Origin of the sequence: Roseomonas sp. KE0001, assembly GCF_016107285.1 — a bacterium.
Taxonomy (GTDB): domain Bacteria; phylum Pseudomonadota; class Alphaproteobacteria; order Acetobacterales; family Acetobacteraceae; genus Pseudoroseomonas.
Window position 1 is genome coordinate 1 of sequence record NZ_RCVQ01000004.1, and the last position, 54,827, is coordinate 54,827.

The following is a 54,827-nucleotide window of genomic DNA, read 5'->3' on the forward strand; positions in this document are numbered from 1 at the left end:
ATTCCGCGAGACGCGGCTCTATCAGGTGGCGCCGATCAGCACCAACCTCATCCTCTCCTATCTCGGCGAGCATGTCCTCGGCATGCCCAGGAGCTACTGACGCCGGAAGGAGAGCCGGCGGCTTGTGGCGTCGGTTCTTTCCAGAACGGGAAACACAGTGACAGGCCGGCGCGATGTCGCGTGTGGCACGCGGCCGAGCGTCGTGCCGGTAGAGGACACGGTCAGGCGATGAAGCTCCTCGTCCCCGTCAAGCGGGTGGTGGATTACAATGTGAAGGTCCGCGTGAAGGCGGACGGCACGGGCGTCGAGACGGCGAACGTGAAGATGTCGATGAACTCCTTCGACGAGATTGCGGTCGAGGAGGCGGTGCGTCTCAGGGAGAAGGGCGCGGTGACGGAGATCGTCGCGGTCTCCGTGGGACCGGCGCAGGCGCAGGAGCAGCTGCGCACGGCGATGGCGATGGGGGCGGATCCATGCCTGCTCCATTGGGAGAGCTTCTGGTCGTCGCGCTGGAGCAGGCCGTCGCGGCCCCCATGCGCACCATGCGTCTCGCCAATGCCGGCGCGCGCGTCATCAAGATCGAACGCGAGGAAGGCGACACGGCGCGCCACTACGACAAGGCCGCCAAAGGTGTCAGTGCCTACTTCGCCTGGCTGAACCGCGGCAAGGAGAGCATCGCCCTCGATCTGAAGGGCAAGGACGATCTTGCGCTGGCGGAGCGCATGATCGCGAAGGCGGATGTCTTTGTGCAGAACCTCGCGCCTGGCGCCACGGTCCGGCTGCGGAGTGGCGCCGGTTCTGTGCTGGCGTGATCCAACGGCCGGATCTGATCGCCGACCCGCGCTTCGCGGACAACCCCTCCCGCGTGATCAACCGCGAGGCGCTGACCGCCGAGATCGCCCGGATCTTCGCTGCCCAGACGCGCGCCGAGATGGTGTCGCGGCTGGAAGGGCATCAACTGGCCTGGGCGCAGGGCTCCTCGGTGTCCGATTTCGTAAACCATCAGGCTCTGACGCGGTTGGAGGTCGATCTGGGCAATGGGCAAAGCTGCTCCATGCCGACCTCACCCATGCTGCGCGTCGAGAAGGCGGGGCGCGTGCCGGGGCTTGACGAGCAAGGCGAAGCCATCCGGCGGGACTTCGTGGCCTGAGCGGAACGACCGGCATGATGCGCGAGCGGCGGAGTAAGGTTCTCTCGCCACCCTGGCTGACGGAGGGCGGCTTCCCGCCCGCCACGCCTTGGACGACGCCCGCGGGTCGGTTCATGTCCGGCAGGAGGTGACAGAGCGGGCGGGTGAGCAGCCGGACCGCCTGCAGCACCACGGTGCCGGCCATCACGGACGCGACATGCTCGAGGTCTGCCCCCGCGCAGATCGAGGCTGAGCAGGCCCTGCTAGTCTTCGGTGATGATCAGCCGGTCGCCATCCGGGTGCAGGGCGAGGCCATTGGGTCCGCTGTCATGTTCGACGATGACCGAGCACTTCTTCTGCGGCGTCATGCGGAAGATCCTTCATGCGGCACGTCCACGAGGTGCAGATTGCCGGCGGCATCGAGGCATGGCCCTCAGACGCGCGTCTCGACGCACCGGGGCGGGCTGTCATGCTTCAACGTTCGTTCTCCCTGGATGGTGTCCGGTCCCGGCCGGCGGCTGGCGCCCGCCAAGGGTTCTGGTCAGTGCCGCAGCGGCCTCCATGACGGCGGCGGCCTCCGGGTCACACGCGCCGAGCGAGATGGCGTGGCCGGCCGCCCGGACGCCGGCGAGAGCGTCGCCGCCGCCGTAGGCCGCTCCGAGTCGGGAGGGGGAGCCGATCCACGGCCATTTGCCCGATGTCGGCACCGAGAAGGGCTTCCGCTGCGCCGACGGGCGCGAGCCGCCGGAGGCCACGGGACGCACCGCCGGCGCGCGGGAGATCCGCGCGTGGACAGGACCCTGCCGCTCCGTGGCGAGCGCGTCATCGAATTCTCGCACATGGTCACGGGACCGACCTGTAGAGGCCCGATCCTGACCGATCCGGGCGACCTCGATTGCTCCAGCACCGGCGTCGGCTCGTCCCAGCATCTCGCACTTGGGATCCTCGACAGGATGGCCGGAACCCGCATCGGCCATGTTCCGTACAAGGACGCGCCGGCATCGCGGAACGATCTGCGCTCAGGCCGCATCGTCATGACATTCGCCACGGCGACCACCGCCATTCCGCTGCACCGGCAGAACGGCCTGCGCGTCATCGCCCACGGCGGAACCGAGCCGATCGAGATGCTGTCCGGCATCCCGCCCATCGGCGGCATGGTGCAGGGCTATTCCAGTCAGGAGTGGCAGGGCATCTTCGCGCCGGCCGGCATGCCCGGCCCGATCCTGGGCCGGCAGAGCGAGAGCCTCTCCACCGTCCTGTCCGACCCCGCCATCGTCGAGCGGTTCACCCGGCTTGGCGCGCGGTCCCGGGCGGAGACGCGTCAGGAGTTCGCGGCCTTCATCCGCGAGGAGGCCCGGCGCATGGCCGCTCAGATCAAGGAGGCCGGCACCGCGCTGCAGGCCGCGCGGTGCCGGCGCGCCCGCAGTCCTCCGGGGTCGTCGCCACTACCCTTCCGGGGCCGTTCGCTCACGGCCACCCCACCCCGCCTGTCTGCCCATAGATCTGCCCCGTCGTGTAGCTCGATGTGGCCGCCGCCAGCTCGACATAGACCGAGGCCAGTTCCACCGGCTGACCGGGGCGGCCCAGGGGCGTCGTGGTGCCGAAGGTCCGCAGGCCCTCCTCCGTCTGGCCGCCGCCGACCTGGAGCGGGGTCCAGAAGGGGCCGGGGGCGACGCCGTTGACGCGGATGCCCTGGGCGATGACCTGCTTCGCCAGGGCCCGGACGAAGGCCTCGTTGGCGGCCTTGGTGCAGGCATAGTCGATGATGTTCTCCGAGGGGCGGTCGGCGTTCACCGAGCTGGTGACGATGATGGCGGCGCCGGGCGGCAGATGCGGCAGGGCCGCCTGGGTCAGCCAGAACATGGCATAGACATTGGTCTTCATCGTCTGGTCGAGCTGCTCGGCGGAGATATCGGCCAGCCTGGTCTGCGCGTGCTGATAGGCGGCGTTGCTGACCAGGATGTCGAGGCCGCCGAGCTGCTCCCGGGCCTGATCCACCAGGCGGGCGCAGAAGGCCTGCTCGCGCAGGTCGCCGGGGATCAGCACGGCCTTGCGCCCGGCCTCGCGGATGTGGCGGGCGACATCCTCGGCGTCCGACTGCTCGGCGTCGAGATAGTTGATGGCGACATCGGCGCCCTCGCGGGCATAGGCGATGGCGGCGGCGCGGCCGATACCGGAATCGCCGCCGGTGATCAGGGCGCGGCGGCCGGCGAGGCGGTTGCTGCCACGGTAGGAGGTTTCGCCGCAATCGGGGATCGGGTCCATCCTCGATTGCAGGGCCGGCCAGGGTTGGGACTGCACCTTGAAGGGCGGCTTCGGGAAGCGCCCGCGCGGGTCGGCCAGAAGGGCGGGGCCGGTCGGGGCGGGGGTGGTCGCCGGCGGCGCCTGGGCGCGGGCCGGCGCGGCGGCCAGGGTGCCGGCGGCCAGGCCGGTGGCGGCGAGGCCGCGGACGAGGTCGCGGCGGGAGGCGGGGGGCGTATCGGTCATCGGGCGGCTCCGCGAGAGTGGGCTCTGGCGGAAACGCCGGGCGGCGGCGGAGGTTGGACGTCCCTGTCCGCGTCCTCGACGAAGGGAAGGATTGTTTCGCTGGAAACTGCCCGTTAAGGTTGTTCATGACCTATAGCTGGACAACCATTGACAGTCCGGACGACCTTCGCCTGGGCGAGGTCATGCCGGCCTGGTTCGCCGGGCGCATGATGGCCGATGCCTGGATCTTCGGGCTGCTGCTGACGACCGGGCAGACCATGCTGATCCGCAGGATCGATGCGGTGCATCTGGCGGCGCGGGCCGGGGAGGCGTTGCTGGATGTGGAGCTGGTGGAGGGGCCGGCGCCGGATGTCGCGATGCCCGGACCGTATGTGACGGGGCCGCCGGGGCGGCCGCTGGCCACGGTGAACCTGCGCCACGTGGTCGCCGCCTTCGAGGTGATGGCGCGGGAGGATGACGCGGTGGGCGAGGAGGAGTAGGGGGGCGGGCCGGCGGCAGGGGGGTGCCGCCGGCCAGGGCCCCGGAGTTCAGGCCCGCGCGAAGGCGTCCGCGATGCTCTCGAAGAGCGGCAGGCCATCAATGCCGCCCATCAGCGGGTCCACCAGGTCCTCGGGATGCGGCATCATGCCGAGGATGCGCCGGTTCTCGCTGAGGATGCCGGCGATGTTGTTGCGAGCGCCGTTGCGGTTGGCGGCCTCGGTCGGCGCGCCGGCCTCGTCCACGTAGCGGAAGGCGACGCGGTCCTCCTTCTCCAGCGCCTCAAGGGTGGCGTCATCGGCGAAGTAGTTGCCGTCGCCATGCGCCATCGGGGCGCGGAAGGTGGCGCCCTTCTGCCAGCGGCCGGTGAAGGGGCTGGCGCTGGTCTCGACGCGGAGCGTGCAGTCCATCGAGAGGAAGCGGAGCGCGGCGTTGCGCAGCAGCGCGCCGGGCAGGAGCTGCGCCTCGGTCAGGATCTGGAAGCCGTTGCAGACGCCTAGGATATGGCCGCCCTGGGCGGCGAAGGCGGCGACGGCGGGCATGATGGGGGAGCGGGCGGCCATGGCGCCGCAGCGCAGATAATCGCCGTGGGAGAAGCCGCCGGGAAGCACGACGAGGTCGGTGCCGGCGGGCAGGCTGGTCTCGGCGTGGAAGAGGATGGTGGGCCGGCGGCCCGTGGCCTTCTCCAGCGCGATGGCCATGTCGCGCTCGCGGTTGGTGCCGGGGAAGAGGAGGATGACGGCGTTCATGGCGGCGGCCTTGAGCGGGAGGGGGCGGGGTTGCGGGGGCGGGCTACTGCAGGGCGACGCGGATCCAGTGCAGCCCGCCCATGATCAGGATGGTGACGCCGGAGGCGATGGCCGCGGCGGTCACCCAGAGGTCGATGCGGGCCTTGGAGCGGGCCAGCAGGCCAGGGTCGCGGCGGCGGCCGTGGCGGGCCTGCCCGGCGGCGACCTGCGGGGCCCGGGCCTGCCGCCAGCGCAGCCCCATGCCGATCAGCACGGTGAGCAGCAGCATCAGCAGCAGGGAGGCCTTGATCATCGGTGCGCCGCTCCCGCCGGCTCAGGCGAGCTCGACGCGGAAGCTCTCGATGACGGTATTGGCCAGCAGGCGGCGGGCCATGTCCTCGGCCTGGGCCCGGGCGCGGGCGGGGTCGGTCTCGCTCAGGTCGAGCTCGATGATCTTGCCGGTGCGCACCTCGCCCACGCCGCCGAAGCCCAGCGTGCCGAGGGCGTGGCCGATGGCCTTGCCCTCGGGGTCGAGCACGCCGGCCCTGGGCATGACTGTCACGATCGCCTTCACTGCATGACCTCCGGTCCCTTCATGTCGCGCACGCCCGCCTCGGGCAGGATGCCGAGGCGGCGGGCCACTTCCTGATAGCCTTCCTCGACCTTGCCGAGATCGCGGCGGAAGCGGTCCTTGTCCATCTTCTCGCCGGTGCGGGCGTCCCACAGGCGGCAGTTGTCGGGGCTGATCTCGTCGGCGAGCACGATGCGCAGCTCGTCATTCTCGTAGAGCCGGCCGAATTCCAGCTTGAGGTCGATCAGGGCGATGCCGGTGCCGAGGAAGAGGCCGGAGAGGAAATCGTTGATGCGCAGCGTCAGCGCGACCATGTCGTCGAGGTCCTGGGTGGCGGCCCAGCCGAAGCAGGTGATGTGTTCCTCGGACACCATGGGGCGGTTCAGCCCCTCGCTCTTGTAATAGTACTCGATGATCGAGCGCGGCAGGCGGGTGCCCTCCTGCAGGCCGAGGCGCTGCGACAGGCTGCCGGCGGCGACATTGCGCACCACCACCTCCAGCGGGATCATCTCGACCTCGCGGATCAGCTGCTCGCGCATGTTCAGGCGGCGGATGAAGTGGGTCGGCACGCCGATCTCGCCCAGCCGGGTCATCAGGTATTCGCTGATGCGGTTGTTCAGCACGCCCTTGCCGGTGATGACGCCCTTCTTGGTACCGTTGCCGGAGGTGGCGTCGTCCTTGAAGTACTGCACCAGCGTGCCGGGCTCCGGGCCCTCGAACAGGACCTTGGCCTTACCTTCATAGAGTTGCCGGCGTCGCGCCATGGTCACGGGAATCCTCTAATCCGCCGGTCGGGGGGCTGGCGGTGAAAGGCCCGCCTATAGCAGGGGGTGGCGCCCGCCGCCACCGCCCCGGCGGGAAGGAGCCGCGGCTCAGCCCTCCATGGTCACGCCGGTCAGGCGGATCATCTCGGCCCATCGCTTCACCTCGGCGTGCTGGAACTCGGCGAAGGGGGCGGGCAGCAGCGGGTCGGCGGTGAAGCCCGCCGTCTGCAGCCGGGCCTCCACCTCGGGCTCGGCCAGGGCGGCCAGCATGGCGCGGGCGATGCTGCCGACCGCCTCGCCCGGCGTCCCGGCGGGAGCGAAGAAGCCGAACCAGGCATCGACGGCGAGGAAGGGCGCGCCGGCCTCGGCCGCGGTCGGCACATCGGGGAAGTCGGCCAGCCGGGCGGGGGCGCCGATCTCCAGCGCCCGCAGCCGCCCGTCCCGCACCAGGCCGGAGACCGAGGGAAAGGTGGCGACGTAGAAATCCACGATGCCGGCGACGGTGTCGGTCGCCGCCGGGGCGGCGCCGCGATAGGGGACGTGGGTCGCCTCCATGCCCTCGCGCCGCACCAGCGTCTCGGCGATGACATGGCTGGCCGAGCCCGCCTGGGAGGAGGCGTAGGTCAGGCGCCCGCGCCGGCCGCGGGCGATGAGCCCGGCCAGGTCCTGGTCGGGCGCGCCGGCCGGCACCACCAGGGCGTGGTGCACGGTGGCCAGCTTGCAGACGGTCGTGAAGCTGTCGACCACGTGATAGGGCAGGCGGGCCATCATCGCCTGGTTGCCGGCATGGGTCTGGTTGTGGCCGAGCACGATCGTGTCGCCATCCGGCGCCGCGCGGGCGGCGGCCTCGGTGCCGATGATGCCGCCGGCCCCGGCGCGGTTCTCCACCACGACGGGCCGGTTCAGCGTGGCCTGCGCCTTGTCCACCAGCGCGCGGGCCAGGATGTCGGTGGAGCCGCCCGGCGGGGCCGGCACGATGATGCGCAGCGGACTGCCCGGGGCTGGCCGGCTGGCCAGGCCGGTGGCGGCCCCCTGGGCGCGGGCGGCGCCGGGCGGCAGGGCGAGGGCGGCGGGGCCGAGGGCGAGGAGATGGCGGCGTTGCATGGCAGGACGTTCCGGTTGCGCTCTTGCCCCCGAGGTCGCGCGCCGCGCGCCCGGCGTCAAGCCCGTGACCTTCCGCCACTCCGCGCGTTGACCCGGCGAGCCCGAACACACCCGAGAGGAGGCCGGTCATGGAACCGATGAAGCCGATGAAGCCGATGGAACCCATGAAGCCGATGGAGCCGATGAAGCCCATGCGGAGCGAGGCCTGGTGGCCCGAGGCGCTGGGGCAGCCCGCGAGCAGCGGCGGCCAGGACGGGCTGCGCTATGCGGTCTTCCCCGACCGGAAGCGCCTGCTCATCGAGCGCGCGGGACGCGTCGAGGCCTACGACACGGGCGGGCGGCGCATCAGCGGCGTGCAGCAGGCCTCCGGCGGCGAGCCGGTGTTCAGCGGCGAGGACGGGCCGGTGCGCCTGGGCGAATTGCGGAAGGCGGACTGAGGCACGCCGTCACGCCGCCTCCAGCTTCTCCTGCAACTCCAGCCACTCCTCCTCCATCGCCGCGACCTGCTTGGCGATGGCGCCCTGGCGCTGCGTGGCCCAGGCGATGTCCTCGGCCCTGAAGCGGGCATAGGTGGCGGGGTCGCCGAGCTTCTTCTCCAGCAGCGCCGCCTCCTTCTGCAGCTTCGCCATCTCCGCCTCGATCCGGGTGACACGCTGGCGCAGCGGCGCCAGGGCCTGGCGGTTCTCGGCCCGCTCGCGCCGCTCGTCGCGCCGCGTGGCGGCGGGCTCGGCGGCGCCGCCCTGGCGCGCGGCGCGGGCCTGCTCCGCCAGATGCGCGCGGTAGTCGTCGAGGTCGCCCTCGAAGGGCGCGACGCCGCCATCGGCCACCAGCCAGAGCCGGTCGGCCGCCAGCGTCACCATGTCCGGGTCGTGGGTGATCAGCACCACGGCGCCGCCGAAGCCGGCCAGCGCCTTCACCAGCGCGTCGCGCGCGTCGATGTCGAGGTGGTTGGTCGGCTCGTCGAGGATCAGCAGGTGCGGCGCCTCGCGGGTGCAGAGCGCCAGCAGCAGCCGCGCCTTCTCGCCGCCGGAGAGCGCGCCGATCCGGGTCGTCGCCCGCTCGGCATCGAGGCCGAAGCGGGCGAGCTGGGCGCGGCACTGGGTCTCGCTCGCCTGCATCCCCAGCGCCGCCTGCATGTGGCTGAGCGGCGTGCCGGCGAGGTCCAGCTCCTCCGACTGGTGCTGGGCGAAGTAGCCGACCTTCAGGCGCCGGTCGCGCCGCACCTCGCCCGCGATCGGCGCCAGCCGGCCGGCCAGCAGCTTGGCGAGCGTGGACTTGCCGTTGCCATTGGCGCCGAGCAGCGCCACCCGGTCCTCCTGGTCGAGCCGCAGGTTCAGCCCGCGCAGCACCGGCCGGCCGTCATAGCCGATGGCGACGCCCTCGAGGCCGAGGATCGGCGGCGACAGCTCGGAGGGCTCGGGGAAGGCGAAGCGGGTGGGCGCGTCCTCCACCACCGTCTCGATCGCGGGCAGCTTCTCCAGCGCCTTGAGGCGCGACTGCGCCTGGCGGGCCTTGGTGGCCTTGGCGCGGAAGCGGTCGACGAAGGACTGCATGTGGGCGCGCTGCGCCGCCACCTTCTCGGCCTGGGCGGCGAGCTGCGCGGCGCGCTCGGTGCGGATGCGGACGAAGTTGTCGAAGCCGCCGGGGTAGAGGGTGATCGTCTGCCGGTCGAGATGGGCGATGGAATCGACGCAGCGCTGCAACAGGCCGCGGTCGTGGCTGACGACGATGGCGGCGCCGGGGAAGCGCGCCAGCCACCCCTCCAGCCAGATCGTGGCCTCGAGGTCGAGGTGGTTGGTCGGCTCGTCCAGCAGCAGCAGGTCGGGCTCCAGGAACAGCGCCTGGGCCAGCGCCACGCGCATCCGCCAGCCGCCCGAGAACTCGCCCACGGCGCGCGCCTGGGCGGCGGCGTCGAAGCCGAGGCCGGAGAGCACGATGGCGGCGCGCGAGGGCGCGCTGTCGGCGCGGATGGCGATCAGCCGCTCATGGATCTCGGCCAGCCGGGCGCCGTCCGCCTCGTTCTCCAGGGCCGCGAGCAGGTCCGCGCGCTCGGTGTCGGCGGCGAGCACGGTCTCCAGCAGGCTCCGCGACCCGCCCGGCGCCTCCTGCGCCACATGCGTCATGCGGGCCCGGGCGGCGAGGCGGATCTCGCCGCCATCGGGCTGCAGCTCGCCGGTGATGGCGCGCAGCAGCGTGGACTTGCCGGCGCCGTTGCGGCCGACCAGGCCGATCTTGCGGCCGGGATCGACCATCAGCCCGGCGCCCTCCAGCAGCGGGCGGCCGGCGATGCGGATGGTCAGGTCACGGATGGCGAGGACGGTCATGCGGCGGGTTTAGAGCATCGGGGCCGGGCGGCGGAAGCGGGCTGTTCCCCCGCCCGCCGCATGGCTGCCTCCGGGCGAGGGGGCCAGGGGAGACGCCAGGGGAGACGCCAGGGGAGACACCAGGGGACAACGCCAGGGGAGCGCCGGACCCTATTGCTCCAGCCGGACGCCGGTCCGCTTCACCACCTCCTGGAACTTCGCCACCTCCCGCACCAGGAAGGCGCGGGCCTCGGCCAGGCCGTTCGCCTGCCGCCAGGGCGCGACGCCGTTGTCGATCAGGCGGTTGCGGAACTCCTCCTCCGCCAGCGCGGCGTTGATGGCCTGGTTCAGCCGCCCGGCCACCGCCGCCGGCATGTCGGGCGGGCCGAGGATGACGTTCCAGGTCTGCAGGTCGAAGCCCGGCAGGCCGCTCTCGGCGAGCGTCGGGATCTCGGGGAAGGTGGGGAAGCGCTCCGGCGAGGTCAGCGCCAGCGGCCGCACCAGCCCGCCGCGGATCTGCCCGGCGGCCGAGGCCAGCACCGCGACGCCCCATTGCCCCTGGCCCTGGTGGATCGCCTGCACCTGCTGCCCGCCGCTGCGGTAGGGCACGTGGACGAAGCGCGTGCCGAGGGTGATCGCCAGCATCTCCGAGGTCAGGTGGTTCGGCGTGCCGACGCCGGAGGAGGCGTAGGTGATGCTCTCGGGCTTCGCCTCGCGCAGGGTGGCGAGCAGGCTTTTCGCGTCGCGCGGCGGGAAGTCGTTGTTGGCGATGACGACGAGCGGCCCGGTGCCGAGCACGGCGAGCTGGGTGAAGTCCTTCACCGGGTCGTAGCGCGTGCCGCCGACCAGGGCGGAGGGGGCGATGCCGTGCGAGCCGGATTCGACCAGCATGATGGTGTAGCCGTCCGGCGACTGCCGGCGGAGCCATTCGCTGGCGACGACGCCGGCGGCGCCGGGGCGGTTCTCCACCACCACGCGCGCCGGCTCGCCCGAGGGGCCGGCCAGGGTGTGGCCGAGCCGGTCGGCCAGCAGGCGGGCCGCGATATCGGTGGAGCCGCCGGGGGCATAGCCGGTGACGAGGCTGATCGGCCGGTCCGGGAAGGCCAGGGCGGGGTGGAGGGGCGCGGCCAGGGCGCAGAGGCCCAGCAGCGCCGCCAGCATCGGACGTCGCGTCATTCTCGGTGGTTCTCCCAGGTCCGGGGCGGCTGCATCGGCACGCCCCTGATTGACCCGGGCAGCTTAGCCATGGATGGGCCGCAACCGCCATGGCATTGGACCCGGGGCCCGCCACCCGACCGGCCACGGCGGCCCCTGCCCGCGTGACGCCGTGTTTCAGTCCGGCCGCGGCCCGGACCCGGGCGTTCCGGCCCGGCCGGATTTGCTCTAGGGTCCGCCCGCGCGCCCGGTGCCGGCGTGGCTGACAGGATCGCCCGACCCCTTGCTGCTGCTGCCGTTCCTCCCCGATCCCCGCGCATGGAGCTGACCGCCACCCGCCCGCCCGCCGGACCGCGCCGGCGCGGTCTGCCCCGGCGTGGTCTGCCTCGCCTGGGGCCGGGCCTGCTGGTCTCGCTGCTGCTGCATGCCGGGCTGGTCGCCGTCCTGCTGTTCGGCCTGGAGCGCGAGGAACTGCCGCCCCCGGCACCGGAGCAGGAGGTCGCGGTGGTCTTCGAGCCGGTGCCGGGCGAGCCGCCGCCCGGCGAGACCGTGGCGGAGCAGCCGAGCGCCCCCGCCGAGCCTCCCCCGGCCGTGCCAACGCCCCTGGCCCCCCCCGACCCGCAGGCGGTGGAGGTGCTGCCTCCCGAGCCGCCCGCCCCGGCAGCCGAGGCCGAGCCCGCGCCGCCGCCGCCGCCCTCCCCCCCGGTGGCCGAGGTGCCCCCCGAGCCCGCGCCGCCCGAACCGCCGGCCCAGGAGGCGCCGCCCGAGCCCGCGCCCCCGGTGGCGCAGGCGCGGCCCGCGCCGCCGCTCGACCTGCCGCCGGAACTGCGCCCGGAGGCGCTGCTGGCACGGCCGACGCCCTTCACCCTGCGGCCGCCGCCGCCCCCCTCGCCCCAGGCGCCGCCGCAACGCCCGCCGCAGGCCCCGGCCTCGCCCTTCCAGGGCACGGTGATGCTCGGCCGCCCGCCCGCCCTGGCGCCGCGCCGGGCCCAGCCGCCAGGGCGGCCGGGGGCCATCGACACGGCGATCGGGCCGGTGCCGCAGCGGCCGCTGGGCCCGGCCGGGCCGCTGGCCACCAACAACGCCACGGTGAGCCATGTCGCCGGCACGCGGGCCAGCCGCAACTGGCAGCAGGAACTGCTGGCCTGGGTCCGCAGCCGTGGCTTCTATCCGCCGCAGGCCGCGATGGCCGGGGAATCCGGCCCGGTGACGCTGCAGGTGACGGTGGCGCGGGATGGCCGCGTGACCGGCCTCAGGATGATCAGCCGCTCCGGCTCACGCTGGCTCGACATGGGTGCCACGGCGATCTTCCGCGACGGCCAGGCACCGCGCTTCACGCCCGAGATGGAAGGCGACAGCACCACCTTCAATTTCACCATCCACTACGTTCTGACCTATCGCTAGAAACTCGTCCCGCTGGCTGCCGGTGCAATTCGAGGTAGCATGGCGTCATGCAAGGTGGAGGCGAAGTTGAACGCAGAATCGCCAGGACTGGTTGAGAAGGCCACGGGAGCCTCCAGCTTCGACCCCCTGGCTTTCGAGCGCCGGGCGAAGGTGTTGGCCGAGGCCGGCGGCTGGGAGGAATTGCGGATCGCCCTCCTCGCCACCACGGATCGGCCCTGGCGGCCGCGGACGGTGCTCTATGCCGCCGTCACCGCGACCGAAGCCCACTCCGGGGCGCTGCTGGACGAGGTGCTGCGGCGCTCGGTGGGGGTGGAGCTGCCGCCGCATATCGCCCTGGCCATCGGCCGGCATCTTGCCATGTCGGGCGAGGCGGGAGCGGCCTGGGGGCTGCTGCTCTCCTGCCGGGCGCTCCTGGACTCCGCGCCGCACCGGAGCGGGCTGGCGCAGGTCCTGGCACTGATCGAGGCGAGCGCGCGGGAGCGCGGCCTGCGCCTGGCAGCCGGCATCCTGCGGCGGCGCCTGGCCGGTGCGGCGCTCTCGGCGGGGCCGGACCGGGTGCTGACCTGGGACACGGGAGGCGCGCCACCGCGCATGCCCGAGCCCGGGCCACCGCCGCTGCTGCACCACGAGTCTGCCCCGCCTGCCGCGCTGGCCGAACTGGAAGCGGTGCGGGACGCCTTCGAGGCCGCCCTGCGGCGCGACATCCGGCCGCAGGTGGCGGTGCACGAGGATGTGCTGGTGAACCGGCATGGCCAGGTCTGGCGCGAGGGAGGCGAGGTGATCCTCTCCGGCAATCGCCCCCTTCCCGAGGCCAGCCTGGCGGCGGCGCGGCAGGCGCCGGAGGTCGGGAGCGGCGTGCTGGCCATGGAGGAATCCGGGCTGTTCCACTGGCTCTGCGAATGGCTGCCCTCCCTGTTCTGGACGCTCGGGGATGCGGCGGAAGCCCCGTCCCTGCTGCTGAGCGACTTGGCGCCATCCTATCACGAGGCTTCCCTGGCGCTGCTGGGCAGCGAGGCGCCGCGGTTGCGGGTGGGGGACGCCCTGCGGGTCGGGCGGCTGCATGTCGGCGACCGGCGGATGCTGAATTATCGCCACTGGGGGGCCTACGAGGCGGGCTTCCGGCGCATCAACGTAGCCGCCCGGCGGGAGATGCCCGGGGAGACGCCCGCCGACTTCTACATCTCCCGCCGCGATGCCGGGCGGCGTCGGCTGCTGAACGAGGCGGCGCTGATCGAACGGGTGGAACGGGCGGGGTTCACCGCCGTCGAGCTCTCCGGCATGAGCCTCGCCGCGCAGGTCGCGCTCTTCGCCGGGGCGCGGCGCATCGTCGCGCCGCATGGCGCCGGCCTGTCGCATCTGCTGGCCAAGCCGGACACCTGTACCGTGCTGGAGCTGGTGCCGGCGAGCGCCGGCAGCATGTCGTTGCGCTACAACTTCGCCCGCATCTCGCGCCTGCGCGGCCACGCGCATGCCCTGCATCTGGAGCGCATCAACCCGATCACCCACGAGTGGAGCGTGGATCTGGAGAAGGTCGAGCGCGGCATGGAGCGGCAGTTCGGCGGCTGAGGCGCCGCCGCGCCCGGGTTCAACCGCCGGCGGCCAGGGCGGCGGCGGGGGTGGAGGCGGGAGCGGGGTCCCAGCGGTCGCAGAAGGCGGCGATGTCGCCGCTCTGGAACTCCGGCAGGCGCGCCAGGATGGTCTCGAAAGGCCAGTCCCACCAGGCGATGCGGCGCAGCCGGGCGGCGATCCCGGCGGGGAAGCGGTCGCGGATGCGCCGCGCCGGCACGCCGCCGACCACCGAATAGGGCGCCACGTCCCGGCTGACCACGGCGCCCGCCGCCAGCACCGCGCCATCCCCCACCGTGACGCCGGGCAGCACCGTCACGCCATGGCCGATCCAGACATCGTGGCCGATGGTGACGCGGGCGGCGCGGCGGTCGGCGAAGAAGGCGCGGTCCCGCGCCGCGCCGGCGTCGTAGTATTCCGGGCAATAGGTGAAGCGGTGCAGCGAGGGCCGGTCCATCGGGTGGTTCGGCGCGCCGATCCGCACCCGGGCGGCGATGGCGCAGAAGCGCCCGATGGCCGCATCCGACACCATGCAATCCTCGCCGAGATAGCTGTAGTCGCCGAGGGTGGCGTATTCGATCTGGCTGTCCCGCAGGATCTCGCAGCAGCGACCGATCCCGGCCTCGCGCAGCCGGACGCTGGGGTCGATCACCGTGCGGGCGAGTTTCGGGCGCTGTTCCGCCATGCCATGCTCCTGTCCGCCGGAGCGGGTCGGGGGATGGGGCCGCCAGGCGCGGCCCCAGGGGCGCCTGCCTTACCATGGCGATGTGACAGGCGGATGACGGATCCCGCCGGGCGTCAGGCCGCCTCGACCTCCTGCACCCAGAAATTGCGGTGCTCGCGCAGCTTGCTGTCCCGGCGCAGCAGGTCGGTCAGCCAGGCCATGCCGTCCGGCACCCGCCGGCCATGCCCCTCCAGGATGCGCGCCACCTCGCCGGCGAGGACGCGGCGGAAGCCGGCCATCCGCGCCACCGCCTCCTGGCGGATCGCCTCGCGGTCCATCTCCCCCTCGCGCAGCCGGCGCAGCGCCAGCGCCACCCCGTCGCGCACCGCCTCCGCCTTCGGCTCGACGATGATCGCGTTGGCCGCGTCGTAGAAGGCGTCGCGCCCGCCGAGGGAGGGGGTGCTGACCACCGGCAGGCCGCAGAGGAGATACTCCAGCGAGGCGTAGCAGGCGCCCTCCGCGGCGGAGAGGATCAGCCCCACCTCGCTGCTGTTCAGCAACGCCACCACCCGCTCCGGCGGCTGGTTGCGGACGCTTCCGGCCGGCCCGCAATCCTCCAGGACGACGCGGGCGGTGCGGCCGTGGTCCGGCTCGTTCACGTCATAGGTGATGAAGAGCGTGCCGCCGACCAGGCGCGACAGGTGATGTCGCTTGAAGGCCAGTGGCTTGCTGTTGAGCACGGCGCGGTAGAGCCGCGGCGTGGGCAGGATGCGGATGCTCTCCTCGTCCAGCAGGGCGGCGTTGTTGAAATGCAGGACGCGGAAGCCCGGGAAGGCGGCGCGCGCATCGGCGACCTCCCGCTCGGAATTCATCAGCAGCGTGACCTGGTCGCGCGCCAGGGCGGGATCGGCCCCCGCCCCGGCCACCGCCTGCTCCAGCCGCCCGCGCAGGGTCCGCAACTGCCCGGCGCCCTGGTTCCAGGAGAAGGTGAAGAGAAGATGCGTGCGGCTGTCGAGCAGGCCGCTGCGCAGCAGGCCGGGCCACTGCAGGAAGGCGCCCTCGTGGAACATGACGATCGAGAGCCCGTCCGGGTCCGTGTGCAGGCAGCGCAGCGGCCGGGACCGGCCCCCCGAGCGGGCGATGAAGCGGGCGGGGCCGGGGGCGTGACCGGGGCCGGGCGGCGGCCTCATGCGACCGGCGGGGCGTCGCGCCCCTCATGGATGCCGAAGGCGAGGAAGTGCTGCAGCGGGTCGATGCCGGCCGCGGCGACATCGGCATGGGCCGCCAGATAGGCCGCCGTGTCGAAGCGCGGCCCGGCGGCGCGGCCCTCGCGCCAGCCCCAGTCGTGGTAATGGGCCAGGGGGTCGAGGCCGGCCAGCGCCACATCCGCATTCGCCGCGAGATAGGCGCCGGTGTCGAACCAGCCGTTCGGGTCGCGCCCCTCCCGCGCGCCGAAGCCCTGCCAGTGCGCCCGCGCCGCCATGCCGGCGGCCGCCACGTCCGGATTGGCGAGGAGGTAGAAGGTGGCGTCGAAGCCCGCCTCGATGTCGGCGCCGACGGCGGCGAAGATCGCCCGCCCCTCGGCCGCGCCATGGGCGAGGTAGTGCTCCAGCGGGTTCACCCCGGCCGCCCGCACATCGGCGTTGCGCGCGAGATAGAGGGCGCCGTCGAACTGCGGCCCCGTGGCGCGGCCCTCGCGCCAGCCCTGCTCGGCGTAGTGCTCCAGCGGGTTCACGCCGGCGGCGTCGACATCCGGATTGGCCGCCAGGTAGCCGCGCGTCGAGAAGAGGAGGTTGGGGTCGCGCCCCTCGCGCCAGCCGGCGGCGCCGTAATGCGCCTCGGCATCCAGCCCCGCCGCCCAGACATCGGGATTGGCGATGGCGTAGAGCAGGTCATCGACCAGGATCGTGCCGTCGTCGAGGGCCAGGCTGCCGTCGGCGAAGGCGAAGACCTCGATGCCGCGCAGCACGTCCCGCCCCTCCGCGCCGGCCAGGACATGGGCGCCGCCCTCCATCCCCCAGGCCAGGCTCTGCGCGGCGAGGGTGACGCCGTAGGCGGCGGTGTCGCGCCCGGCGCCGCCCTCCAGCACGTCGTCGCCCAGACCGCCGGCGAGGATGTTGTCCGCCGCGTTGCCGCGCAGGATGTCGTCGCCCGCGCCGCCCGCCGCGTTCTCGATGACGACGCCATGGGCGATGGTCAGGCCGCCATGGACGCCCGCGACATAGGAGACCTGGCCGGCGCCGCCCGGCGCCCAGAGCAGCGTGGCCGCGTTGAGGTCGATCACGGCGTCGCGCGCGCCGCCGTAGCGGATCGTGTCCACCCCGCCGGCATCCCAGATCGCGGCATAGCCGGTGCCGGGGCCATCCGCGTCGGCCAGTTCGTAGACATCGTCGCCCGTGGCCCAGGCGAGGTTGGCGCCGTACTTCGCCTGCAGCACGGCGATGTCGAAGGCCATCGGCGCCATCGCCTCGCCCCAGGCGCTGGTCCCCGAGGTGCCGTCGGGCCCTGTCGGCCAGCCGGCGACGTAGGACATCATGGTCCAGACGCCCTGGTTCAGCGCGTGCTCGCCATAGCCGCGCCGGCCGAAGGGATCGACGACGCCGGGAAAGATCGGGGAATCGCCGTTCAGGCCGGTGTCGTGCGGGTGGGACAGGCCCAGCCCGTGGCCGAACTCGTGGATCAGCGTCTGGAAGCCGTCGCCGCCGGCATCGAGGTCGCCGCCGGGCCCGCGCGACCAGCTGTCGCCCCCGACGTTGAACCGCGCCTGCGCCGGCTCCGGCCGCCCCAGCGGCCCGCAGGAGCCGAGCAGGGCCGGGTCGTTCATGTCCAGGAGGTTGAGCACCAGCATGGGCTCGGCCTCGGGCTCGCCGTCCTCATCCAGCGCGATCTCGCCGAAGCGCAGGTTGGTGATGCGGGAGAAGGTCTCGAGGGCCTGCCGCACCTGACCCTTCTCGTAGTCGTTCCAGGCGACGGTCAGCTGCGACGGATTGTCCGCGGAGGCGGGCTGGCCGCCGGCCGTGAAGCTGTAGGTGATCCAGCTTCCCGGCGCCTTGATGCCCCAGTCCAGCGCCTCAAGCGGGTTGAATGTCATGGGCTGTGTCCTTCACGACGGGCCAGGCCCGGGCGCCCGCCGGGCGGACTTCCGGAATCGAAGAATGATTGCTGAAATGATAGGAGACTCAACTTTTAGTAGCAATACGAAACCATACACTCGCTTCTGATCCCGCAGCGGTCAGGCTGCCCCCTCAGCCCGTGGTGGCGGCGGGCAGGCGCGTCAGGCGGGGCACCGGCGAGGCGGCGATGACCAGGGCCTGGACCAGGAAGCCCAGGGCGGCGGCGGCCAGGCAGGCCTCGACGCCGAGGCGCGCCGCGAGCAGGGCCCCGAGCGCCGCGCCCAGCGGCCTGGCCCCGAAGGTCGCGGTCATCACCACCGCCGAGACGCGGCCGAGCAGCCGGTCCGGCGTCACCGCCTGGCGCAACGTGGTGGTGGCGATGGTCCAGAGGATCGGCCCGGCGCCGAAGAGGAAGAGGCTGGCCCCGGCCAGCGCGGCCCCTGGCGCGCCGTGCGGCGCGCCGAGGCTCGCCAGCATCAGCAGCGCCGCCAGCAGCCCGGCGCAGGGGCCGACCGCGACCAGCCGGCCGAAGGGCAGGCGGCGCAGCAGCGGCGGCGCCAGCGCCGCCCCGGCCACCATCCCGGCGCCGTAGAGGCCCAGCGTGACGCCGGTGCCGGCCGCCGAGAGGCCGAGGCGCTCCACCGCATAGGCGGCATAGACGGCCAGCAGCAGGAACCAGGCGGTGTTGAAGACCACCGCCGTGACCAGCACGGGGCGCAGCAGGGGATGGCCGAGGACGAAGCCCGCCCCCTCCCGCAGCCCGGCGAGCGCGGTGCGGCGCGGGGCGGGGGCAGGGGCGGGGTCGGGCAGGCCGGCCTTCGCCCTCGCCGCCAGCAGCGACAGGCCGGCGGCGAGGGCGAAGGCCGCCGCGCCGCCGAGGCCGCCGAGCAGCGCCCCGCCCAGGGCCGGCCCGGCGGCGAAGGCCGTGCTGCGCGCCAGCTCCAGCCAGCGGTTGGCCTCGGCCAAACGCCCGCGCGCGACCAGCGCCGGCAGCAGGGCCGGCGCGGCGACGCTGTAGGCCACGGTGCCGGTGGCGCCGAGGAAGCCCAGCGCCGCCAGCCAGGGCAGGGACAGCCCGCCGCCGAGCAGCAGGGCCAGGATCCCCAGCAGGCTGGCCGCGCGCAGCAGCTCGGCGCCCAGCATCAGCCGGCGGCGGGAGGTGCTGTCGGCCAGCAGGCCGGCGGGCAGGGAGAGCAGCAGGAAGGGCAGGGTCTGCGCCGCCTGCAGCCAGCCCGCCCCGGCCGCCCCGGCGCCCAGCGCCAGCACGGCCAGCAGCGGCGCGGCGGCGAGGGCGACCTGCTCGGCCGCCTGGGCGGCGAGGTTGGAGGCGGCGAGACGGCGGAAGGCGGCGGGCAGGGGTTCGGGCATCGGGCCGGCTCCATGGAGAGGAGCCGGCAGACTGGGGCGGAGCGGGGCGCGCCGCACTCCGCGGCTTGCGGTGGAACTGGCGGGGCGGCGCCCTATCCCGCCGCCACATGCACGGCCGGGCGGCGGCCATCGTTCCACCGGCCCCCGAGAGCGCGCTCGATCTGCGCCGCGAGTTGCAGCAGCAGCCCGTCCTTCGCCTGGCCGCCGATGGCCTGGATGCCAAGCGGCAGGCCGCTCTCCTGCCAGCCGAGCGGCATGGAGAGGGCGGGAATGCCGGCCAGGTTGCAAAGCGGCGTATAGGCAAAGTTGCGCCAGAGGTTGGCGAACCAGTCGCGCACGTCCGGATTGTCGCTGAGCGTCAGGTACTCCGTCGTGCCGATCACGGGTGTCGGCAGGGCGGTCACCGGGGTCAGCAGGATGTCCCAGTCCTCGAAGAAGGCGCCGAAGCCGCGCGAGGTGGCGTTGAAGACCGCCTGCATCCGCGCCCGCTCGGTGAAGGAGAAGCCGAGTCCGGCCTCCCAGATGCGGATGTTCATCGGCTCCACCAGATCCGCCGGCGGGCGGGCATGGCCCAGCGGCGCGATCAGGTTGTTCACCGTCTGCGCGAAATTGCTGATGTAGCAATCGGTCTGCGCGGCGAAGGCGGCGCGGAAGTCGATCGTCGGCAGCGCCCATTCGACATGGTGGCCGAGGCTCTCCAGCAGCCGCCCCGCGCGCTCCAGCTCGGCGACGAAATGCGGGGCCGCGCGGTAGTCGCCCCATTCGTGCGAGAGGGCGATGCGCAGCTGCCGCGGGTCACGCCGGATGAGGGTCGTATAGGCCTCGTCCGGCGTCCAGTACGGCATGAACTCGCCGGGCGCGCCGCCGCGGCAGGCATCGACGAAGGCCGCCGTGTCGCGCACCGTGCGGCTCTGGCAGCCCTGGATGGAGACCAGGCCCGTGAGATCCGAGGCGCCGGGGGCGATGGAGAAGACCCCGCGCGAGACCTTCAGCCCGAGGTTGCCGCAGGCCCCGGCCGGGATGCGGATCGAGCCGCCGCCATCGGTCGCGTGGCTCAGCGGCAGCACCCCGGCGGCCACCATGGCCGCCGTGCCGGCGGAGGAGCCGTTGGTGGTGAAGCCCGTGTCCCAGGGGTTGCGGGTGACGTAGACGGCCGGGTTCTCGGCCGAGGAGCAGCAGCCGAATTCGGGCGTGGTGGTGCGGCCGATGACGTTGAGCCCGGCGGCGCGGATCTTCTGCGTCAGCCAGGCATCGGCCGTGGCGCGGTGGCCGCGCATCAGCCGCGAGCCCATCTCCTGAAGGCGGCCCTTCACCGTCGGGCCGAGATCCTTCATCAGCCAGGGCAGGCCGGCGAAGGGGCCGTCGGGGTCGGTGCCGTCCCGCAGCGGGTCGGCCACCGCATCCTCGAACACCTCGACCACGCCGGAGAGGGCGGGATCGACGCGGGCGATGCCAGCCGCGGCCTGGGCCGCCAGTTCGGCGGGGGTCAGCTTCCCCTGGCGCACCAGCGCCGCCAGGCCGAGCCCGTCCTGGCCAGCCCATTCCTCCCAGCTCATCGCCAGTGTCATCGCGCATCCATCCCTGCTGCCATCCGCCGGGCAGCTTAGAGCGGAACCCGGCCGGGGGAAATCGGGCGGGAGAGCGAAGAGGCGCGGGAATCAACAGGCTAGGACGCCCCCTGGCCTGTTCGCGGCGAGAGATGTACACACCCTCCTCTTCCCTTGCCGTGTGCTGCGTGCGGCCTGGGATCAGCACGGAACGGAGACCTGACAAACACCCTGCCAGGAGGACGTTTCCGCATGGCTTCGACCGGTTTCACGGGACGCATCAACACCGCCTTCCGCAGCTTTCTCGATAGCGAGGCCTCGGGCGGGCTGGTGCTGATGGTGGTGGCTTTGCTCGCCATCGCCACCGCCAACTCGCCGCTGGCCGGCGCCTACTTCACCGCGCTGCACAGCTATCTCGGGCCGCTCAGCCTGCTGCACTGGATCAACGACGCGCTGATGGCCGTCTTCTTCCTGATGGTCGGGCTGGAGATCAAGCGCGAGATGCTGGACGGCCAGCTCTCGACCTGGAGCCGTCGCATCCTGCCGGGCGTCGCCGCGCTGGGCGGCATGGTGGTGCCGGCGCTGATCTACGTGGCCTTCAACCATGCCGATCCGCAGGCGCTGCACGGCTGGGCCGTCCCGACCGCGACGGACATCGCCTTCGCCCTCGGCGTGCTCTCGCTGCTCGGCCCGCGCGTGCCGATCTCGCTGAAGGTCTTCCTGGCGGCACTCGCCATCATCGACGATCTCGGCGCCGTGCTGGTGATCGCGCTGTTCTACACCGGCGATGTCTCGCTGCCCGACCTGCTGGGGGCGGCGGCGGTGCTGGCGGCCCTGGTGCTGATGAACCGCGCCGGCGTGCTGCGGCTTCTGCCCTATCTGCTTCTCGGCGCGCTGCTCTGGCTGCTGGTGCTGCGCTCCGGCGTGCACGCCACGGTGGCCGGCGTGCTGCTGGCGCTGACCATCCCGATCCGCCTGACCCCCGGCACGCCGGAAGCGGCCCCGGCGGCCTCGCCGCTGCACCGGCTGGAGCATGTGCTGCAGCGGCCGGTCGCCTTCGTCATCGTGCCGATCTTCGGCTTCGCCAATGCCGGCGTCTCCTTCGCGGGGGTGGAACTGTCCGTGCTCTGGGAGCCGCTGACGCTGGGCGTGGCCGGCGGGCTGGTGCTGGGCAAGCTGGTCGGCGTGTTCGGCGCCGTGGTGCTGATGGTGCGGCTGCGCCTGGCGGACCTGCCGGCGGCGGCGAGCTGGGGGCAGATGCTCGGCACCGCGCTGCTTTGCGGCATCGGCTTCACCATGAGCCTGTTCATCGGCCTGCTGGCCTTCGAGGATCCGGCGCTGCAGGACCGGGTGAAGTTCGGCATCCTGGCCGGCTCGCTGGTGGCGGGCACCGCCGGCTATCTGGTGCTGCGCGGCAGCCGGCGGGAGGGCAAGGCCCCGGGAACGCGGGGAGGCTGAAGCCGGCCGGACGTGCCCTTGACCTCAACCTGGGTTGAGGTCCTATCTCGGGAGCCGGCCCGCCGGCGCGGGCCCTCCGCGCCGCGCTCCGGCGGCGGGAGCCGGAAGCGGAGCCCGAGAATCGCATGCGACAGGACAGGACGCGCCAGGACAGGACGTGTCAGGACAGGCGCCTCGCCCTCGTCACCGGGGCCCATCGCGGCCCTGGCCTGGCCATTGCCAGCGCGCTGGCCCAGGCCGGGGTGCAGATCCTGCTCGGCTGCCGCAGCCGCGAGCGCGGCCACGCCGCGGCGGCGGCGCGGCCGGAGGGGGCCTGGATGGAGCCGGTGCATCTCGATGTCACGGACGACTGGTCGATCGCCGCGCTGCGCGAGCTGGTGCGGCGGGAATACGGCCGGCTGGACATCCTGGTGAATGCCGCCGAGGTGGCGCTGGACGCGCGTGACGACCTGCTGCCGCGCGAGCGCTTCGAGCGGAGCTTCGCCGTCAACGCCACCGGCGCGGCGGCGGTGACGGAGGCGATGCTGCCCCTGCTGACCCGTTCCGAAGCACCCTGTGTCGTCAACTTGCTGGCCACGCCGGGCGGCGGGGCGCCCGCCTACCTGGCCTCCAAGGCGGCGCTGGAGGCCCTGACGCGGGCCGAGGCGGCCCGGCTGAAGGGGCTGGGCGTCAAGGTCAACGGCATCCGGCCGGTGTCGCTGCCGGGGCCGGCGGGGCTGCGCGCCACGGCCGAGCTGGCGCGGCGCTATGCCCTGCTGGGGCCGGATGGGCCGAGCGGCACCGTGGCGATGGCGGAGCCGCTGGCGCTGGCCGGGTAGGGCGGCCTCAGGGGCGGCGGATCAGCACCGGCTGGGCGATGGGCGCCTCCTCCGGGGGCTCGTGCTCCAGATAGTCCTCGACATAGAGGCGACGGACCAGCATCAGCAGCACCGCCGCCATCGGCGTCGCCAGCATCATGCCGAGGAAGCCGTAGAGCAGGCCGAAGGCGAAGAGGGCGATGATGGTCGCCGCCTCCGGCAGGTTGACATGGGTCTTCTGGACATAGGGCGTGACCAGGTAGCTCTCGACCGACTGCACGACGAGATAGACGGCGATGACGCTGAGCACGCCGCTGAACCCGTCGGCGAAGCCGAGCAGCACCGCCGGGATCGCCGCCAGCACCGGCCCGACCGTCGGGATGAAGGCGAGCACTGCCGCGATCAGCCCCAGCACCGGGGCCAGCGGCACGCCGATGAACCAGAGGCCGAGGCCGGTCAGCACGCCCACCACCGCCATCGAGATCATCTGCGCGCCCAGCCAGTTGCGCAGCGTCACGGCCGCCTCCTCGGCGACGCTGCGGGCCTTCGGGCGGAGCGAGGGGGTGACCATCAGCTCGATGCCGCGCCGGTAGAGCGCCGGGTCGAGGGCGAAGTACAGCCCGAGGAAGAGCACCAGCACGATATTGGCCAGGGCGCCGAAGGTGGTGTTCAGCGCCGAGAAGGCGGAACTGCCGCCGCCGGAGGGCAGGCTCATGTTCTCCGGCTGCAGGCGGGTGAGCAGCTCCTGCCCCCAGCTGTAGCGGCGCAGCGTCGCGGCCAGGCGGTCCGCGGCCGCCGGCACCTCCTGCCAGAGCTGGTTGAGCTGGTCGGCGATGGGCTGGGCCGCAAGCATGCCGAGCCCCGCCCCGACCAGCAGCAGCAGCAGGATGAAGATCAGCACGCCGGGCCCGTGCGGCAGCACCGGCACCACCCGCCGCAGCAGCTGCGCCCCGGCATGGAGGAAGATGGCGATCAGCGCTGCGGCGAAGATCAGCAGCGGCACCTCCGGCACCAGCCAGAGAAGCAGCAGCAGCAGCCCGCCCAGGACGATCAGCGAGGTGGTTCGGCGCGTCATGGTTTCTCCTCAAGCCCTCCCGGGCCGGCGGGCGATTAAAGCTGGGGCGGAGCCGGGGTTGCCCGGCGGGGTGCGGGGCTGTCATGCCATCGCCCCTTGCCTTGCGGCGCCGGGCCGCCTATCGGGCGGCGCATCTGCACGCCATCAAAGGGAGTCACCCCATGGCCGTCGAGCGCACCCTGTCCATCATCAAGCCGGATGCCACCCGCCGCAACCTGACCGGCCGGATCAACGCCAAGTTCGAGGAGAAGGGCCTGCGCATCGTCGCGCAGAAGCGCATCCATCTCTCCGAGGCCCAGGCCGGCGCCTTCTACGCCGAGCACAAGGCGCGGCCGTTCTACAAGGACCTGGTCTCCTTCATGACCTCGGGCCCGGTGGTGGTGCAGGTGCTGGAGGGCGAGAACGCGATCGCCGCCAACCGCGAGATCATGGGCGCGACCAACCCGGCCAACGCGGCCGAGGGCACCATCCGCAAGGAATTCGCCGAGAGCATCGAGGCGAATTCGGTGCATGGCTCGGACGGCGCCGAAGCCGCCGCGCGCGAGGTGTCCTTCTTCTTCGCCGGTACCGAGATCGTCGGCTGAACCCCGTGGCGGCGGGGCGATCCCGCCGCCGCGGCGCGGACGCGCAGGGCGGCGCCTCCCGTGCGGGGGGCGCCGCCCTGTCTCCACCGGGGCGGCGCCTTCCGGCGCGCCGGCCTCAGCCGGCGAAGAGCCAGAGCCCGACCAGGATCACGATCACGACGCCGATGCCCCATTTGGTGGCCAGGACGAACATGTCCCAGCCCCGGGTGCGCTCGGCCAGGATGTCCTCGGCCTTCACCGGAACGAAATCGATCTGCTGCGTCGCCTCGGCCATGGGGTTTCCTCTGTCGTGCCAGCCTGAGCGCCCAGCAATAGGCAGCGGCCCGCGAGCCGGCAAGGGGAAGCTGCCGTCCGGGTGGCGCCGCCGGGCTTCCGCCCGCCGGCCGCGCTCCTGAACCCCGCTCAGGCCCAGACCCCGTCCCCCGCCGCGGCGCGGCCCTCCAGAGCGCCGGCCGTCAGGAAATGCTGCAGCGGGTTGATGCCGGCCGCCGCGACGTCCGGATTCGCCGCCAGGTAGCCGCGCGTGTCGAAGAGGGCGGACGGGTCGCGCCCCTCGCGCCAGCCGAACTGGATGTAGTGCGCCAGCGGCTCGATGCCGGCGGCGGCGACATCGGCGTAGCGCGCCAGATAGCCCGCCGTGTCGAACCAGCCATCCGGGTCGCGGCCCTCGTGCCAGCCATGGGCCGCGTAATGCGCCCCCGGATCGGCCCCGGCGCGCCCGACATCCGGATTGGCCAGCAGGTAGTACTCGGCATCGAAGCCGTCCCGCACCGCGGCGCCGATGGCCGGCGTGGCGGCGCGGCCCTCGGCCTGGCCATGCGCCAGCCAGTGCGCCAGCGGGTCGATGCCGGCGGCGGCGACATCGGCGTTGCGGGCGAGGTAGGTGCCGGTGTCGAAGTCCGCCCGCGCGTCCAGCCCGGCCTGCCAGCCGAGCGCGCGCCAGTGCGCCAGCGGGTCGCCGACGCCGGGATGGGCGGAGAGATAGGCGGCGGTGCTGAAGTCGGCGGAGGGGTCGCGCCCCTCCTGCCAGCCATGCGTGGCGTAGTGCGAGGCGGCGCCGATGCCGGCCCGGTAGACATCGGCGTAGTGGCGGGCATACCAGACCGGGTCCAGCAGCGCGTCGCCGTCGAGGCGGATGCTGCCGTCGGTGAAGCGGAGTTCCTCCAGCGCCCGGGCGGTGTCGGTCTCCACCGTGCCGCGCCGGCCGCCCGAGACCGCGCTGATCGCCACCGTCCAGCCGCCCGGAATGGCCGAGACGGCCGCCTCGCGCGCCCTGCCGGGCAGGAAGGCGGCATCGAAGACGCCGATGTCGAAGCCGGCGCCGCCATCCAGCAGATCGTTCCCGGCGCCGCCCTCGAGGATGTCGTCGCCCGCCTCCCCGAACAGCCTGTCGGCGCCGGCGAGGCCGAGCAGATGGTCGTCGCCGGCGCCGCCGCGCAGGGTATTGGCGGCCTGGTTGCCGGAGATCCGGTCGTTGCCGGCGCCGCCGATGGCGTTCTCGATCAGCGAGCGCGTGTCGCCCTCGTGCAGCAGCGCGTTGTAGACCGTGCCGCTGGCGCGGATGCCGTGCTCCTGGTCGAGCCAGGCCCGCTGCGCCTCGGAGGTGATGGAGGCGCCGCCCGGGGCGAGGTCCACCACCACGCCGCCGGCATAGCCGGAGAGATCGTAGGTGTCGTTGCCGCCGCCGTCCCAGACGGTCATGAAGACGCGATTCGCCCCCGGCCGGCCCTGCGCCGCGTCGTCGATCGACATCTCGCCGGTCGCGGGGTTCCAGCTGTAGCGCGTGTCGCCGTCCCGCAGGCCGTAATCGGCGCCGTAGAGCGTCTGCAGCGCGGCGATGTCGAGCATCATGTAGGTCTGCGGCAGGTCCCACGGCCCGGCGGTGAGCTGGCCGAGCGCGCCGCCGGAATGGCTGCGGTAGCTCATCACCGTGAATTCGCTGTTGTCCCAGGCGGTCTCCATCGCCTGTCCGGTGATGCCGGTGGCCTCGTGCGGATGCTTGAGGCCGAGCGCGTGGCCCAGCTCGTGCAGCAGGGATTCGTAGGCGTAATCGCCGAGCGCCGGATGGCGGTAGTCGTAGCGGTCGCCGAACCAGACATCCCCCGCCTTGTCGCTGCTGCCCGGGGAATAGGCCCAGGCGGTGGGGGGCTGCGAGGACTGGGCGAAGCGGATCTCGGCCTGGCTGGCGGCCGCCTCGCTGACCTGCAGCAGGGTGAAGCCGGTGACCGGGAAGGCGTGCAGCAGCGCGGTCTCGCCCGAGGCGGTGCCGACCAGCGCGGCGCGCGCCACGGCCTGCTGCGCCGAGGAGACCGGCAGGAAGCCGGTGAGCGCCTCGCTGGAGCCGCCGCCATAGGCACCGGCGGATTGCGGGAATCCGAAGCGCACCGGGCCGCCCCAGGCGGGGCCGGAGATCAGGGCATCCACCGCCGCGTTGCCGGAGGCGGTGGCCATCCGCACCGGGGCCTCCTGGGCCTCCCGCGTACCGGCGAGGGCCGTGGTGGCGGTGTCGCCCGCCGGCGGGGCGGCAAGGCAGGCCAGGAGGCTGCCGCATTTCTCACACATGGACCGCCGTCACTCCTGGCAGAATCTTACATTACGGGCGCGAAGCTAGGGCCGGGCACGCTCCGGTTGCAAGCTGGGCCGCGGCATGGGCGCTCCGCGGCGGCGGCCGGGCTTTTGTCTTGCCAGCCCGGCGGCCTTCCATTACCGGTGCCGCGTCGGTGTCCGAGAGGACCTAACAGGGAACCCGCCATGGCCGCGCGCCATGAAACGGGACTGCCCCCGCAACTGTAGGCGGTGAGCCGGATCCCGGCAGGCCACTGGGACGCGTCCGAAGGGAGGCCGCCCGGGAAGGCGGGATCGGGCATTGACCCGCCAGTCAGGAGACCTGCCGGCACGTGTGACCACCAGCCGGGCGGGGTTGTCCGGGCAGGGATGCCGATGAACGTGCTGCAACGCGACCTCCAGCGCGGCCCGCGCCCGCGTGCCGCCTCTCCGGGATGCCCCGCCTGGCCCTGCGCTTCGGCGCCATCCTGACCGGAGATCTGAGTCATGAGGTTTGCGTCCCTCCAGGCCGTGGCGGCGGGCCTCGGCCTGCACCTGCTGCTGCCCCTCGCCCCCGCTCTCGCCCAGCCGGCCACGCCGCAGGCCACCGCCTATCCGCTGACGGTGGAGAATTGCGGCGAGCGGCTGACCTTCGCCGGCCCGCCGGACCGCGCCGTCACCATCGGGCAGTCCGCCACCGAGATCCTCTACGCGCTGGGCGTGGGCGAGCGCATGGCCGGCACCGCGCTCTGGTTCAACAACGTGCTGCCCGAGTTCAGCGCGCAGAACGACAAGGTGCCGCGCCTCGACAACAACGCGCCGAGCTTCGAATCGGTGATCGCCAAGCGGCCCGGCCTGGTGGCGACGCAGTTCGAGTGGATGATCGGGCCGCAGGGCGTGGTCGGCACCCGGCCGCAGTTCCACGAGCTCGGCATCCCGACCTACATCATGCCCGCCGATTGCGAGGGCAAGAACAACCTGGTCGGCGCCGACGGCACCCGCACCGCCGCCTTCTCGACCGAGAGTCTCTACAAGGGCATCGGCCAGCTCGCCGCGATCTTCGACCGGCAGGCCAGGGGCGCAGCGCTCGTCGCCGATCTTCGCGCGCGCGAGGCGCGGGCGGTGGAGCAGGCGAAGGGGCTCGGGCTGAAGGACGCATCGGCCGCCTTCTGGTTCTCCAGCGCCGATCTCGACCTCGACCCCTACATGGCCGGGCAGAAGGGCATCCCCGGCTACATGATGCGCACCCTCGGCCTGCGGAACGTGGTGCAGTCGGACGAGGAGTGGCCGACGGTCGGCTGGGAGACCATCGCGCGGGCCAATCCCTCGGTGCTGGTCATCGCCCGCATGGACCGGCGCCGCTTCCCGGCTGATGACTACGAGAAGAAGCTGGAGTTCCTCCGCAGCGATCCGGTGACGAGCCAGATGGAGGCGGTGCGGCGCGGCCGCATCGTCATCCTCGACGCGCATGCCATGCAGGCCACCATCCGGCTGATCGGCGGGCTGGAGACGCTGACCGAGGCGATGGCGAAGCTGGAGAAGTGAGCTTCGTGGCGGCGCCGCCCGCGCTGTGGCCGCGGCTCGGCCGGGCCGCGCTGGTCAGCTTCGGCATCGCGCTGGTGCTGGCGCTGGCGCTGCTCGCCGGCATCTGCATCGGCGAGACGGCGATCCCGCCCGCGACGGTGCTGAGGACGCTGGCCAACAAGCTGTTCGGCGCCGCCTACGAGATCGACCGGATCGACCAGGGCATCGTCTGGAACTACCGGCTGACGCGCGCCATCCTCGCCGCCTGCTGCGGCGCCGGCCTCGCCGTCTCGGGCGTGGTGCTGCAGGCGCTGCTGCGCAACGCCCTGGCCGATCCCTACCTGCTCGGCATCTCCGCCGGCGCCTCGACCGGCGCGGTGCTGGTGACGGTGGTGGGCATCGGCGCCGGCGCGGTCTCGCTCTCGGCCGGGGCGCTGGCCGGGGCGCTCACCGCCTTCCTGCTGGTGGCGGTGCTGGCGCGGGCGGCCGGCGGCGGGGCGGGGCCGCGCGGCGCCGGGCAGATCGTGCTGGCCGGCATCGCAGGCTCGCAGCTGTTCAACGCGCTGACCGCCTTCCTGATCACCCGCTCGGCCAGCGCCGAGCAGGCGCGGGGCATCATGTTCTGGCTGCTCGGCAATCTCAGCGGCGTGCGCTGGGACGACACGGCGCGCGCCGTGCCGGTGGCGCTGGCCGTGACGCTGGTCTGCCTCTGGCACGCCCGCGCGCTCGATGCCTTCACCTTCGGCGCCGATTCCGCCGCCAGCCTCGGCGTGCCGGTACGGCGCGTGCAGGCCACGCTGATCCTCTGCGCCGCCACGGCCACCGCCGTGATGGTGAGCATCGTCGGCGCCATCGGCTTCGTCGGCCTGGTGATCCCGCATGCGGCGCGCTTCCTGGTGGGCGTGCGGCACGGGCGGCTGCTGCCGGCGGCGGCGCTCATCGGCGCGGTCTTCCTGATCGCCGCCGACGTGCTCTCGCGCACCCTGGTGCCGGGGCAGGTGCTGCCGATCGGCGTCATCACCGCCCTCGTCGGCGCGCCGGTCTTCGCGCTGATCCTGATCCGCGCGAGGGCCGCCCGATGAGCGCGCCCGTCCTGGAGGCGGAGGACCTCGCCTGGGCCCCGCGCGGCGGCGAGATCCTGCGCGGCGTCAGTCTCGCCGTGCGCGCCGGCGAGACGCTCGGGCTGATCGGCCCGAACGGCTCGGGCAAGTCGACGCTGATGCGGCTGCTGGCCGGGGTGCTGGCGCCCTCGCGCGGGGTGGTGCGGCTCGGCGGCGAGCGGCTGGCGCGGCTCGGCCGGCGGGCCGTGGCGCAGCAGCTGGCCTTCGTCGAGCAGCAGGCCGAGACGGCCGAGCGCATCACGGTGCGCGACGCGGTCGAACTCGGCCGCACGCCCTTCCTTTCGCTGACGCGGCCCTGGTCTGCGGCGGACGATGCCATCGTCGACGGCGCGCTGGCGGCGGTGGAGATGGAGGGCTTCGCGGCGCGCGACTGGGCGACGCTTTCGGGCGGCGAGCGGCAGCGCGTGCACATCGCCCGCGCGCTGGCCCAGCAGCCGCGCATCCTGTTGCTGGACGAGCCGACCAACCATCTCGACATCCACCACCAGCTGGCGATCCTCGGCCTGGTCGCCGCGCTGCCGGTGACGACGGTGATCGCGCTGCACGACCTCAACCAGGCGATGGGCTGCGACCGCGTCGGCGTGCTGCAGGCCGGGCGGCTGGTGGCGCTCGGCACGCCCGCCGAGGTGCTGGCGCCCGCGCTGCTGCGCGCGGTCTTCGGCGTCGCCGTCACCACCCTGACCGACCCCGAGGATGGCGGCCGCATCCTCCGCTTCCGCGACATCAGCCGAAGGATACCCCCTGCATGAAACCGCTTCCGGGACGGCGGGCGCTCGTGGCGCTGCCCCTTCTCGTCCTGTCGGGTGGCCTCGCCCCTCCGGCCCGCGCCGGAGCACCGCGCGAGGTGAAAATGCTGAACCGCAACGCCACCGGCGGCATGGTCTACGAGCCGGACTTCCTGCGCCTCGCGCCCGGGGAGCGGGTGAAGTTCCTGGCCACCCATGTGACGCACAACGCCGCGACCATCCCCGCCATGCTTCCAGAGGGCGCCACGCCCTTCAAGGGTCGCATCAACGAGGAGATCGAGGTCCGGTTCGACGTGCCGGGGCTCTACGGCATCCAGTGCATCCCGCACTACGCCATGGGGATGGTGATGCTGATCCAGGTGGGGGAGGGGGAGGTGACGCCGGCGCGGATCCCGGACGGCCTGCCGCCGCGCGTGCGCGAGCGGTTCCGGGAGATCCTGGCCCGGCTGGGTTGAGGCCGCGCCACCGGCGGCGCCCCTTTCCGGCACCTCGATTCGGCGCGAGAAGAGCTGTCGGAACAGGGGAGCGGGCGCGATGCCAGAGGCGGGGATGGAACTGCGGTGCGTCGACTGCGGGCGGGCGCATCCGCCGGCGCTGCTCTACGATTGCCCGGCCTGCGGCGGCATCCTGGAACTGCGGGGCGATGACGGGCTGCCGCCGGTCGATCTCGGCCAGGGCGAGACGCCGCTGCTGCGCGCGCCGCGGCTGGAGGCGTCGCTGCCGGGCTTCGCCGGACAGATCTGGCTGAAGGACGAGACGCGCAACCCGAGCGGCTCCTTCAAGGACCGGCTGGTCGGCGCCGCCCTGGCGCGGGCCGTGGCGCTCGGCGCGCGCGGCGTGGTCTGCGCCTCCTCGGGCAATGCCGGCGCGGCGACCGCGGCCTATGCGGCGCGGGCCGGGGTGCCGGCGGTGATCGTCGTGCCGGCGCACACGCCGCCGGGCAAGGTGACGCAGATCGCGGCGCATGGCGCGCTGCTGCTGCTGGTCGAGGGGCACTACTCGCGCGCCTACGATCTGGCGCGCGGGCTGGAGCGGCACGGCTTCGCCAATCTGACCACCACCTTCCTCAATCCCTGGGGCGTGGCGGCGCTCGATGCGGTGGGCCATGAGATCGGCGCCCGGATCGGCGTGCCCGACCTCGTGCTGATCCCGACCGGCAGCGGGCCGCTGGTGCAGGGCGTGGCGCGCGGCCTGCCCGGCGCGCGGCTGGTCGCGGTGCAGGCCGAGGGCTGCGCCCCGATCGTTCGCGCCTTCGAGGCGGGGGCGGAGGCGGTCTCGGCCTGGGGGGAACCCCGCACCATCGCCTCCGGCATCAGCGATCCGCTGATCGGCTATGAGCGCGACGGTACCCACACGCTGCGGCTGGTGCGGGCCAGCGGCGGCCTCGCCGTCGCGGTGAGCGACGCGGCGCTGCGCCGGGCGATGCAGGACCTGGCGCGGCTGGAGGGCGTCTATGCCGAGCCGACCGGGGCCAGCCCGCTGGCCGCCCTGGCCCGGCTGCATGGCGAGGGGCGCCTGCCGGCGGCGGCACGCTGCGTGCTGCTGGTCACCGGCCACGGCTTCAAGGACGGCAAGGCCTATGAGGAGATGCCGGCGCGCACCCACCGCGTGGCCGATCCGGGGGATCTGCCGGCGGTGGCGCGGCTCTGCGAGGCGGCGCTGGCCGAGGCCTGACGATCCTTGCGGCACCGCAAGGTGACGGCTGGCCGGAATCTTGCTCTCCTGTCTTCCGGCGGCGGCCGTCCGGGCCGCCGGGGGATTCGGGGATTTCCGTCATGGACAGCAAGGACGACAAGGCCATGAGCATGGAACGGCGCGGCCTCTTCGGCATCGGCGCGGCGGGGGCGGCGCTGGGCGGCGCGGCCGGTCTGCTCGCGCCGCGGGCAGCCCAGGCCCAGACCGTGGCCAGGAGCAAGCTCCACACCGTCAAGGAGCGGGGCAAGCTGATCGTCGGTACCGGCTCGACCAACCCGCCCTGGCACTTCAACGATGCCTCCGGCCAGCTCGTCGGCATGGACATCGACCTGGCCCGCCTCCTGGCCAAGAGCCTGTTCGACGACCCCACCAAGGTCGAGTTCGTGCTGCAGGGCTCGGATGCCCGCATCCCCAGCCTGGTGACCGACAAGGTCGACATCGTCGTGCAATGGATGACCATCACGCCGGGCCGCGCGCAGCAGGTGGAGTTCACCATCCCCTACTACCGCGAAGGCGTCGGGCTGCTGATGCTGGCGCGCGGCGGCAAGTACAAGAATTTCGAGGAGCTGAAGGCGGCCGGCGCCGCCGTCACCATCGGCGGCATGCAGAACGTCTTTTTGGAGGAGTGGATCCACAAGGCGCTGCCGCAGGCCAAGGTCGACGCCTTCGAGAGCCCGGACGCGGCGATGCAGGCGCTGAACGCGCGGCGCATCGATGCCTCGATGCAGGACCAGTCGGCCATGCGCTGGCTGATGCAGCAGGCGCCGGGCCGCTTCGTCGACGCCGGCTATGGCTGGATGCCGAATTCCTACGCCTCCGCCGTGAAGCCGGGCGACCCGATCTGGTTGAACTGGATCAACACCGTCTATCGCGAGGCGATGACGGGCGTCGACTTCGACTATTTCGCCGCCAGCTACAAGAAGTGGTTCGGCATCGACCTCGCGGTGCCCAAGGTGGGCTTCCCGAACGAGTTCGCCTGATGCCGGGGCGGCCGGGCCAGCCTGGTCCGGCCGCGCGGCGACGCCCCGCCGGCCGTTTCTCCGAGGACCCATGATCGACTATCATTTCGACTGGTCCGTCATCGCGCGGAACTGGGATTCACTGCTCGGCGCGCTGCTGCTCGGGCTGGAGCTGGCGGTGATCTCGCTGGCCATCGGCTGCGTCATCGGCCTGGCCGCCGCCTATGCGCGGCTCTCCGGGCGGCGCTGGCTGGCCGCGCCGGTCTGGGCCTATGTCGAGTTCATCCGCTGCACGCCGCTGCTGCTGCTGATCTTCTTCATCTACTTCGGCCTGCCCGAGTTCGACATCACCTTCCTCGACAAGACGCAGAGCTTCGTGCTGACGCTCTCGCTCTATGCCGGCGCCTACATGTCCGAGGTGTTCCGCGCCGGACTGGCCTCGATCCCGAAGCAGTATGTCGAGGCGGCCAAGGCGATCGGCATGCGGCCGTGGCAGCGGCAGCGCTATGTCGTGCTGCCGGTGATGTTCCGCATCACCCTGCCCTCCATCAGCAACAACCTGATCTCGCTGTTCAAGGACACCTCGCTCGCCGCCGCCATCGCGGTGCCGGAGCTGACCTTCGTCGCCCGCCGCATCAATGCCGATACGTTCCGGGTCATGGAGGTCTGGCTGACGGTGAGCGCCATGTACCTCGTCGCGACCTATCTCATCGCCACCCTGCTGCGGCTGCTCGAGCGCCGCTACGCTACGATCCGCTGAGGGAGGGGGACATGATGGATCTCTCGATGCAGCCCGGAACCTTCCTCTTCGAGGCCTGGCAGGCGCGCTGGTCGCTGCTGAACGGGCTCGGCGTGACGATGCTGAGCTCGCTCTGGAGCATCGTCATCGCCACCGTCTGCGGCACGCTGATGGGCGTGGCGCTGGCCTATGGCTGGTGGTGGCTGCGGCTGCCGGCGCGGCTCTATGTCGATGTCATGCGCGGCATTCCGGTGCTGGTGCTGATCCTCTTCACCTATTACGGGCTGGCGCTGTTCGGCATCGATGTCTCGGCCTTCTGGGCCGGCATCATCGCGCTTTCGGCCTTCGCCACCGCGCATGTGGCCGAGAACCTGCGCGGCGCCGTGCAGTCCGTGCCGGCCGGGCAGATGGAGGCGGCCAAGGCGATCGGCCTGACCTTCCCGAAGCGGCTCTGGTACGTCATCCTGCCGCAGGCCTTCCGGCGCATGCTGCCGCCCTGGGTGAACACCGGCCTCGAGATCGTCAAGGGCACGACGCTGCTCTCCGTGATCGGCGTGGTCGAGCTGCTGCTGGCCTCGCAGCAGATCATGGCGCGCAACTACATGATCATCGACTTCTACCTCCTGGCCACGGTGATGTACCTCATCATCAACTTCGCCCTCGCGCAGCTTGGCGGGCTGCTGGAGCGGCGCTTCTCCTACCTGCGGTATTGAAGCCATGCCTGCGCCACGGATGGATGCCGGCGAGATCGGAGCCCAAGGGATGACGGATACGCCGCTGCTGCGCGCGCGAGGCGTGCGCAAGAGCTTCGGCCAGGTCGAGGTGCTGAAGGGGATCGACCTGACGGTGCGGCAGGGACAGGTGGTCGCGCTGATCGGCGCCTCGGGTTCCGGCAAGACCACCTTCCTGCGCTGCGTCAACCTCCTGGAGGAGCACGACGGCGGCGAGATCCTGCTCGATGGCGAGCCGGTCGGCTATCGCGGCGAGGGGGCCGCGCGGCGGCGGCTGAGCGAGGCTAGGGTTTCGGCGCAGCGTGCGCGCATCGGCATGGTCTTCCAGCAGTTCAACCTCTTCCCGCACCTGACGGCGGAGGAGAACGTGATGCTCGGCCTGACCAAGGTGCTGGGCAAGGACCGCGCCGAGGCGCGCGAGACCGCCGGGCACTGGCTGAACCGCGTCGGGCTGGCCGAGCGGCGCGGGCACTACCCATACCAGCTCTCCGGCGGGCAGCAGCAGCGCGTCGCCATCGCCCGCGCTGTGGCGATGCAGCCGCGCCTGCTGCTCTTCGACGAGGTGACCAGCGCGCTCGATCCCGAGCTGGTGGCCGAGGTGCTGGGGGTGATGCAATCGCTGGCCGAGAGCGGCATGACCATGCTGCTGGTCAGCCACGAGATGCTCTTCGTGCGCGATGTGGCGAACCACGTCGTCTTCATGGACCAGGGCAAGGTGGCCCAGGCAGGGCCGCCGCGCGAGGTCTTCGGCCGGCCGGAGAGCGAGCGGCTGAAGAACTTCCTCGGGCGGATGCACGGCATCTTCGGCCATTTCGAGGAGTGAGCGCGCGGCAGGCCCGCCTCAGCCGGCGCCCTCGCCCAGATAGGCGGTGGCGTCGATCTCCACCAGCGCGTCCGGCGAGCCCAGCCCCTGCACGATGCAGGAGACGCGGTGCGGCGGGTCCTCCGCGAAGTTCGCGGAATAGACCTCGTTCATCGGCTCCCACCAGGCGCGGTCGGTGACATAGACCGTGCACTTCACGACATCGGCCAGCGTGCCGCCGGCCTCCTCGATCAGGGCGCGGATATTGTCGATCGCCTGCTGCGTCTGCGCCCGGGCGTCGCCCAGGGCGTAGCGCCCCTGCCGGTCGTTGCCCATGCAGCAGACGAACAGGAAGCCGCCGGCCAGGGTGGCCTGGGCGAAGGGCAGGCGGCTGCGGCCGACGCGGTCGGAGGCGAGGATCTTCTTCGGCATGCTTGGCCTTCTCCCGAGGGTGGCGCGGCCCCGCCGGGGGCCACGCCCGGCGGCGCTACTTCGCCGCGCCGACGCCCATCACGGTGGTGTACTCATCGGCCCGGGCCTCGTAGGTCAGACCGCCGCGCAGGGCCCAGATGTTCTTCTGCATGTGCAGCATGACCAGCCCGACATCCCCCATGCCGACCCGCATCGCCTGCTGGAAGATCTGCTCGCGCTTCGCGTCGTCGGCGGTGCGCAGCCCTTCCTCCACCAGCGCGTCGAGCTGCTTGTTGCTGTAGCCGCTGAAGTTGGTGGTGCCGAAGCCCTTCTCGGGAATCCGCGTGGTCAGCACGCCGCGCAGCGCCGTCGAGGGCTCGCCCGAGGTGGCCCAGCCGATCAGCATGGCCGACATGTCGTTCCGCGCCTGGCGCTGCGCCAGGACGGAGAAGGGCACGGCATCGACCGTCGTGCGGACGCCGATCCGCTGCCACATCTGGCCGATCGCCTGGATGATCTGCGCGTCGTTCACGTAGCGGTTGTTGGGGCCGAGCAGCGAGATGTTGAAGCCGTCCGGATAGCCCGCCTCGGTCAGCAACGCCTTGGCGCGGTTCGGGTCGTAGGCCGGTGGCGGCAGGTCCGGCACGTAGCCGTTGGCGCCGGGCGGCATCATCTGCCCGGTCGGCAGCGCGGCGCCCTGCATCACGCGGTCGACGATGCCCTGGCGGTTGATCGCCATGGTTAGGGCCTGGCGCACGCGCAGGTCGCGCAGCGGGTTGGTGGCGAGCTTCCTGCCGCCGGAATCGGTGATGTAGGGCGAGCTGTCATGCGCCACATCGAGCTTCAGGTAAATGGCGCGCAGCGACGGCGTCTCGGAGAAGGAGATGCCCTGGGTCGAGCGCAGGCGCGGAATGTCGGCCGGCGGCACCACGTCGATCATCTGCACGTCGCCCGAGAGCAGCGCCGCGACGCGCACGCCGTCGTTCGAGATGAAGCGGTAGGTCGCCTGCTTCCAGTCCGGCTTCTCGTCCCAGTAGTCCTCGTTCCGTGTCATCACCACCCGGTCGTCCGGCGTGAAGGAGGAGAGGCGGTAGGCGCCGGTGCCGATGAGGGCCTTGCCGTTGTTGAAGTCGGCCGTCGCGACATTCTCGCCGACCTTGTGCGAGATGATGAAGATGTTGTTCATGTCGTAGGGCATCAGCGGATAGACGCCGCTGGTCTTGAACCGGATGGTGTGCGGATCGGGCACCTCGGTGCCGATGACGGCGCGGGTGTAGATGCTGAAGGAGCCCGGGCTGTTCACCACGTTCGGCACGCGCTTCAGCGTCGTGATCACGTCCTCCGCCGTGAACTCGCTGCCGTCGCTGAACTTCACGCCCTTGCGGAGCTTGAACTCCCAGGTGGTGTCATCGACCATCCGCCAGGATTCCGCGAGGCCGGGCTTCAGCTGCGCCTGCGCGGTCCGGCTGACCAGCTTGTCGAAGAAGTGCTCGGCCATCATGTTGTTGGGCGAGAGCGTGTGGTAGTGCGGGTCGAGCGAGGTCGGCGGCGCGGCGACGGCCAGGCTCAGGCTCTGCGCCGAGACGGCGGGCGGAAGGGCGGCGGGCAGCAGGCCGCCGATCGCCGCGGCGACCGGGGCGGCGAACCGGGCGCGACGGCGCGCATGGGGGGCGGTGGGTTTCAAGTCGGTGCCTCCGAGACGGGATGATGAAGCCGGCAGTCCCTGCATGGCTGCCTTGTGCCGGCAGCGCATCCCGCGATCCATGCCTGCCCGCGGGGCGCCGGTCAACGGCCGTGAGCGGAAGGCTTGCCTGGCGGCCGGCATTCGGCGCTAGAATTGGAACATGACCGATATCAATACCTTCGAGGGACGGCCCGAGAAGCAGGCGAAGTGGGACACGCGCTACATCGGCCTCGCGCACCACATCGCCCAGTGGTCGAAGGATCCGCGCGCCAAGGTGGGCGCGGTGCTGGTCAACCAGGGGCAGGCGCGCATCGTCGCCACCGGCTTCAACGGCTTCCCCTCCAATGTCGAGGACAGCGCCGCGCGGCTGGAGCACAAGGCGACCAAGCTGCGGATGATCCTGCACGCCGAGCAGAACGCGCTGCTGAATGCCGGGCACGGCGCGCGCGGCTGCGATGCCTATGTGGTGGGCAAGCCGGTCTGCAACGTCTGCGCCACCCTGCTGATCCAGTCCGGCGTGCGGCGGGTGATCGCCGCGGCGCCGCGACGCGGCACGGCGAGCCATTGGGACGAGGTGGGGCTGCTGGCCATCGAGATGATGCGGGAGGCCGGGGTGGCGTTCAGCCCGATCTCCGGCGAGCAGCTCGACGCGCTGGGGCTGAACCGGGACGAGGCCCGGCGGGCCGAGGACCCCTTCGCCGCGCACCAGGCCGCGTTCGATTTCGGGCATGGGGAGGGTGGCCGGGCGCCGGATTAGCGTCCGGCCCGAACCTCGCGGGCGGAACGCCCGTGCCGCCGCGCGGAAATCCGCCGGCCGAGGCAACGCTTGGCCCACCTTCGCGCGTTGTCGGCCAGCGGGGGCTGGGCCGGCGGCCCCCGGCCGTGTGAGGCCGGCCATCCAGGGAGGTTCCGCCACTCGTGTCCCCGACCCGCCATCTCTCGATCGTCTATTTCTTCACGGGCAACATCCAGGGCGGCCTCGGCCCCTTCCTCGCCACCTGGCTGGCGCAGACCAAGGCCTGGACGCCGGAGCGGATCGGCTGGATCAACACCCTGGTCGGGCTGGCCGCCCTGCTGCTGAACGGCCCGGCCGGGGCGCTGGTGGACCGGCTGAAGCTGCCGCGCCTGCTGCTCGGCCTGGCCTGCGCGGCCATCTTCGGCGGCACGGCGCTGCTGTTCCTGGCCGATGGCGTGCCGGGGGTGGTCGCCGCGCACGGCACGGCGACGCTGGGCGGCATCCTGGTGCTGCCGGCGGCGACGGCGCTGACCCTCGGCATCGTCGGCCGGAAGGCCTTCCCGCGGCAGCACGGCCGCAACGAGGCCTTCAACCATGCCGGAATCCTGGCCTCGGCGCTGATGATCGCCGGCGGCTCCGTGCTGATCGGGCCGGATGCGGCCCTGTTCGTCATGGCCGGCATGGCGGTGGGCGCCATCCTGGCCACCGTGACCACCCCGGGCGACGCCTGGGATGCGGGGCGCGCCCAGGGGGAAGATGAGGGCGAGGAGGATGGCAAGGCGGGTGGGGCGGGGCGGGGCGGCTCCGGCGGGGGCGCCGGCCGGGAGGAGGTCAGCCCGCTGCGGGCCGTGCTGACCGACCGGCGCCTGCTGATGCTGGCACTGGTGCTGGCGCTGTTCTCGCTGGGCAATGGCGTCATGCTGTCGCTGATCGGCCAGCGCGTGGCGGCGGAGGGCGGCAGCGCCACCGCCTGGACCGCCGGCTATGTGGTGGCGGCGCAGCTGACCATGATCCCGGTCGCGCTCTGGGGCGGGCGGCTGGCCGAGCGCGGCGGCGGCAAGCCGCTGCTGGTCGTGGCCTGCGCGGCGTTGCTCGCCCGCGCCCTGCTCTCCGCCTGGATCGCCGATCCGTTCTGGCTGGTCCCGGTCCAGGTGCTGGATGGGCTCGGTTCCGGCCTGATCGGCGTCGCGGTGCCCGTGGTGGTGGCCAATGCCAGCGCGGGAACGGGGCGGACGCAGACGGCGCTGGGCACGGTCTATGCGATGCAGGGCGTGGGCGGGCAGCTCTCCCATGCCTTCGGCGGCACCCTGGCCGGCTGGTTCGGCTGGAGCGGCGCCTTCCTGGCCCTGGCGGCGCCGGTGGGCGCGGCGCTGGCGCTGGCGCTGCTGCTGCCGGCCGGAGCGGCAGTGGAGACGGAGGCGGAGGCGGAGGCGGAGGCCTGAACGGCGCGCCCCTCCCGGTGCCGCCCCTGCCGCGCTATACCCGGGCCGCGCAGGAGATCCCCCCGGCCGGAGTTGTCGCGATCGTGCAGAACCTTGAGACGCCCCCTGGAACCCCGGCCGAGGCCCCGGCGGCCGGCCACAACCAGCCGCCCGCCAGCGAGACCGCGGCCGAGGCGCATCGCCGGCGCACCTTCGCCATCATCGCCCACCCGGACGCCGGCAAGACGACGCTGACGGAGCAGTTGCTGCTGCTGGGCGGCGCCATCCAGATCGCCGGCGCCGTGCGCGCCAAGGGCGAGCGGCGGCGGACGCGCTCGGACTGGATGAAGATCGAGCAGGATCGCGGCATCTCGGTCGCGACCAGCGTCATGACCTTCGAGTACGGCGGGCAGATCTTCAACCTGCTCGACACGCCGGGCCATGAGGACTTCTCCGAGGACACCTACCGCACCCTCTCGGCCGTCGATGCCGCGGTGATGGTGATCGACGCCGCCAAGGGCATCGAGGCGCAGACCCGCAAGCTGTTCGAGGTCTGCCGCCTGCGCGATATCCCGATCGTCACCTTCATCAACAAGATGGACCGCGAGGCGCGCGAGCCGCTGGAACTGCTGGACGAGATCGAGAAGACGCTCGCGCTCGACGTGACGCCGGCCACCTGGCCGATCGGCTCCGGCCAGCAGTTCGCCGGGGTCTACGACCGGCACGACAACAGCCTGCGGCTGATCGCCGAGGGCGGCGAGCGGGAGGAGAAGCTGGAGGGCCCCGAGGATGCGCGGATCGACGGGCTGCTGCGCCACGGCCAGGGCGACGTGCTGCGCGAGGGGATGGAGCTGGCCTCGGTCTATCCCGAATTCGATCTGGCGAGCTTCCGCGAGGGGCATCTGACACCGGTCTATTTCGGCTCGGCGCTGCGTGGCTTCGGGGTGCGGCACCTGCTGGACGGGCTGGCGCAGTTCGCCCCGCCCCCCTCCGCGCGGCGGGCCGATGCGCGGGTGGTGGAGCCGGAGGAGGAGAAGCTCACCGGCTTCGTCTTCAAGATCCAGGCCAACACCGACCTCAACCACCGCGACCGCGTGGCCTTCCTGCGCATCTGCTCCGGCCGGCTGCGGAAGGGCGCGCGGCTGCGGCAGGTGCGCACCGGCAAGAGCATACCGGTCAACGCGCCGCTGTTCTTCTTCGCCAAGGAGCGGCAGGTGGCCGAGGAGGCCTGGCCGGGCGATGTCGTGGGCATCGCCAACCACGGCACGCTCCGCATCGGCGACACGCTGACCGATGGCGAGGCGCTGAACTTCCGCGGCGTGCCGAGCTTCGCGCCCGAGATCCTGCGCCGGGTGCGGCTCGACGACCCGATGCTGGCCAAGAAGCTGCGCAAGGCGCTGGACCAGCTGGCCGATGAGGGCGTGGTGCAGGTGTTCCGCCCGCTCGACGGCAGCCCGCCCGTGGTCGGCGTGGTCGGCCAGCTGCAGCTCGACGTGCTGGCCAGCCGCATGACCGCCGAATACGGCGTGACCATCACCTTCGAGCCCACCTCCTGGTCCACCATGCGCTGGGTGGCACCGAAGGCGGAGGAGGAGCGCGCGGCGCTGGAGCGCTTCCTGCGCGGCGCGCCGAGCCAGATGGCCGAGGACCATGACGGCGAGCCGGTGGCCTTCTTCACCTCCGACTGGGGCCGCCGCCGGGCCGAGGAGGAATGGCCCGGGCTGCGCTTCCTGTCGCTCCGCGAGCAGCACGGGGTGGCGGAGGGCGAGGCGGCCAGCTAACCCGGAGGCGGCCGGAGCCCGAGGGAGCGCAGCATGGAAGCCGTCACCACCGTCCTGGTCCTGCTGCTCGCGGTGGTGACGAGCGGCTTCCTGGTGCGGCTCTCGCCCGTCCCCCTGCCGCTGCCGATCCTGCAGATCGGCCTGGGCGCGCTGCTGGCCGCCTGGCTCGGCCTCGGCATCACGCTCGATCCCGAGCTGTTCTTCCTGCTCTTCCTGCCGCCGCTGCTCTTCCTCGATGGCTGGCGCATCCCCAAGCGCGGCCTGTTCCGCGACGCCGCCGCCATCGTCGAGCTGGCGCTCGGCCTGGTGCTCTTCACCGTGCTCGGCATCGGCCTGTTCATCCACTGGATGATCCCGGCCATGCCGCTGGCCGTCGCCTTCGCCCTCGCCGCCGTGCTCTCGCCGACCGACCCGATCGCCGTCTCGGCGGTGGCGGCGCGGGTGCCGATCCCGCACCGGCTGATGCACATCCTGGAAGGCGAGTCGCTGCTGAACGACGCCTCCGGCCTGGTCTGCCTGCGCTTCGCCATCGCCGCCGCGATGACCGGCGCCTTCTCGCTCTCCGAGGCGGCGCTGACCTTCGCCCAGCTCGCCCTGGGTGGCATCGCCCTCGGCGTCGCCGTCACCTGGGGCGTGATGCGGGCGCAGCGCGCCCTGGTGCGGCGCATCGGCGAGGACCCCGGCGCGCAGGTGCTGATCAGCCTGCTGATTCCCTTCGGCGCCTATCTGGCGGCCGAGCATGTGCATGTCTCCGGCATCCTGGCCGCCGTCTCGGCCGGCATCACCATGAGCTACACGGAGAATTCCGGGCGCGCCCTGGCGGCGACCCGCATCCGCCGCACGGCGGTCTGGGATACCGTGCAGTTCGCCGCCAATGGCGTGATCTTCGTCCTGCTGGGCGAGCAGCTTCCCGCCATCCTGATGGGCGCGGCCGAGACGGTGCGGCAGACCGGGCACCACGACGCCTGGTGGCTGCCGGTCTATGTCCTGGCCATCGCCGTCGCACTCGGCCTGCTGCGGCTCGGCTGGGTCTGGGCCTCGCTGCAGTTCACCCTCTACCGCGCCCGCCGCGCCGGCCAGGCGCGGCCGCGCGTCGGCTGGCGCGTGCTGGTCGCCACCTCGCTGGCCGGCGTGCGCGGCGCCATCACGCTGGCCGGCGTGCTGACCCTGCCGCTGGCGCTGCCGGACGGCACGCCCTTTCCGGCGCGCGACCTCGCCATCTTCCTCGCCATGGGGGTGATCCTGGTGTCGCTGGTGGGGGCCAGCCTGCTGCTGCCGCCGGTGCTGCAGGGCCTCTCGCTGCCGCCCGAGGACGCGCACGACGCCGAGCTGGACCGCGCCCGGCGGTTCGCCACCGACGCCGCCATGCGCGCCATCGAGCGGGCGCAGCACCGGCTGGCCGAGGGAAGGGCGGAGGCCGATCTCTATGCCGAGGCGGCGGCGCGCAGCATGGAGCCCTATCGCCTCGGCGCGGTCGGGACGCAGGAGGACGAGGCGGCCGCCGCGCGGGGCCGGCGCATCCTGGCGATCGAGCGGGAGCTGCGCCTGGCCGGGCTGCGCGCCGAGCGCGACGAGCTTTACCGCCTGCGCCGCCAGCGCAGTATCAGCGACGAGACGCTGCAGGAGCTGGTGCACGAGATCGACCTCGGCGAGGCGAGCCTGGCGCGGTAGGCCACTCCCGGGAGCAGGGGTGCCTCCCGCGGGGCGCGCCTCCCATCCGCGCCGCCGCCGCCCCACATGCGGAGCCGCAGCATGGAGCACCCCCGCGTGAAGACGATCGGCTTTCTCTCCTTCGGACACTGGACGCCCTCGCCCCAGTCGCAGACCCGTTCGGCGGCCGACGCGCTGCTGCAATCTATCGATCTGGCCGTCGCCGCCGAGGCGCTGGGCGTGGACGGGGCCTATTTCCGCGTCCATCACTTCGCCCGCCAGCTCGCCTCGCCCTTCCCGCTGCTCGCCGCCGTGGGCGCGCGGACGAAGCGCATCGAGATCGGCACGGCGGTCATCGACATGCGCTACGAGAACCCGCTCTACATGGCCGAGGATGCCGGGGCGGCCGACCTGATCGCGGGCGGGCGGCTGCAGCTCGGCCTCAGCCGGGGCTCGCCGGAGCAGGTGATCGATGGCTGGCGCTACTTCGGCTACCGCCCGGCCGAGGGCGAGAGCGAGGCCGACATGGCCCGCCGCCACACCGAGGTGCTGCTCGACGTGCTGCGCGGCGAGGGCTTCGCCCGGCCGAACCCGCAGCCGATGTTCCCCAACCCGCCCGGCCTGCTGCGGCCGGAGCCGCATTCCGAGGGGCTGCGCGAGCGCATCTGGTGGGGGTCCGGTTCGGACGCCACGGCGGTCTGGGCGGCGAAGCTGGGGATGAACCTGCAGAGCTCGACGCTGAAGGACGACGAGACCGGCGAGGCCTTCCACATCCAGCAGGCCCGGCAGATCCGCGCCTATCGTGCCGCCTGGGCCGAGGCCGGCCATGCGCGCACGCCCCGCGTCTCGGTCAGCCGCAGCATCTTCGCCCTGATGGATGACCGGGACCGCGCCTATTTCGGCCGCGGCAAGGAACAGGACCGGATCGGCCTCATCGACGAGAAGACGCGGGCGATCTTCGGCCGCGGCTATGCCGCCGAGCCGGAGGCGCTGGTCGAGGCGCTGCGGCAGGACGAAGCCATCGCCGAGGCCGACACCCTGCTGCTGACGGTGCCCAACCAGCTCGGCGTCGATTACTGCGTGCATGCCATCGAGGCCGTGCTGACGCATGTCGCGCCGGCGCTCGGCTGGCGCTGACACAGGCCTGGAGAGGGCAGGTATTCCGGAACGCGGCGGAGTGGAAAGGAAGGAAGGCGCGTCCGGCCCCAATTCCGCCACAATGAACGTCCAGTAAAAGAGCCTGGTGCGTGTGTCTGGAATTCAGGCCTGTGCCGGGGATTTCATGCCGGAATCGGCACGAATTCCGGCGGGCGGCCCGGTTCCGCGGGTGAATGGCCTCTCCTGTCCTGATCTCCTGGATTTTTTGACCGCACTGAGCAGGAAGGACCCGCCATTCGATGCGAGCCGCGCAGACGCCCCCGGCCCGGAGCCCGTATTTCGCGGATTTCGATCACACGCTGCTGGCCGGCAACAGCACGGAGCTGTTCATCGCCGCCTGCAAGCCCTCCTTTCTGGCGGCGCTGGTGGAACTGCTGGTGCGCCGCTGCATCCCCTGGCGCTGGACCGGATTGCCCCAATGGTTCCGGCTGCGGGACTATGCCTGCTGCCTCTGCCTTATCCTGCTGATGCCGTGGAACCTGCTGATCTGGCGGCGCGTCGCGCCCGGGCTCTTCGCGCGGCTGGAGAGCCGGATGGTGGCGGAGCGGTTGCGGCGGGCCGGGGCCGGACGGGTGGTCATCGTCTCCTTCGGGATGGCCTTCGTCATCCGGGCGATGCTGCGCGGCAGCGCCTGGCAGGATTGCCGGCTGATCGCCACCCCGCTGCTGCCGGCCCTCGGGCGCTTCCGGGCCGGCAAGCTGCATCTGGTCGAGGGGCATTTCAGCGCCGCCGAGATCGCCCATGCCGACTTCATCACCGATTCCCGCGATGATGCCGACCTGCTGCAGGCGGCGGGGCGGGGCGAGCTGATCGCCCCGCAGGGACCGGCCATCTCGGCGCGGGAGCGGCTCTACCTGCCCCTGCGCTATACCGCCGCCGCCAAGTACACACGCTCCTATGTGCTGGATCAGATCCTGCTGGTCGACATCCTGCTGGTGGCGCTCAGCATCAGCGTGACACCGGGCGAGCTGCTGGCCGCGCTGGGCTTCGTGCCCTTCCTGACGATCTCGCTGATGGGCGTCTACGAGATCGGCTACTACGAGAACGACATGGTGGCGGCGCGGCGGGAGGCGGCGCCGACGCTGAAGCCGGCGGCGGCGCGCTACCGCGACTTCCCCATCGAGCCCGATGCCTGGCTCTGGTCCCTGGCGACGGGCGCGCTGGGGCTGGCCGGGGCGCATTGGGCCGGGATGCTGGGCAGCATCGGCCTGGCCGGGGGCGCGCTGGGCTGGGTCGCCATGCTGCTGGTGCTGCGGGCGGTCTTCTACGTCTACAACCGCCGGCCGCCGGGCTCGCGCATCCTGCTCTATCCGGTGCTGAACGCGATCAAGTTTGGGCCGATCTTCTTCCTGATGGAGCCCACGAAGTTCGGCGTGGTCCTGGCCTTCAGCCAGGTGGCGATGATGTGGGTCATCTACATCACCTATCGCTACGGCGGCTCGCACAACGAGATCCGCAAGGACAATCTGCGCTTCATGCTGTTCGGCATCGGCGCCGCGCTGCTGGCCAGCAGCGCGCCCTTCGCCAGCCTGGGCGGGTTGTTCCAGCTCGGCGCCATCCTCGCCTGGCTGACGCTGCGCCTCTGCAAGGCGCCGGCCCTGGCGCTGCTGCGCGGGCGCCGGCGGCAGGCCGCGGGGCCGCTGGCCGCCCAGTCGCGGGCCTGAGCGGGAGGGTCCATCCCCCCTCCCGCCCGGCAGCCGGATGCCGCGCTCAGACGCTGGCCAGCAGGCCGGCGAAGAGCCGCGCGCGGGGCACCAGGCTGTCGATCAGCAGATGCTCCTGCAGGGTGTGGATGCCGCCGCCCCGCACGCCGAGCCCGTCCAGGGTGGGCACGCCCATGGCGCCGGTGAAGTTGCCGTCCGAGCCGCCGCCGGCGCTCTCATGGCCGATCTCGAAGCCGAGCTGCGAGGCCAGGCGTTGCGCCGTGCGGTAGAGGCCCATGGTGCCGCCATCCGGCTCCCAGACCGGGCGGGTGACGCCGCGCCGGACCTCGAGCGTCACGTCGCCGGCACCGGATTGCAGGGCCAGCATCCGCCCCACCGCATGGTCCAGATCCTCCTGCCGCTTGGCCATGGAGAGCGCCTCGGCGTCGCAATGGGTGGCGACGCAATTGACCCATCGCCCGCCCTGCAGGACGCCCACCGAGAAGGTGGCGGCCTCGGTGGTCATCGCCTCGATCGCCAGGATCTGCCGGCACATCTCGCGGATGGCGCTGCGCCCGTCCGAGAGCGCGGCGCCGGCATGGCTCGGCCGGCCCGTGGTGCGCAGGTTGAAGCGGGCGATGGCGTAGCGGCCGGTCACCACGCCGCCATCCGGCCGCGCCGGCTCGGGCACCAGCACCACCTCGTGCCGCGCCGCCTCGGCCTCGATCACGTCGCGGGTCGAGGGGCTGCCCACCTCCTCGTCGCTGGTGAGCAGGAAGCTGACGGGGCGGCGGGTGCAGATGCCGGCCTGCTGCATCGCCGCCATGGCCTGCAGGGCGAGGAAGGTGCCGCCCTTCATGTCGCAGATGCCGGGGCCGTAGGCGCGCTCGCCCTCGACCCGCCAGGGCAGGGCGCCGAGCGTGCCGACCGGGTGCACGGTATCGAGATGCGCCAGCACCAGGATGCCGCCCTCCATCTCGCCATCGGGATGCGGGAAGCGGGCACGGACGCAGTCGCCATAGCCCATGCGGCCGGGAATGCGCTCGATCCGCGCGCCGAGGATGGCGAGGTCCCGCGCCGCCAGCGACATCATGCGGTTGACCGCCTCGGCGTCGAAGGTCGGGCTCTCGCACTCGACCCAGGGGCGCAGCCCGGCGAGCAGCGCCTCGGCCTCGAAGGGCAGGGCCAGGGCGCGCTGGGCCTCCGCCTGATCCTGGGGCAGCCTCTCCGCCTTCTGCATTCGCATCTCTCCCTTCTGGCACGTCCGGCCTGGCATGCCCGGCCCGTCCGGTTCCGGCCCATCCCCCGCGTCTGGGCGCATCCGGCGGCGCAGCCTGCGGCCATGGCGGCGGCAGGACAAGAGGGAGATCTGTCAAGAGGTGACGGGGAGGGGGGGCAGCCTGCTAAACCTCCTCCCCGATGAGCGAATACACTCCCCCGCGGCGCATCGCGCCGCAGACCGGCGACAACCTCTGGACCGGCACGGCCCTCACCCCGGCCGACTGGATGCTGCCGCTCGGCGGCGAGGTGACCGCCGAGATCGCCAGCGCCGGCGAGACCGCGACGCCGCTGCCGCGGCTCGACCCGTTGCTGGGCCAGGTGGCCGAGCGGCTGGCGCATGGCCTCGGCTTCTGCCTGCTGCGCGGCATGAAGCTGCCGGAGGCGCCGGCGGAGCGGCTGTCGCAGATCGGCCGCCGGCTGGGCCGGCCGCTGCCGCAGGGGCCGGCGGAGGCGCCGGACCCCGCGCCCGGCGGCAAGTACCACACGGAGCCCTGCGACGCCCTGCTGCTGCTCTGCCGCGAGGGTGTCGAGGTGGCGCTGTTCTCCGCCGCCGCGCTGCACAACGAAGTGCTGAAGACCGACCGCCCGGCGCTGGAGGTGCTCTACGGCGCCCTGCCGACCGGGCCGGAGACGGGCCTGCCGGTCTTCGCCGTGACCAGCGGCGTCTTCGCCGCGCGCTGCGAGCGGATGAGCAGCGATCCGGCGCTCTGCGGCCCGGCCTGGTCGGCGCTGGAGCGGGCGGCGCAGGCGCCCGGCATGGCGCTGCGCCTGATGCTGCATCCGGGGGATCTGCTCTGCGTGAACCCCTTCCTGGTCTGGGCGACGCGGCGGCCCCAGCTCGAGGCGCTGGCGGTGATGACGGAGAATTCGCGCCTCTCCGAGGGCGCTTTCGCGGCACTGCGCGGGGAGGCGGGGTGATGCGCATCCTGGTGGCCAATGCCAACACGACGGAGGCCATCACCGCGCTCTGCGCCGACGCGGCGCGGGCCGCCGCGGCGCCGGGGACGGAGATCCTGGCCGCCACGCCGCGCTTCGGCGTCGCGGTGATCTCGACCCGGGCCGAGAACGCCATCGCCGGCCATGCCCTGCTGGAGCTGCTGGCCGAGCATGCCGGACAGATCGACGCCGCCATCCTCGCGGTCAGCCACGACACGGCGCTGGAGGCGGCGCGGCAGCTGATGCCCTGCCCGGTGGTGGGCATGACCGAGGCCGCCTGCCTGACCGCCTGCCTGCTCGGCGCCCGCTTCGGCCTGGTGACGCTGGGCGGCACCGAGACCTATCGGGAGCTGATCGGCCGCCACGGCCTCGCCGGCCGCCTCTCCGGGCTGGAGGGGGTGGCGATGACGCCGCAGCAGGCGGTGGCCGAGCCCGCCGCCGCCGAGGAGGCGGTGCTGCGGGGCGCGCTGCGGCTGGTCGAGGGCGGGGCCGACGCGGTGGTGCTGGGCGGCGCGGCGCTCGCCGGCATGGCGGCGCGCCTCGCGCCCCGCGCCCCGGTGCCGCTGCTCGACGGCATGGCCTGCGGCGTGAAGCTGGCCGAGGCGCTGGTGGCCCTCGCGCCCCCGAAGCCGCGCGCCGGCAGCCTGGCGGCGCCGCAGGGCCGCGCCACCGGCGGGCTCAGCCCGGCGCTGACGCGGCTGCTGCTCGGCGGCTGACCGCCCGCCCCTGAAGGAAGAAGGCCTCCGGGGGCAACGCGCTCACGCCTCCAGCGTGCCCCGCCACAGCGCGGGGATGTAGCGGTAGCCTTCGCCCTCCTTCGCGACATAGCCATTGGCGGGGAAGGGGAAGTGATAGCCGATGCAGCGGATGCGGTCGGACGCCACCCGGTCCAGGATGCGGCGCCGCGTCGCCTCGGCCTGTTCCGCATCCATGTCGAAGACCAGGTGCCAGCCGGGGTTGCGCAGGTTCAGCTCGGGCCGGTTGGTGACATCGCCGAGCACCATCGCCTGCGCGCCGCCATCGGTCAGCAGGTAGCTGGTGTGGCCCGGCGTGTGGCCGGGCGTCGGCACGGCCCGGATGCCGGGCGCGACCTCCGCGGCGCCGTCGATCTGGCGGATGCGCTCGCGATAGGGCTCGAACTTGCGCCGCACCAGGGCGAAGGCGTTGCGCATCGCCTCCGGCGCGCGGCCGGCCTGGCCGTCATCCATCCAGAAGTCCCATTCCGCCTTCGGCACCACGATCGTGGCCTGCGGAAAGAGCGGCCGGTTCTCCGCGTCGGTCAGGCCGCTGATATGGTCGCCGTGGAAATGCGTCATCACCACCATCCGCACCTGGGCGGGGTCGTGGCCGGCGGCGCGGAGATTGGCCGGGGCCTGGCCCGCCGTGGCGCCGAGCTGCCCACCCGTGCCGGTGTCGAAGAGCACCACGCCCTCCGGCGTCTCCAGCGCCGTCAGCGTATAGACGATGTCGAGATGCTCGGTGGGCATCAGCTCGGCCTGCAGTGCCGCCGCCACCTGCTCGGGCGAGGCGTTGCGGACGAAGCCCTGGGTCGGGTTGGGGCGGCGGCCGGCCCCGTCATGCAGCAGGGTGACGACGCGGCTGCCGAGGCGGAAGCGGTAGAAGCCGGGCGCCTGGGCCGGAGCGGCGCCGTCCTCGGCCTGCCCCTGGGCCCGCGCCTGTCCCTGCCCCTGGGCCATGGCCGCCGGGCCCACCCCGGCGGCCAGCGCCGCCGCCCCGGCTCCCATCAGAAGATCCTTCCGTCCGATCGGCATGCCACCTCTCCCTGTGCTGGCGCAAAGCAGGTCGGCACCCGGGGGCATGGGATCAAGGGCGGGCCGGGGCGTGAATGAGCGGTGGTACCGTATGAAAACATGATAATCCTTTGGGCATTGAATCCAGGTCCTGCTCTCATTGGTTGCCTGTGCCCCGGGGATCCTCGCTTGCTTCTGTCCGCATCGCCGACCGCGACCCTGCTGCACGACACCGGCCGCGTCGCCGCGCTCTACCAGCCGGGCGGCGAGGGGCTGATCGTCTCCCTCGCGCCGCGCCAGGCCGAGCGCGCCATCTGGGGCCGTGCCTTCCTGGCCCGGCTCGGCGCCTCGCTGCTGGGCCTGGTGGACCACCGGGACAGCTGGTTCCCCGAGGAGGACATGGCGCTGCTGTCGCCGCGGCTGGAGCCCCTGCTGGCGGCGCACCGCCGCGTGGTGCTCTATGGCTTCAGCATGGGCGCCTACGCCGCGCTCAAGCACGCCGCCCGGCTGCGGGCGGATGTGGTGCTGGCCTTCGCGCCGCAGTACTCCATCAGCCCCGCCGATGTCGGCGCCTTCGATCCGCGCCGCAGCCAGGCCTTCTTCCAGGCCGCGCTGCACACCGGCATGCGCCTGCGGCCCGGCGATCTGCGCGGCCAGGCGCTGCTGTTCCACGATCCGCTCTTTCCCGAGGATGCCCGGCACGCCGCGCTGATCCGCGCCGCCGGCCCGGTCGTCACGGTGCCGACGCCCTTCGCCAACCATGATTCCCTGCGCTTCGTGCTGCAGGCCGGCGCCCTGGCGCCGCTGCTGCGGGCCGCGCTGGAGGGGCCGGTGGACATCGCCGCGCTGCGCCACGGGCTGCGCCAGGGCCGCCTGCTCTCGGCCGACTACGTGGAGAACCTCGCCGCCGCGCTGCGTCGCCGGCGGGGGGAGGCGGCCGCCGCGCGGCTGGTGCGCCAGGCGATCGAGGCGGGGAACACCGCGCCCGGCCTGCGGATCGAGCGGGCGCACCGGCTGCTCGACGAGGCGTCGGAGGCGGCGGCGGAGGCCCTGCTGGACGGCCTTGATGAGGGCAGCCTGCCGCCGCCCCAGGCCGCCGCCCTGACCGAGGCGCGCCGCCGGCTGCGTCTGCGGCGCGGCGAGGACCGGGCCGACCCGCCCGACTTCCCCGCCGGCGATCCGCTCTGGGAGGATGCCGCCGGCTTCCTCCTCGAGCGGGTGCTGCCGCGCGACCGGATTCTCGCCCCCGCCCTCTTCGCCGCCCGGCTGCCGGACATCATCCCCTATGCGCGACCGCCGGGCGATGGCGCCGAGGCGTGGGACTGGGTGGTGGTGAGCAAGGAGCGGCTGCCGGCCCTGGGCGGAGCCTTTCTGCGCAACCTCGCCGCCACCGCGACGCCGGTCTTCGCCAACGCGCTTTTCGTGATCTGGGCGCGGCAGCCGAGCTTCGGCCTGGTGGATCGCCGCGACACGCCCGAGGTCGCCGCCCTGTTGCGGGACCTGCGCGACACCGGGGCGGGACCGGCCGCCGATCCCGGCTCGGCGAACCCCTTCTAGAAGGCGGCCAGCCCCTGCCGGGCCCTCGCCGCCGGCTTCCATCCGCCCGCTTGGGCGTGCCTCATCCCGGGCGGCCGCGCGCGAAGGTGACGACGGCCTCCAGCTGGCCGGACCAGAGGAACTGGTCGATCGGCACCGCCCGTTCCAGCCGCCAGCCGGCCGCCGCCAGCAGCCGGGCATCGCGCGTCAGCGCCGCCGGGTTGCAGGAGACATAGACGATGCGGGCCAGGCCGCTACGGGCCAGCGCCGGCATCTGCTCGGCGGCGCCGGCGAAGGGCGGGTCCAGCACCAGGGCGGCGAAGCCCTCCAGCTCCCTGGCCGAGAGCGGCTGCCGCGCCAGGTCGCGCCGGACCGCGGTGACACGGCCACCGCTCCGGCGCGCCGCCGCGTCCAGCGCCGCCACCGCCTCCGGCGCGCCCTCATAGGCGGTGACGCGGGCGCGCGCGGCGAGGGGAAAGCTCAGCGTGCCGAGCCCGGCATGCAGCTCGGCGATGCGCGCGCGGCCGGCGAGCTTCGGCAGCCCCTCCAGCACGGCGGCGACGATGGCCGCTTCCCCCTGCGGCGTCGCCTGCAGGAAGGCGCCCGGCGGCGGCGCCACCGCCACCCCCGCGAAGCCGATGGAGACCGGGCCAAGCTGCGCCATGGTCTCCTGCGCCGATCCCTTCAGCGGCCCGGCGGCGATGCGCGGCACCCCCTGGGCGGCGGCGAAGGCGGCCAGCGTGGCGCGGTCGGCGGTGCCCGGCCGGCCGTCCAGGCGGAGCAGCAGATCGGGGCCGGTGTCGAGCAGGTTCAGCAGGGCCGAGCCCTCGCGGCGGAAGGCGCCGAGGCCGCGCAGCATCGCCCGCAGCGGATCGAACAGCGCCACCAGCGCCGGGTCGAGCACGGCGCAGGTCGAGAGATCCTCGATGGCGGCGGCGCCGCGCCGGTGGAAGCCGAGCGTCACCGCGCCATCCGCTCCGCGGCGCAGGGCCAGGTCGGCGCGCCGCCGCGTCGCCGGCGGCGTGACCGCCGGCTCCGCCACGGCGGGTTCCGCGAAGCCGGCGCGGGACAGGGCCTCCACCAGCCGGGCCCGCTTCCAGGCCGCATAGGGCGCGCCGGCCCAGTGCTGGATCTGGCAGCCGCCACAGGCCTCGCCGCGCGGATCGAAATGCGGGCAGGGGGGCACGACGCGGTCGGGCGAGGCGGCGAGCAGCGTCTCCAGCCGCGCCGCCACCCCCTCGCCGCGGCGGGCGCCAGGCGCGGCGCGGACGCGCTCGCCCGGCAGGGCGCCGGGGATGAAGCAGGGCGTGCCGTCCGGCAGGCGGGCGAGGCCGTCGCCGCCGGCGCCGAGGCCGGTGATGTCGAGATCGGTGCTGGTCATGGGTCCGGGCAGGGACGGGGCAGGGGCCGGGAGGCCGGACCGGAGAGGAGCGGACCCGGCGGAGGGCGGGGGAGGCCGCCACCGCCGGGTCCGGGCGCTCAGGCCCCGAAGGCGTTCAGCCCGGTCTGGGCGCGGCCGAGGATCAGGGCATGCACGTCATGCGTGCCCTCGTAGGTGTTCACCGCCTCGAGGTTCATGACGTGGCGGATCACGTGGTACTCATCGGCGATGCCGTTGCCGCCGTGCATGTCACGGGCGACGCGGGCGATGTCGAGCGCCTTGCCACAGGAATTGCGCTTGCAGAGGGAGATCATCTCCGGCGCCACGCGGTGCTCGTCGAACAGCCGGCCGAGGCGCAGCACGCTCTGCAGGCCGAGGGTGATCTCGGTCTGCATGTCGGCCAGCTTCTTCTGGATGAGCTGGGTGTTGGCCAGCGGGCGGCCGAACATCTTGCGCTCCATGGTGTAGTCGCGCGCGGCGTGCCAGCAGAACTCGGCGGCGCCCAGCGCGCCCCAGGCGATGCCGTAGCGGGCGCGGTTGAGGCAGGAGAACGGGCCCTTCAGCCCCTTCACGTCCAGCTTGTTCTCCTCCGCGCAGAACACCTCCTCCATCATGATCATGCCGGTGGTGGAGGCGCGCAGCGAGAACTTGCCCTCGATCTTGGGCGCGGAGAGGCCCTTGGCACCCTTCTCCAGCACGAAGCCGCGCACGTCGCCGGCCTCGTCCTTGGCCCAGACGACGAAGACGTCGGCGATCGGGGAATTGGTGATCCAGGTCTTGGAGCCGGAGAGCAGGTAGCCGCCATCGACCTTCTTCGCCCGCGTCCGCATCGAGCCGGGGTCGGAGCCGGCATCGGGCTCGGTCAGGCCGAAGCAGCCGACCAGCTCGCCCTTCTGCATCCCCGGCAACACGCGGTCCTTCAGCGCGTCGGTGCCATAGGCCCAGATCGGGAACATGGCGAGCGAGGACTGCACCGAGAAGGCCGAGCGGTAGCCGCTGTCGACGCGCTCCACCTCGCGCGCGATCAGCCCGTAGGAGACGTAGTTGACGCCGGCGCAGCCATGGCTGTCGAGCGTGGCGCCGAGGAAGCCCATCTCGCCGAACTCGTTCATGATCTCGCGGTGGAAGACCTCGTGCCGGTTGGCCTCCAGCACGCGCGGGAAGAGCTTGCCCTGGCAGTAGTCGCGCGCCGCGTCGCGGATCATCCGCTCATCCTCGGTGAGCTGGTCCTCCAGCAGGAGGGCGTCGTCCCACACGAAGGCGGGGCGGGCGGATGGGGTCACGGCGTTCATAGCGTTTCTCTCCAGCGGCTGGGGTCGGCGGGAGGCGGCGCCCGCTCCGGCCAGCGGAAGGGCGCCTCCTCCGAATGGGGTCTGCGGGACCGTTCCGAGATCCGATCACGCGCAATCTGGCGCCCTTCGCGCGCCTCGGCAATCGGGCGGCGGAGCGCGCGGCGGCACGGCCGCCCTCTCCAGGGAACCCCCCGGGGATCTCTCCCCGGGAAGGGTCTCAGGCAGCGGCCTCCTGGCCCCCGCCGGAGTCGGCGCCGGTATCGCGCTGCGGGCGGGGGATGGGGATCAGCATGAAGGCCGGCACCGCATCGCCGAAGCCCTTCACGGCCGGGCCCAGATCGTCCCGGTCGCGGCGCGCATGGTCGCGGCGGCGGTCCTGGCGGCCATCCTCGCGCGGGGCGCGCCATTCCTCGCGGGGCGCCCGCTCGGGCCGTGGCGGCGGCGCGGCCTCCTCGGCCGCCACCGGCGGCGGCGCCTCGCCGCGGCCGGGGCGGCGCTGGCCACGCCGCTGCACCTCGTCGCGGCCCATCTCGCCTCGGCCCGTCTCGCTCCGGCCCGTCTCGCCTCGGCCGGCCTCGCGCCGGGGGCGATCCCCGCCGCGGCCCTCGCCGGCCCGGCTGTCACCGCCGCGGCCCTTGCCGGTGCTGCGGCCCCGGCCCCGGCCACCGCGCGGCGCGCTCGCCGCCTCGGCCAGCTCCTCGGCGGAGACGGTGTCCAGCCCCTCGATCTCGATGCGCGGGATCGGCTTACCGGTCAGCGCCTCGATGGCGGCGACGAGCTTCACGTCATCCGCCGTGGCGAGGGTGAAGGCATGGCCCTCCCGCCCCGCCCGGCCGGTGCGGCCGATGCGGTGGACATAGTCCTCGTCGCGGAACGGCACGTCGAAGTTGAAGACATGGCTGAGGCCGCCGATGTCGATGCCGCGCGCCGCGACGTCGGAGCAGACCAGCAGGCGCAGCTCGCCGGCCTTGAACTTCTCCAGCGTGGCGAAGCGCACCGACTGCGGCAGGT

The 54,827-nt window shown here is 72.8% G+C and carries 51 protein-coding genes, 2 pseudogenes and 1 riboswitch (1 of these 54 running past the window's edge); of the genes and pseudogenes, 29 read left to right on the forward strand and 24 right to left on the reverse strand.

The window, feature by feature from the left end:
- Positions 1–228 precede the first annotated feature (228 nt).
- From D9598_RS09320 to D9598_RS21050, 3 genes and pseudogenes are all read left to right on the forward strand, one after another.
- A pseudogene (locus tag D9598_RS09320) lies at positions 229–483 on the forward strand (electron transfer flavoprotein subunit beta/FixA family protein); the annotation flags it as partial.
- A 59-nt stretch (positions 484–542) separates the two neighbouring features.
- A complete protein-coding gene (locus D9598_RS21045) occupies positions 543–812 on the forward strand; it encodes a CoA transferase (protein WP_370591980.1) in 270 nt (89 codons plus the stop codon).
- The gene (locus D9598_RS21050) at positions 809–1,150 is read left to right on the forward strand and encodes a CoA transferase (protein ID WP_370591981.1); all 342 of its coding nucleotides are present in this window, start codon (positions 809–811) and stop codon (positions 1,148–1,150) included. The genes D9598_RS21045 and D9598_RS21050 overlap by 4 nt, the downstream gene beginning before the upstream one ends.
- 242 nt (positions 1,151–1,392) lie before the next feature.
- Here the strand turns inward: D9598_RS21050 and D9598_RS21055 are convergent, their stop codons facing one another.
- Positions 1,393–1,497, reverse strand: coding sequence for an SMP-30/gluconolactonase/LRE family protein (locus D9598_RS21055; RefSeq protein ID WP_232477088.1), 105 nt, complete (start codon positions 1,495–1,497; stop codon positions 1,393–1,395).
- 471 nt (positions 1,498–1,968) lie between these two features.
- Between D9598_RS21055 and D9598_RS21620 the strand changes: the two are divergent.
- Positions 1,969–2,505: pseudogene (locus D9598_RS21620) on the forward strand (Bug family tripartite tricarboxylate transporter substrate binding protein); the annotation flags it as partial.
- Positions 2,506–2,596: 91 nt separating this feature from the next.
- Here D9598_RS21620 and D9598_RS09330 read toward each other — a convergent pair.
- Positions 2,597–3,616, reverse strand: coding sequence for an SDR family oxidoreductase (locus D9598_RS09330; RefSeq protein WP_198366207.1), 1,020 nt, complete (start codon positions 3,614–3,616; stop codon positions 2,597–2,599).
- A 125-nt stretch (positions 3,617–3,741) separates the two neighbouring features.
- Between D9598_RS09330 and D9598_RS09335 the strand changes: the two genes are divergently transcribed.
- On the forward strand, positions 3,742–4,095 hold the full coding sequence (locus tag D9598_RS09335) for a hypothetical protein (protein ID WP_198366208.1): 354 nt from the start codon (positions 3,742–3,744) through the stop codon (positions 4,093–4,095).
- A 48-nt stretch (positions 4,096–4,143) separates the two neighbouring features.
- Here the strand turns inward: D9598_RS09335 and purQ are convergent, their stop codons facing one another.
- From purQ to D9598_RS09360, 5 genes are all read right to left on the reverse strand, one after another.
- Positions 4,144–4,842, reverse strand: a complete 699-nt coding sequence (purQ, locus tag D9598_RS09340; RefSeq protein WP_198366209.1) for a phosphoribosylformylglycinamidine synthase subunit PurQ — start codon at positions 4,840–4,842, stop codon at positions 4,144–4,146.
- 43 nt (positions 4,843–4,885) lie between these two features.
- Positions 4,886–5,134 carry a hypothetical protein gene (locus D9598_RS09345; RefSeq protein ID WP_198366210.1) on the reverse strand — a complete coding sequence of 83 codons (249 nt, stop codon included), beginning with the start codon at positions 5,132–5,134 and terminating at the stop codon, positions 4,886–4,888.
- 21 nt (positions 5,135–5,155) lie between these two features.
- Positions 5,156–5,395, reverse strand: coding sequence for a phosphoribosylformylglycinamidine synthase subunit PurS (gene purS / locus D9598_RS09350; RefSeq protein WP_198366211.1), 240 nt, complete (start codon positions 5,393–5,395; stop codon positions 5,156–5,158).
- Positions 5,392–6,156 carry a phosphoribosylaminoimidazolesuccinocarboxamide synthase gene (gene purC / locus D9598_RS09355; RefSeq protein ID WP_198366212.1) on the reverse strand — a complete coding sequence of 255 codons (765 nt, stop codon included), beginning with the start codon at positions 6,154–6,156 and terminating at the stop codon, positions 5,392–5,394. The genes purS and purC overlap by 4 nt, the downstream gene beginning before the upstream one ends.
- 108 nt (positions 6,157–6,264) lie before the next feature.
- Complete coding sequence (locus D9598_RS09360; RefSeq protein ID WP_198366213.1) at positions 6,265–7,260, reverse strand: tripartite tricarboxylate transporter substrate binding protein; 996 nt, start codon at positions 7,258–7,260, stop codon at positions 6,265–6,267.
- Between the two features lie 128 nt (positions 7,261–7,388).
- Between D9598_RS09360 and D9598_RS09365 the strand changes: the two genes are divergently transcribed.
- On the forward strand, positions 7,389–7,697 hold the full coding sequence (locus D9598_RS09365) for a hypothetical protein (RefSeq protein WP_198366214.1): 309 nt from the start codon (positions 7,389–7,391) through the stop codon (positions 7,695–7,697).
- 9 nt (positions 7,698–7,706) lie between these two features.
- Here D9598_RS09365 and D9598_RS09370 read toward each other — a convergent pair whose 3' ends face one another.
- Both D9598_RS09370 and D9598_RS09375 read right to left on the reverse strand, forming a co-directional pair.
- Entirely contained in the window at positions 7,707–9,584 is a 1,878-nt protein-coding gene (locus tag D9598_RS09370) for an ABC-F family ATP-binding cassette domain-containing protein (protein WP_198366215.1), read from the reverse strand.
- A 150-nt stretch (positions 9,585–9,734) separates the two neighbouring features.
- Positions 9,735–10,739 carry a tripartite tricarboxylate transporter substrate binding protein gene (locus D9598_RS09375; RefSeq protein ID WP_198366216.1) on the reverse strand — a complete coding sequence of 335 codons (1,005 nt, stop codon included), beginning with the start codon at positions 10,737–10,739 and terminating at the stop codon, positions 9,735–9,737.
- 297 nt (positions 10,740–11,036) lie between these two features.
- On the opposite strand from D9598_RS09375, the gene D9598_RS09380 reads away from it, so the two are divergent.
- Together D9598_RS09380 and D9598_RS09385 are read left to right on the forward strand one after the other, a co-directional pair.
- Positions 11,037–12,122, forward strand: a complete 1,086-nt coding sequence (locus tag D9598_RS09380; protein ID WP_198366217.1) for an energy transducer TonB — start codon at positions 11,037–11,039, stop codon at positions 12,120–12,122.
- A gap of 66 nt (positions 12,123–12,188) precedes the next feature.
- On the forward strand, positions 12,189–13,688 hold the full coding sequence (locus tag D9598_RS09385; protein ID WP_198366218.1) for a glycosyltransferase family 61 protein: 1,500 nt from the start codon (positions 12,189–12,191) through the stop codon (positions 13,686–13,688).
- A 19-nt stretch (positions 13,689–13,707) separates the two neighbouring features.
- On the opposite strand, the gene D9598_RS09390 is transcribed toward D9598_RS09385, so the two are convergent.
- The 5 genes from D9598_RS09390 to D9598_RS09410 form a co-directional block, all read right to left on the reverse strand.
- Positions 13,708–14,373, reverse strand: a complete 666-nt coding sequence (locus tag D9598_RS09390) for a DapH/DapD/GlmU-related protein (protein ID WP_198366219.1) — start codon at positions 14,371–14,373, stop codon at positions 13,708–13,710.
- A 113-nt stretch (positions 14,374–14,486) separates the two neighbouring features.
- Positions 14,487–15,542 carry a glycosyltransferase gene (locus D9598_RS09395; RefSeq protein WP_198366220.1) on the reverse strand — a complete coding sequence of 352 codons (1,056 nt, stop codon included), beginning with the start codon at positions 15,540–15,542 and terminating at the stop codon, positions 14,487–14,489.
- Positions 15,539–17,443 carry a M10 family metallopeptidase gene (locus tag D9598_RS09400; protein WP_198366221.1) on the reverse strand — a complete coding sequence of 635 codons (1,905 nt, stop codon included), beginning with the start codon at positions 17,441–17,443 and terminating at the stop codon, positions 15,539–15,541. Before D9598_RS09400 ends, D9598_RS09395 begins: the two co-directional genes overlap by 4 nt.
- Positions 17,444–17,597: 154 nt before the next feature.
- Positions 17,598–18,833, reverse strand: coding sequence for an MFS transporter (locus D9598_RS09405; RefSeq protein WP_198366222.1), 1,236 nt, complete (start codon positions 18,831–18,833; stop codon positions 17,598–17,600).
- A gap of 92 nt (positions 18,834–18,925) precedes the next feature.
- On the reverse strand, positions 18,926–20,401 hold the full coding sequence (locus D9598_RS09410; protein ID WP_198366223.1) for an amidase: 1,476 nt from the start codon (positions 20,399–20,401) through the stop codon (positions 18,926–18,928).
- A 231-nt stretch (positions 20,402–20,632) separates the two neighbouring features.
- Here D9598_RS09410 and nhaA point away from each other — a divergent pair, with 231 nt between their 5' ends.
- Positions 20,633–21,838, forward strand: coding sequence for a Na+/H+ antiporter NhaA (gene nhaA, locus D9598_RS09415; protein ID WP_198366224.1), 1,206 nt, complete (start codon positions 20,633–20,635; stop codon positions 21,836–21,838).
- Between the two features lie 125 nt (positions 21,839–21,963).
- Positions 21,964–22,656 carry an SDR family NAD(P)-dependent oxidoreductase gene (locus tag D9598_RS09420; protein WP_198366225.1) on the forward strand — a complete coding sequence of 231 codons (693 nt, stop codon included), beginning with the start codon at positions 21,964–21,966 and terminating at the stop codon, positions 22,654–22,656.
- Positions 22,657–22,663: 7 nt separating this feature from the next.
- Here D9598_RS09420 and D9598_RS09425 read toward each other — a convergent pair whose 3' ends face one another.
- Positions 22,664–23,710 (reverse strand): AI-2E family transporter, encoded by a 1,047-nt coding sequence (locus tag D9598_RS09425; RefSeq protein ID WP_198366226.1) that lies wholly within the window; start codon positions 23,708–23,710, stop codon positions 22,664–22,666.
- Between the two features lie 161 nt (positions 23,711–23,871).
- Here D9598_RS09425 and ndk point away from each other — a divergent pair, with 161 nt between their 5' ends.
- Complete coding sequence (gene ndk / locus D9598_RS09430; protein WP_198366227.1) at positions 23,872–24,294, forward strand: nucleoside-diphosphate kinase; 423 nt, start codon at positions 23,872–23,874, stop codon at positions 24,292–24,294.
- Between the two features lie 115 nt (positions 24,295–24,409).
- Here ndk and D9598_RS09435 read toward each other — a convergent pair whose 3' ends face one another.
- Positions 24,410–24,568 (reverse strand): aa3-type cytochrome c oxidase subunit IV, encoded by a 159-nt coding sequence (locus D9598_RS09435; protein ID WP_198366228.1) that lies wholly within the window; start codon positions 24,566–24,568, stop codon positions 24,410–24,412.
- A gap of 128 nt (positions 24,569–24,696) precedes the next feature.
- Positions 24,697–26,856 (reverse strand): M10 family metallopeptidase, encoded by a 2,160-nt coding sequence (locus D9598_RS09440; protein ID WP_198366229.1) that lies wholly within the window; start codon positions 26,854–26,856, stop codon positions 24,697–24,699.
- Between the two features lie 139 nt (positions 26,857–26,995).
- Positions 26,996–27,204, forward strand: a riboswitch (cobalamin riboswitch).
- A gap of 141 nt (positions 27,205–27,345) precedes the next feature.
- On the opposite strand from D9598_RS09440, the gene D9598_RS09445 reads away from it, so the two are divergent.
- The 9 genes from D9598_RS09445 (at position 27,346) to D9598_RS09485 (ending at position 35,176) form a co-directional block, all read left to right on the forward strand.
- Positions 27,346–28,383 carry an ABC transporter substrate-binding protein gene (locus tag D9598_RS09445; RefSeq protein WP_198366230.1) on the forward strand — a complete coding sequence of 346 codons (1,038 nt, stop codon included), beginning with the start codon at positions 27,346–27,348 and terminating at the stop codon, positions 28,381–28,383.
- A gap of 5 nt (positions 28,384–28,388) precedes the next feature.
- Positions 28,389–29,444: a FecCD family ABC transporter permease gene (locus D9598_RS09450; RefSeq protein ID WP_370591982.1), complete on the forward strand. Its 1,056-nt coding sequence runs from the start codon at positions 28,389–28,391 to the stop codon at positions 29,442–29,444.
- The gene (locus tag D9598_RS09455) at positions 29,441–30,232 is read left to right on the forward strand and encodes an ABC transporter ATP-binding protein (protein WP_198366231.1); all 792 of its coding nucleotides are present in this window, start codon (positions 29,441–29,443) and stop codon (positions 30,230–30,232) included. Before D9598_RS09450 ends, D9598_RS09455 begins: the two co-directional genes overlap by 4 nt.
- The gene (locus D9598_RS09460) at positions 30,229–30,684 is read left to right on the forward strand and encodes a pseudoazurin (protein ID WP_198366232.1); all 456 of its coding nucleotides are present in this window, start codon (positions 30,229–30,231) and stop codon (positions 30,682–30,684) included. Before D9598_RS09455 ends, D9598_RS09460 begins: the two co-directional genes overlap by 4 nt.
- Before the next feature lie 94 nt (positions 30,685–30,778).
- Positions 30,779–31,903 (forward strand): pyridoxal-phosphate dependent enzyme, encoded by a 1,125-nt coding sequence (locus tag D9598_RS09465; protein ID WP_198366233.1) that lies wholly within the window; start codon positions 30,779–30,781, stop codon positions 31,901–31,903.
- A gap of 101 nt (positions 31,904–32,004) precedes the next feature.
- Entirely contained in the window at positions 32,005–32,904 is a 900-nt protein-coding gene (locus D9598_RS09470) for a transporter substrate-binding domain-containing protein (RefSeq protein WP_198366234.1), read from the forward strand.
- 73 nt (positions 32,905–32,977) lie between these two features.
- Positions 32,978–33,643, forward strand: a complete 666-nt coding sequence (locus D9598_RS09475) for an amino acid ABC transporter permease (RefSeq protein ID WP_370591990.1) — start codon at positions 32,978–32,980, stop codon at positions 33,641–33,643.
- An 11-nt stretch (positions 33,644–33,654) separates the two neighbouring features.
- Positions 33,655–34,335 (forward strand): amino acid ABC transporter permease, encoded by a 681-nt coding sequence (locus D9598_RS09480; protein WP_198366236.1) that lies wholly within the window; start codon positions 33,655–33,657, stop codon positions 34,333–34,335.
- A gap of 49 nt (positions 34,336–34,384) precedes the next feature.
- Positions 34,385–35,176: an amino acid ABC transporter ATP-binding protein gene (locus D9598_RS09485; RefSeq protein WP_198366237.1), complete on the forward strand. Its 792-nt coding sequence runs from the start codon at positions 34,385–34,387 to the stop codon at positions 35,174–35,176.
- An 18-nt stretch (positions 35,177–35,194) separates the two neighbouring features.
- Here D9598_RS09485 and D9598_RS09490 read toward each other — a convergent pair whose 3' ends face one another.
- Together D9598_RS09490 and D9598_RS09495 are read right to left on the reverse strand one after the other, a co-directional pair.
- On the reverse strand, positions 35,195–35,587 hold the full coding sequence (locus tag D9598_RS09490) for a RidA family protein (protein ID WP_198366238.1): 393 nt from the start codon (positions 35,585–35,587) through the stop codon (positions 35,195–35,197).
- A gap of 55 nt (positions 35,588–35,642) precedes the next feature.
- Entirely contained in the window at positions 35,643–37,250 is a 1,608-nt protein-coding gene (locus D9598_RS09495) for an ABC transporter substrate-binding protein (RefSeq protein WP_232477089.1), read from the reverse strand.
- Positions 37,251–37,410: 160 nt separating this feature from the next.
- On the opposite strand from D9598_RS09495, the gene D9598_RS09500 reads away from it, so the two are divergent.
- The 6 genes from D9598_RS09500 to D9598_RS09525 all read left to right on the forward strand — a co-directional run bounded on the left by D9598_RS09500 (position 37,411) and on the right by D9598_RS09525 (position 45,660).
- The gene (locus D9598_RS09500) at positions 37,411–38,007 is read left to right on the forward strand and encodes a deaminase (protein ID WP_198366240.1); all 597 of its coding nucleotides are present in this window, start codon (positions 37,411–37,413) and stop codon (positions 38,005–38,007) included.
- A gap of 161 nt (positions 38,008–38,168) precedes the next feature.
- Positions 38,169–39,428 (forward strand): MFS transporter, encoded by a 1,260-nt coding sequence (locus D9598_RS09505; protein ID WP_198366241.1) that lies wholly within the window; start codon positions 38,169–38,171, stop codon positions 39,426–39,428.
- Positions 39,429–39,625: 197 nt separating this feature from the next.
- Positions 39,626–41,188, forward strand: a complete 1,563-nt coding sequence (locus tag D9598_RS09510) for a peptide chain release factor 3 (RefSeq protein WP_198366573.1) — start codon at positions 39,626–39,628, stop codon at positions 41,186–41,188.
- Positions 41,189–41,221: 33 nt separating this feature from the next.
- Positions 41,222–42,859: a Na+/H+ antiporter gene (locus D9598_RS09515; protein ID WP_198366242.1), complete on the forward strand. Its 1,638-nt coding sequence runs from the start codon at positions 41,222–41,224 to the stop codon at positions 42,857–42,859.
- A gap of 81 nt (positions 42,860–42,940) precedes the next feature.
- A complete protein-coding gene (locus D9598_RS09520; RefSeq protein ID WP_232477090.1) occupies positions 42,941–43,975 on the forward strand; it encodes an LLM class flavin-dependent oxidoreductase in 1,035 nt (344 codons plus the stop codon).
- A gap of 260 nt (positions 43,976–44,235) precedes the next feature.
- Positions 44,236–45,660: a hypothetical protein gene (locus D9598_RS09525; protein ID WP_198366243.1), complete on the forward strand. Its 1,425-nt coding sequence runs from the start codon at positions 44,236–44,238 to the stop codon at positions 45,658–45,660.
- A gap of 46 nt (positions 45,661–45,706) precedes the next feature.
- On the opposite strand, the gene D9598_RS09530 is transcribed toward D9598_RS09525, so the two are convergent.
- Positions 45,707–46,885, reverse strand: coding sequence for a M20/M25/M40 family metallo-hydrolase (locus D9598_RS09530; RefSeq protein WP_232477091.1), 1,179 nt, complete (start codon positions 46,883–46,885; stop codon positions 45,707–45,709).
- Between the two features lie 173 nt (positions 46,886–47,058).
- Here D9598_RS09530 and D9598_RS09535 point away from each other — a divergent pair, with 173 nt between their 5' ends.
- Both D9598_RS09535 and D9598_RS09540 read left to right on the forward strand, forming a co-directional pair.
- Positions 47,059–47,838, forward strand: coding sequence for a hypothetical protein (locus tag D9598_RS09535; RefSeq protein ID WP_198366244.1), 780 nt, complete (start codon positions 47,059–47,061; stop codon positions 47,836–47,838).
- Positions 47,838–48,572: an aspartate/glutamate racemase family protein gene (locus tag D9598_RS09540; protein WP_232477092.1), complete on the forward strand. Its 735-nt coding sequence runs from the start codon at positions 47,838–47,840 to the stop codon at positions 48,570–48,572. Before D9598_RS09535 ends, D9598_RS09540 begins: the two co-directional genes overlap by 1 nt.
- Before the next feature lie 42 nt (positions 48,573–48,614).
- On the opposite strand, the gene D9598_RS09545 is transcribed toward D9598_RS09540, so the two are convergent.
- Positions 48,615–49,628, reverse strand: coding sequence for an MBL fold metallo-hydrolase (locus tag D9598_RS09545; RefSeq protein ID WP_198366246.1), 1,014 nt, complete (start codon positions 49,626–49,628; stop codon positions 48,615–48,617).
- 168 nt (positions 49,629–49,796) lie between these two features.
- Between D9598_RS09545 and D9598_RS09550 the strand changes: the two genes are divergently transcribed.
- Positions 49,797–51,164 carry a hypothetical protein gene (locus D9598_RS09550; protein WP_198366247.1) on the forward strand — a complete coding sequence of 456 codons (1,368 nt, stop codon included), beginning with the start codon at positions 49,797–49,799 and terminating at the stop codon, positions 51,162–51,164.
- Between the two features lie 61 nt (positions 51,165–51,225).
- Here the strand turns inward: D9598_RS09550 and D9598_RS09555 are convergent, their stop codons facing one another.
- From D9598_RS09555 to D9598_RS09565, 3 genes are all read right to left on the reverse strand, one after another.
- Complete coding sequence (locus tag D9598_RS09555) at positions 51,226–52,524, reverse strand: class I SAM-dependent RNA methyltransferase (protein ID WP_198366248.1); 1,299 nt, start codon at positions 52,522–52,524, stop codon at positions 51,226–51,228.
- 98 nt (positions 52,525–52,622) lie between these two features.
- Positions 52,623–53,816 carry an acyl-CoA dehydrogenase gene (locus D9598_RS09560; RefSeq protein ID WP_198366249.1) on the reverse strand — a complete coding sequence of 398 codons (1,194 nt, stop codon included), beginning with the start codon at positions 53,814–53,816 and terminating at the stop codon, positions 52,623–52,625.
- 217 nt (positions 53,817–54,033) lie between these two features.
- Positions 54,034–54,827, reverse strand: partial view of a DEAD/DEAH box helicase gene (locus tag D9598_RS09565; RefSeq protein ID WP_370591983.1) — the end only. Its footprint extends 1,033 nt past the window's final position; 794 of the gene's 1,827 nt are visible here — the last part of the coding sequence; the start codon falls outside the window, past its right edge; its stop codon occupies positions 54,034–54,036.

What these genes read in the sequence shown, in the direction of transcription:
- D9598_RS21045 (WP_370591980.1), top strand. Translation starts at nt 543, where the DNA reads ATGCGTCTCGCCAATGCCGGCGCGCGCGTCATCAAGATCGAACGCGAG.
- D9598_RS21055 (WP_232477088.1), bottom strand. Translation starts at nt 1,497, where the DNA reads ATGACGCCGCAGAAGAAGTGCTCGGTCATCGTCGAACATGACAGCGGA.
- D9598_RS09330 (WP_198366207.1), bottom strand. Translation starts at nt 3,616, where the DNA reads ATGACCGATACGCCCCCCGCCTCCCGCCGCGACCTCGTCCGCGGCCTC.
- D9598_RS09335 (WP_198366208.1), top strand. Translation starts at nt 3,742, where the DNA reads ATGACCTATAGCTGGACAACCATTGACAGTCCGGACGACCTTCGCCTG.
- purQ (WP_198366209.1), bottom strand. Translation starts at nt 4,842, where the DNA reads ATGAACGCCGTCATCCTCCTCTTCCCCGGCACCAACCGCGAGCGCGAC.
- D9598_RS09345 (WP_198366210.1), bottom strand. Translation starts at nt 5,134, where the DNA reads ATGATCAAGGCCTCCCTGCTGCTGATGCTGCTGCTCACCGTGCTGATC.
- purC (WP_198366212.1), bottom strand. Translation starts at nt 6,156, where the DNA reads ATGGCGCGACGCCGGCAACTCTATGAAGGTAAGGCCAAGGTCCTGTTC.
- D9598_RS09360 (WP_198366213.1), bottom strand. Translation starts at nt 7,260, where the DNA reads ATGCAACGCCGCCATCTCCTCGCCCTCGGCCCCGCCGCCCTCGCCCTG.
- D9598_RS09365 (WP_198366214.1), top strand. Translation starts at nt 7,389, where the DNA reads ATGGAACCGATGAAGCCGATGAAGCCGATGGAACCCATGAAGCCGATG.
- D9598_RS09370 (WP_198366215.1), bottom strand. Translation starts at nt 9,584, where the DNA reads ATGACCGTCCTCGCCATCCGTGACCTGACCATCCGCATCGCCGGCCGC.
- D9598_RS09375 (WP_198366216.1), bottom strand. Translation starts at nt 10,739, where the DNA reads ATGACGCGACGTCCGATGCTGGCGGCGCTGCTGGGCCTCTGCGCCCTG.
- D9598_RS09380 (WP_198366217.1), top strand. Translation starts at nt 11,037, where the DNA reads ATGGAGCTGACCGCCACCCGCCCGCCCGCCGGACCGCGCCGGCGCGGT.
- D9598_RS09390 (WP_198366219.1), bottom strand. Translation starts at nt 14,373, where the DNA reads ATGGCGGAACAGCGCCCGAAACTCGCCCGCACGGTGATCGACCCCAGC.
- D9598_RS09395 (WP_198366220.1), bottom strand. Translation starts at nt 15,542, where the DNA reads ATGAGGCCGCCGCCCGGCCCCGGTCACGCCCCCGGCCCCGCCCGCTTC.
- D9598_RS09400 (WP_198366221.1), bottom strand. Translation starts at nt 17,443, where the DNA reads ATGACATTCAACCCGCTTGAGGCGCTGGACTGGGGCATCAAGGCGCCG.
- D9598_RS09405 (WP_198366222.1), bottom strand. Translation starts at nt 18,833, where the DNA reads ATGCCCGAACCCCTGCCCGCCGCCTTCCGCCGTCTCGCCGCCTCCAAC.
- D9598_RS09410 (WP_198366223.1), bottom strand. Translation starts at nt 20,401, where the DNA reads ATGACACTGGCGATGAGCTGGGAGGAATGGGCTGGCCAGGACGGGCTC.
- nhaA (WP_198366224.1), top strand. Translation starts at nt 20,633, where the DNA reads ATGGCTTCGACCGGTTTCACGGGACGCATCAACACCGCCTTCCGCAGC.
- D9598_RS09420 (WP_198366225.1), top strand. Translation starts at nt 21,964, where the DNA reads ATGCGACAGGACAGGACGCGCCAGGACAGGACGTGTCAGGACAGGCGC.
- D9598_RS09425 (WP_198366226.1), bottom strand. Translation starts at nt 23,710, where the DNA reads ATGACGCGCCGAACCACCTCGCTGATCGTCCTGGGCGGGCTGCTGCTG.
- ndk (WP_198366227.1), top strand. Translation starts at nt 23,872, where the DNA reads ATGGCCGTCGAGCGCACCCTGTCCATCATCAAGCCGGATGCCACCCGC.
- D9598_RS09435 (WP_198366228.1), bottom strand. Translation starts at nt 24,568, where the DNA reads ATGGCCGAGGCGACGCAGCAGATCGATTTCGTTCCGGTGAAGGCCGAG.
- D9598_RS09440 (WP_198366229.1), bottom strand. Translation starts at nt 26,856, where the DNA reads ATGTGTGAGAAATGCGGCAGCCTCCTGGCCTGCCTTGCCGCCCCGCCG.
- D9598_RS09445 (WP_198366230.1), top strand. Translation starts at nt 27,346, where the DNA reads ATGAGGTTTGCGTCCCTCCAGGCCGTGGCGGCGGGCCTCGGCCTGCAC.
- D9598_RS09455 (WP_198366231.1), top strand. Translation starts at nt 29,441, where the DNA reads ATGAGCGCGCCCGTCCTGGAGGCGGAGGACCTCGCCTGGGCCCCGCGC.
- D9598_RS09460 (WP_198366232.1), top strand. Translation starts at nt 30,229, where the DNA reads ATGAAACCGCTTCCGGGACGGCGGGCGCTCGTGGCGCTGCCCCTTCTC.
- D9598_RS09465 (WP_198366233.1), top strand. Translation starts at nt 30,779, where the DNA reads ATGGAACTGCGGTGCGTCGACTGCGGGCGGGCGCATCCGCCGGCGCTG.
- D9598_RS09470 (WP_198366234.1), top strand. Translation starts at nt 32,005, where the DNA reads ATGGACAGCAAGGACGACAAGGCCATGAGCATGGAACGGCGCGGCCTC.
- D9598_RS09480 (WP_198366236.1), top strand. Translation starts at nt 33,655, where the DNA reads ATGATGGATCTCTCGATGCAGCCCGGAACCTTCCTCTTCGAGGCCTGG.
- D9598_RS09485 (WP_198366237.1), top strand. Translation starts at nt 34,385, where the DNA reads ATGACGGATACGCCGCTGCTGCGCGCGCGAGGCGTGCGCAAGAGCTTC.
- D9598_RS09490 (WP_198366238.1), bottom strand. Translation starts at nt 35,587, where the DNA reads ATGCCGAAGAAGATCCTCGCCTCCGACCGCGTCGGCCGCAGCCGCCTG.
- D9598_RS09500 (WP_198366240.1), top strand. Translation starts at nt 37,411, where the DNA reads ATGACCGATATCAATACCTTCGAGGGACGGCCCGAGAAGCAGGCGAAG.
- D9598_RS09515 (WP_198366242.1), top strand. Translation starts at nt 41,222, where the DNA reads ATGGAAGCCGTCACCACCGTCCTGGTCCTGCTGCTCGCGGTGGTGACG.
- D9598_RS09520 (WP_232477090.1), top strand. Translation starts at nt 42,941, where the DNA reads ATGGAGCACCCCCGCGTGAAGACGATCGGCTTTCTCTCCTTCGGACAC.
- D9598_RS09525 (WP_198366243.1), top strand. Translation starts at nt 44,236, where the DNA reads ATGCGAGCCGCGCAGACGCCCCCGGCCCGGAGCCCGTATTTCGCGGAT.
- D9598_RS09530 (WP_232477091.1), bottom strand. Translation starts at nt 46,885, where the DNA reads ATGCGAATGCAGAAGGCGGAGAGGCTGCCCCAGGATCAGGCGGAGGCC.
- D9598_RS09535 (WP_198366244.1), top strand. Translation starts at nt 47,059, where the DNA reads ATGAGCGAATACACTCCCCCGCGGCGCATCGCGCCGCAGACCGGCGAC.
- D9598_RS09540 (WP_232477092.1), top strand. Translation starts at nt 47,838, where the DNA reads ATGCGCATCCTGGTGGCCAATGCCAACACGACGGAGGCCATCACCGCG.
- D9598_RS09545 (WP_198366246.1), bottom strand. Translation starts at nt 49,628, where the DNA reads ATGCCGATCGGACGGAAGGATCTTCTGATGGGAGCCGGGGCGGCGGCG.
- D9598_RS09555 (WP_198366248.1), bottom strand. Translation starts at nt 52,524, where the DNA reads ATGACCAGCACCGATCTCGACATCACCGGCCTCGGCGCCGGCGGCGAC.
- D9598_RS09560 (WP_198366249.1), bottom strand. Translation starts at nt 53,816, where the DNA reads ATGAACGCCGTGACCCCATCCGCCCGCCCCGCCTTCGTGTGGGACGAC.